Annotated in this window: 55 protein-coding genes and 1 pseudogene (1 of these 56 running past the window's edge); 24 read left to right on the top strand and 32 right to left on the bottom strand. The window is 39.6% G+C overall.

Annotated elements, in window-relative coordinates:
* The 23 genes from L656_RS0116110 to rpmH all read right to left on the bottom strand — a co-directional run.
* Positions 1 to 1337, bottom strand: the 5' portion of a protein-coding gene (locus L656_RS0116110) for a choice-of-anchor I family protein (protein WP_024599971.1). 457 nt of this gene lie to the left of the window's left edge; 1337 of the gene's 1794 nt are visible here — the first part of the coding sequence; its start codon is at positions 1335 to 1337; the stop codon falls past the left edge of the window.
* A 157-nt stretch (positions 1338 to 1494) separates the two neighbouring features.
* Positions 1495 to 2100, bottom strand: coding sequence for a DUF1240 domain-containing protein (locus L656_RS0116105; protein WP_024597174.1), 606 nt, complete (start codon positions 2098 to 2100; stop codon positions 1495 to 1497).
* A complete protein-coding gene (locus L656_RS0116100) occupies positions 2097 to 3041 on the bottom strand; it encodes a hypothetical protein (protein ID WP_024597175.1) in 945 nt (314 codons plus the stop codon). The genes L656_RS0116105 and L656_RS0116100 overlap by 4 nt, the downstream gene beginning before the upstream one ends.
* Positions 3042 to 3153: 112 nt before the next feature.
* Positions 3154 to 4512 carry a bifunctional UDP-N-acetylglucosamine diphosphorylase/glucosamine-1-phosphate N-acetyltransferase GlmU gene (glmU, locus tag L656_RS0116095; RefSeq protein WP_024599970.1) on the bottom strand — a complete coding sequence of 453 codons (1359 nt, stop codon included), beginning with the start codon at positions 4510 to 4512 and terminating at the stop codon, positions 3154 to 3156.
* Positions 4513 to 4816: 304 nt separating this feature from the next.
* Complete coding sequence (locus L656_RS0116090) at positions 4817 to 5239, bottom strand: F0F1 ATP synthase subunit epsilon (protein WP_007377666.1); 423 nt, start codon at positions 5237 to 5239, stop codon at positions 4817 to 4819.
* A 13-nt stretch (positions 5240 to 5252) separates the two neighbouring features.
* Complete coding sequence (gene atpD / locus L656_RS0116085) at positions 5253 to 6638, bottom strand: F0F1 ATP synthase subunit beta (RefSeq protein WP_024599969.1); 1386 nt, start codon at positions 6636 to 6638, stop codon at positions 5253 to 5255.
* A 33-nt stretch (positions 6639 to 6671) separates the two neighbouring features.
* Positions 6672 to 7532, bottom strand: a complete 861-nt coding sequence (atpG, locus tag L656_RS0116080; protein ID WP_008172041.1) for a F0F1 ATP synthase subunit gamma — start codon at positions 7530 to 7532, stop codon at positions 6672 to 6674.
* A 60-nt stretch (positions 7533 to 7592) separates the two neighbouring features.
* A complete protein-coding gene (gene atpA / locus L656_RS0116075; RefSeq protein WP_024599968.1) occupies positions 7593 to 9134 on the bottom strand; it encodes a F0F1 ATP synthase subunit alpha in 1542 nt (513 codons plus the stop codon).
* Positions 9135 to 9148: 14 nt separating this feature from the next.
* Entirely contained in the window at positions 9149 to 9682 is a 534-nt protein-coding gene (gene atpH / locus L656_RS0116070) for a F0F1 ATP synthase subunit delta (protein WP_024599967.1), read from the bottom strand.
* A 16-nt stretch (positions 9683 to 9698) separates the two neighbouring features.
* Complete coding sequence (gene atpF / locus L656_RS0116065; protein ID WP_024599966.1) at positions 9699 to 10169, bottom strand: F0F1 ATP synthase subunit B; 471 nt, start codon at positions 10167 to 10169, stop codon at positions 9699 to 9701.
* Between the two features lie 41 nt (positions 10170 to 10210).
* On the bottom strand, positions 10211 to 10453 hold the full coding sequence (gene atpE, locus L656_RS0116060; RefSeq protein WP_007585980.1) for a F0F1 ATP synthase subunit C: 243 nt from the start codon (positions 10451 to 10453) through the stop codon (positions 10211 to 10213).
* Positions 10454 to 10514: 61 nt separating this feature from the next.
* Entirely contained in the window at positions 10515 to 11372 is an 858-nt protein-coding gene (gene atpB, locus L656_RS0116055; RefSeq protein ID WP_004335244.1) for a F0F1 ATP synthase subunit A, read from the bottom strand.
* A gap of 15 nt (positions 11373 to 11387) precedes the next feature.
* On the bottom strand, positions 11388 to 11768 hold the full coding sequence (locus L656_RS0116050) for an ATP synthase subunit I (protein WP_024599965.1): 381 nt from the start codon (positions 11766 to 11768) through the stop codon (positions 11388 to 11390).
* 142 nt (positions 11769 to 11910) lie between these two features.
* The gene (locus tag L656_RS0116045) at positions 11911 to 12837 is read right to left on the bottom strand and encodes a ParB/RepB/Spo0J family partition protein (protein WP_024599964.1); all 927 of its coding nucleotides are present in this window, start codon (positions 12835 to 12837) and stop codon (positions 11911 to 11913) included.
* A gap of 20 nt (positions 12838 to 12857) precedes the next feature.
* Positions 12858 to 13643 carry a ParA family protein gene (locus tag L656_RS0116040; RefSeq protein WP_004335235.1) on the bottom strand — a complete coding sequence of 262 codons (786 nt, stop codon included), beginning with the start codon at positions 13641 to 13643 and terminating at the stop codon, positions 12858 to 12860.
* Positions 13644 to 13657: 14 nt separating this feature from the next.
* Positions 13658 to 14278, bottom strand: coding sequence for a 16S rRNA (guanine(527)-N(7))-methyltransferase RsmG (rsmG, locus tag L656_RS0116035; RefSeq protein WP_007377658.1), 621 nt, complete (start codon positions 14276 to 14278; stop codon positions 13658 to 13660).
* Positions 14279 to 14293: 15 nt separating this feature from the next.
* Positions 14294 to 16183 carry a tRNA uridine-5-carboxymethylaminomethyl(34) synthesis enzyme MnmG gene (mnmG, locus tag L656_RS0116030; RefSeq protein WP_024599963.1) on the bottom strand — a complete coding sequence of 630 codons (1890 nt, stop codon included), beginning with the start codon at positions 16181 to 16183 and terminating at the stop codon, positions 14294 to 14296.
* 428 nt (positions 16184 to 16611) lie between these two features.
* Positions 16612 to 17061, bottom strand: a complete 450-nt coding sequence (mioC, locus tag L656_RS0116025; RefSeq protein WP_024591277.1) for an FMN-binding protein MioC — start codon at positions 17059 to 17061, stop codon at positions 16612 to 16614.
* 1104 nt (positions 17062 to 18165) lie between these two features.
* A complete protein-coding gene (mnmE, locus tag L656_RS0116020) occupies positions 18166 to 19530 on the bottom strand; it encodes a tRNA uridine-5-carboxymethylaminomethyl(34) synthesis GTPase MnmE (protein WP_007584209.1) in 1365 nt (454 codons plus the stop codon).
* A gap of 166 nt (positions 19531 to 19696) precedes the next feature.
* Positions 19697 to 21334 carry a membrane protein insertase YidC gene (gene yidC / locus L656_RS0116015; RefSeq protein ID WP_024599962.1) on the bottom strand — a complete coding sequence of 546 codons (1638 nt, stop codon included), beginning with the start codon at positions 21332 to 21334 and terminating at the stop codon, positions 19697 to 19699.
* 8 nt (positions 21335 to 21342) lie between these two features.
* A complete protein-coding gene (gene yidD, locus L656_RS0116010) occupies positions 21343 to 21618 on the bottom strand; it encodes a membrane protein insertion efficiency factor YidD (RefSeq protein ID WP_024599961.1) in 276 nt (91 codons plus the stop codon).
* A 129-nt stretch (positions 21619 to 21747) separates the two neighbouring features.
* Positions 21748 to 22170, bottom strand: a complete 423-nt coding sequence (gene rnpA / locus L656_RS0116005; protein ID WP_007584204.1) for a ribonuclease P protein component — start codon at positions 22168 to 22170, stop codon at positions 21748 to 21750.
* A gap of 7 nt (positions 22171 to 22177) precedes the next feature.
* Positions 22178 to 22312, bottom strand: a complete 135-nt coding sequence (gene rpmH / locus L656_RS0116000) for a 50S ribosomal protein L34 (RefSeq protein ID WP_004335215.1) — start codon at positions 22310 to 22312, stop codon at positions 22178 to 22180.
* Between the two features lie 518 nt (positions 22313 to 22830).
* On the opposite strand from rpmH, the gene dnaA reads away from it, so the two are divergent.
* From dnaA to L656_RS0115960, 8 genes are all read left to right on the top strand, one after another.
* Positions 22831 to 24219, top strand: coding sequence for a chromosomal replication initiator protein DnaA (gene dnaA, locus L656_RS0115995; RefSeq protein ID WP_010555148.1), 1389 nt, complete (start codon positions 22831 to 22833; stop codon positions 24217 to 24219).
* Positions 24220 to 24232: 13 nt separating this feature from the next.
* On the top strand, positions 24233 to 25336 hold the full coding sequence (dnaN, locus tag L656_RS0115990) for a DNA polymerase III subunit beta (protein WP_024599960.1): 1104 nt from the start codon (positions 24233 to 24235) through the stop codon (positions 25334 to 25336).
* A gap of 15 nt (positions 25337 to 25351) precedes the next feature.
* Positions 25352 to 26446, top strand: coding sequence for a DNA replication/repair protein RecF (gene recF, locus L656_RS0115985; protein WP_024599959.1), 1095 nt, complete (start codon positions 25352 to 25354; stop codon positions 26444 to 26446).
* Positions 26447 to 26458: 12 nt separating this feature from the next.
* A complete protein-coding gene (gene gyrB, locus L656_RS0115980) occupies positions 26459 to 28885 on the top strand; it encodes a DNA topoisomerase (ATP-hydrolyzing) subunit B (protein ID WP_024599958.1) in 2427 nt (808 codons plus the stop codon).
* Positions 28886 to 29020: 135 nt separating this feature from the next.
* Positions 29021 to 29923: a glycine--tRNA ligase subunit alpha gene (gene glyQ / locus L656_RS0115975; protein WP_007584197.1), complete on the top strand. Its 903-nt coding sequence runs from the start codon at positions 29021 to 29023 to the stop codon at positions 29921 to 29923.
* A gap of 2 nt (positions 29924 to 29925) precedes the next feature.
* Positions 29926 to 31995 carry a glycine--tRNA ligase subunit beta gene (gene glyS / locus L656_RS0115970; RefSeq protein ID WP_024599957.1) on the top strand — a complete coding sequence of 690 codons (2070 nt, stop codon included), beginning with the start codon at positions 29926 to 29928 and terminating at the stop codon, positions 31993 to 31995.
* A 75-nt stretch (positions 31996 to 32070) separates the two neighbouring features.
* Complete coding sequence (locus tag L656_RS0115965) at positions 32071 to 32520, top strand: hypothetical protein (protein ID WP_024599956.1); 450 nt, start codon at positions 32071 to 32073, stop codon at positions 32518 to 32520.
* 57 nt (positions 32521 to 32577) lie between these two features.
* Positions 32578 to 34203 (top strand): KAP family P-loop NTPase fold protein, encoded by a 1626-nt coding sequence (locus tag L656_RS0115960; RefSeq protein ID WP_024599955.1) that lies wholly within the window; start codon positions 32578 to 32580, stop codon positions 34201 to 34203.
* A 4-nt stretch (positions 34204 to 34207) separates the two neighbouring features.
* Here the strand turns inward: L656_RS0115960 and tusA are convergent, their stop codons facing one another.
* From tusA to fadB, 3 genes are all read right to left on the bottom strand, one after another.
* A complete protein-coding gene (tusA, locus tag L656_RS0115955) occupies positions 34208 to 34447 on the bottom strand; it encodes a sulfurtransferase TusA (protein WP_007377644.1) in 240 nt (79 codons plus the stop codon).
* 318 nt (positions 34448 to 34765) lie between these two features.
* A complete protein-coding gene (gene fadA, locus L656_RS0115950) occupies positions 34766 to 35935 on the bottom strand; it encodes an acetyl-CoA C-acyltransferase FadA (protein WP_024599954.1) in 1170 nt (389 codons plus the stop codon).
* A 4-nt stretch (positions 35936 to 35939) separates the two neighbouring features.
* Positions 35940 to 38099 (bottom strand): fatty acid oxidation complex subunit alpha FadB, encoded by a 2160-nt coding sequence (gene fadB / locus L656_RS0115945; RefSeq protein WP_024599953.1) that lies wholly within the window; start codon positions 38097 to 38099, stop codon positions 35940 to 35942.
* 193 nt (positions 38100 to 38292) lie between these two features.
* On the opposite strand from fadB, the gene L656_RS0115940 reads away from it, so the two are divergent.
* From L656_RS0115940 to L656_RS0115905, 8 genes and pseudogenes are all read left to right on the top strand, one after another.
* Complete coding sequence (locus L656_RS0115940) at positions 38293 to 40182, top strand: transglycosylase SLT domain-containing protein (protein ID WP_024599952.1); 1890 nt, start codon at positions 38293 to 38295, stop codon at positions 40180 to 40182.
* 112 nt (positions 40183 to 40294) lie between these two features.
* On the top strand, positions 40295 to 41617 hold the full coding sequence (gene pepQ / locus L656_RS0115935) for a Xaa-Pro dipeptidase (protein WP_024599951.1): 1323 nt from the start codon (positions 40295 to 40297) through the stop codon (positions 41615 to 41617).
* A gap of 88 nt (positions 41618 to 41705) precedes the next feature.
* Positions 41706 to 42320 (top strand): YigZ family protein, encoded by a 615-nt coding sequence (locus L656_RS0115930; protein WP_024599950.1) that lies wholly within the window; start codon positions 41706 to 41708, stop codon positions 42318 to 42320.
* Between the two features lie 96 nt (positions 42321 to 42416).
* A pseudogene (locus L656_RS01000000122355) lies at positions 42417 to 43842 on the top strand (TrkH family potassium uptake protein).
* Between the two features lie 32 nt (positions 43843 to 43874).
* On the top strand, positions 43875 to 44534 hold the full coding sequence (locus L656_RS0115920; RefSeq protein WP_024599949.1) for a flagellar brake domain-containing protein: 660 nt from the start codon (positions 43875 to 43877) through the stop codon (positions 44532 to 44534).
* A 464-nt stretch (positions 44535 to 44998) separates the two neighbouring features.
* Entirely contained in the window at positions 44999 to 45211 is a 213-nt protein-coding gene (locus L656_RS0115915) for an EF-hand domain-containing protein (protein WP_024599948.1), read from the top strand.
* A gap of 139 nt (positions 45212 to 45350) precedes the next feature.
* Positions 45351 to 45563, top strand: coding sequence for a calmodulin (locus L656_RS0115910; protein ID WP_024599947.1), 213 nt, complete (start codon positions 45351 to 45353; stop codon positions 45561 to 45563).
* 79 nt (positions 45564 to 45642) lie between these two features.
* The gene (locus L656_RS0115905) at positions 45643 to 45858 is read left to right on the top strand and encodes an EF-hand domain-containing protein (RefSeq protein ID WP_024599946.1); all 216 of its coding nucleotides are present in this window, start codon (positions 45643 to 45645) and stop codon (positions 45856 to 45858) included.
* Between the two features lie 65 nt (positions 45859 to 45923).
* Here L656_RS0115905 and trkA read toward each other — a convergent pair whose 3' ends face one another.
* From trkA to def, 4 genes are all read right to left on the bottom strand, one after another.
* Entirely contained in the window at positions 45924 to 47300 is a 1377-nt protein-coding gene (gene trkA / locus L656_RS0115900; protein ID WP_024599945.1) for a Trk system potassium transporter TrkA, read from the bottom strand.
* A gap of 86 nt (positions 47301 to 47386) precedes the next feature.
* On the bottom strand, positions 47387 to 48682 hold the full coding sequence (gene rsmB / locus L656_RS0115895) for a 16S rRNA (cytosine(967)-C(5))-methyltransferase RsmB (RefSeq protein WP_024599944.1): 1296 nt from the start codon (positions 48680 to 48682) through the stop codon (positions 47387 to 47389).
* Complete coding sequence (gene fmt / locus L656_RS0115890) at positions 48675 to 49628, bottom strand: methionyl-tRNA formyltransferase (RefSeq protein WP_024599943.1); 954 nt, start codon at positions 49626 to 49628, stop codon at positions 48675 to 48677. The genes rsmB and fmt overlap by 8 nt, the downstream gene beginning before the upstream one ends.
* A gap of 21 nt (positions 49629 to 49649) precedes the next feature.
* On the bottom strand, positions 49650 to 50156 hold the full coding sequence (gene def / locus L656_RS0115885; protein ID WP_024599942.1) for a peptide deformylase: 507 nt from the start codon (positions 50154 to 50156) through the stop codon (positions 49650 to 49652).
* A gap of 117 nt (positions 50157 to 50273) precedes the next feature.
* Here def and L656_RS0115880 point away from each other — a divergent pair, with 117 nt between their 5' ends.
* The 6 genes from L656_RS0115880 to hemF all read left to right on the top strand — a co-directional run bounded on the left by L656_RS0115880 (position 50274) and on the right by hemF (position 55221).
* Complete coding sequence (locus L656_RS0115880) at positions 50274 to 51392, top strand: LysM peptidoglycan-binding domain-containing protein (protein WP_024599941.1); 1119 nt, start codon at positions 50274 to 50276, stop codon at positions 51390 to 51392.
* Positions 51393 to 51423: 31 nt separating this feature from the next.
* Complete coding sequence (dprA, locus tag L656_RS0115875) at positions 51424 to 52515, top strand: DNA-processing protein DprA (RefSeq protein WP_024599940.1); 1092 nt, start codon at positions 51424 to 51426, stop codon at positions 52513 to 52515.
* A gap of 1 nt (position 52516) precedes the next feature.
* Positions 52517 to 52990 carry a DUF494 family protein gene (locus tag L656_RS0115870; RefSeq protein WP_010555161.1) on the top strand — a complete coding sequence of 158 codons (474 nt, stop codon included), beginning with the start codon at positions 52517 to 52519 and terminating at the stop codon, positions 52988 to 52990.
* Between the two features lie 114 nt (positions 52991 to 53104).
* A complete protein-coding gene (locus L656_RS0115865; protein ID WP_024599939.1) occupies positions 53105 to 53680 on the top strand; it encodes a DNA topoisomerase family protein in 576 nt (191 codons plus the stop codon).
* A 25-nt stretch (positions 53681 to 53705) separates the two neighbouring features.
* Positions 53706 to 54269, top strand: a complete 564-nt coding sequence (locus L656_RS0115860) for an L-threonylcarbamoyladenylate synthase (RefSeq protein WP_024599938.1) — start codon at positions 53706 to 53708, stop codon at positions 54267 to 54269.
* A 1-nt stretch (position 54270) separates the two neighbouring features.
* Positions 54271 to 55221, top strand: coding sequence for an oxygen-dependent coproporphyrinogen oxidase (hemF, locus tag L656_RS0115855; RefSeq protein ID WP_024591292.1), 951 nt, complete (start codon positions 54271 to 54273; stop codon positions 55219 to 55221).
* Positions 55222 to 55284: 63 nt separating this feature from the next.
* Here hemF and L656_RS0115850 read toward each other — a convergent pair whose 3' ends face one another.
* Positions 55285 to 55722, bottom strand: a complete 438-nt coding sequence (locus L656_RS0115850) for a group II truncated hemoglobin (RefSeq protein WP_024599937.1) — start codon at positions 55720 to 55722, stop codon at positions 55285 to 55287.
* Between the two features lie 52 nt (positions 55723 to 55774).
* On the opposite strand from L656_RS0115850, the gene aroE reads away from it, so the two are divergent.
* Both aroE and L656_RS0115840 read left to right on the top strand, forming a co-directional pair.
* Positions 55775 to 56599 (top strand): shikimate dehydrogenase, encoded by an 825-nt coding sequence (gene aroE, locus L656_RS0115845; RefSeq protein WP_024599936.1) that lies wholly within the window; start codon positions 55775 to 55777, stop codon positions 56597 to 56599.
* Positions 56596 to 56850 carry a DUF1488 family protein gene (locus tag L656_RS0115840; RefSeq protein ID WP_024599935.1) on the top strand — a complete coding sequence of 85 codons (255 nt, stop codon included), beginning with the start codon at positions 56596 to 56598 and terminating at the stop codon, positions 56848 to 56850. Before aroE ends, L656_RS0115840 begins: the two co-directional genes overlap by 4 nt.
* On the opposite strand, the gene L656_RS0115835 is transcribed toward L656_RS0115840, so the two are convergent.
* Positions 56842 to 57387 carry a gamma carbonic anhydrase family protein gene (locus tag L656_RS0115835; RefSeq protein ID WP_024599934.1) on the bottom strand — a complete coding sequence of 182 codons (546 nt, stop codon included), beginning with the start codon at positions 57385 to 57387 and terminating at the stop codon, positions 56842 to 56844. The two genes, L656_RS0115840 and L656_RS0115835, sit on opposite strands and share 9 nt — an antisense overlap.
* Positions 57388 to 57671 lie beyond the last annotated feature (284 nt).

The raw sequence follows: 57671 nt of genomic DNA, 5'->3' as shown, positions 1-57671 counted from the left end.
AGCGATTCGTATTGTCCGTCGTTATTGGTATCGCCTTTTATTGTTGTTACTTTTAAGCGACCAATATCATCATCGTCGTTATTTAAGTAATCAAAATTAGCAGCAAGAGTTAAGTCTTCAACGCGGCTTTCATCTATATAAGCTAAGCAGCCATCGTCTTCATCGTAATCAAGTCCGCCCTTTGCTATACAGTCTGCTTCATCCGTTGTATCAAAAAAGTATTCTCTTGCGTCACCTTCGTTGGCAGTGACTATAAAGTTAGCGCCTTTCCAACTAAAGCTTGAGATAGTATCGGGCTGGTACATACCATAGAGCCCTGGGTATGATTTAAAATTAACGCCGCCATCTTTATCTGAGGCATCAAGTTGTAAGCTTGACCACTCTTTAAAGCCTAAGCCCTTTAGCTCAAGACTGTTGTCTTGTAGGTTAACTATTGCAAGTGCATTGTTTTCTTGAATAGATACATAAGCATATTTGTTATCTTTAGAAATGCTAACGTACTCGGGCTCTAAATCCATAGCTACTGTGGTATTTATTAGATTACCGTTAATAGTACGACCATTTGGATTTGCAAAAACTATCCCTTGCGCTTCTAGTTCGGTTTGTTTGTTGTTATAGGCTTTAAAATCAATATTTATTGCTGTATCAGCTATTACATTATTTGTTATATCGATAATACTAATAGAACCTTCAGGATCTACGCTGTAGTCGCCACTTGGTTCACCTTCGTTAGCAACCACTGCCTTTGCGCCATCGTGGGTGAACGTCACCATGTCTGGTAAAAATCCGACTGTAACATTTTTAATAAAGACAGGTGATTCGCCGCTTATATCGTAAAAAGCAATTTGCCCTTCATCACCCGTGCTTTCAGCAGCCATTGCAACCGCTAGTAAATTATTGTTTTCATCAATAGCAATGCTGTTTGCATCGCCTTGGGTGTGCTCGTTTAAAGGCAACGTAATGACCGAGGTTAAGTTTGTGGCGCTTATAACCCCTTCGTTATCTTTAACAAGTGCGGCAGTATCAAAGATGTCTGCGGGTAAAATATTAACAACAGCATCATCGCCTGAACTGTTAATAGCGTAAATCCATTTTTTAGATGCTTGGTAAGCAACTATTTCAGCGGCACCTTCTGGACTTTGTGCATTTAATACTCCTCTTCCTACGAGGCTAATATTTAATACTGAATTAGCATTTATACCATTTAACCCATTAGTCCCACCTGCGCCTTGTTCTCCCTGTAATCCTTGAGAGCCGTTTTGACCATCGTCACCATCAAGTGAGCAACCAGTAAGAACAGATATAAGTGACAGCGCAATAATTGATTTTTTAAACATGTGATTTTCCTTAGTATTGTATTTGCTAAATATCAACACACAGGCATGACAAGATTATGGCAGTTTTATTTTGATTAGCTTTCGGCAATAAAAAAGCGAGTGTTAAACTCGCTTGCAGCTAAGGAGTAGCTTATTACCCATGAAATCAGCTTTGTAACTAAAAGCTATTAATATGCTCATTACGCCTTTTTCGAGTTTCTTCTATAAACTCTTTTAGCTCATCAACAGAAGGTTCAATACCTTGTTGGTTTTTTTGCTCGAACCAATCGGCTATATCACTGATTATGACAGAGCCACCTTGTAAGCATAACTCATCGTTTTTTAGCCAAACATCAGGCGCTCGAAGTGAGGGTCCGGTGTACCAACTACAATAAGTGTAACCTTTGCTTTTTAAATTAGACTCTATAACAAGATTCGTCGGGATTGATAGAATTAATAAAACAATTAAACCTACAACTGCACTTTTAAATGCATTAATTAAAGTTAACTTTATATCAAACCCCAAAAAACGCTGTAAAGTTGATAAAAACGTTAAAAATAAGCAAGGTAATAATAAAAAAGATAATAGTATGGTGGCTTGCTCTTTGATAAAAAATTGAGGCTGACTAACTAAAAATATAGTTTCCACTTCGGAAAAAAAGTTTAAGGCTATCTTGTAGCACAGTCCCCCACTAACAATTAACAAGAAAAAAACAGATGCTAATTCTTTCATATTTGCAAGAGATAACTTTTTATCTGCTTTTTTCCATTCTAAAAACTTCACAAGTTATAAGACCTAGTTTTTTTAAACATAGGAACTCCAAAGGTTTCATGTAAAAATTCATTTGGATTTTCTTTATATTCGCTATTAATTTTTTGCGCTCCAGCCTTAATTTTAACTACACCACTCTGTATCTTATTTTCAATATTTCTTAACTCATCAGAAAGTACTTTTACATAATCACTGGTATCTGAAAATGCAATTGAAAAAGCCACCCCAACGATTACAACAACCAACAAGGGCACTAATACTGTACCTGCAATTATTGTTGCTAAACCTGCTGATGCTGCTGATGCGACACCTAATATTGTACTAGTAGTCACAATAGCAGCTCCAACTACAGCCATATCCACGGCTACACCTGCCACTAAGTCATGCCATGTTTTTTGATCGTTTAAAAGGTAGTCTGTAGCATGAAATGTCACTGAAATTACTAGAGTGAGCACAAACCCACCCTTCATAGCTTTTGCAGCTTCTAATTTACCGACACCGATAGTAAAAAGTTTGGGGTTACTTGCTAAATAACGAGTACCCGTTAAATGAGCTTTGATACCAGGATAAGAAGACATTATAATAGCAGGGGAACCATTATAAACTTTAATTTTAAACTTACCAAAAACATTACCTTGGCGCTGCATTGCAGCCGCTATAATGGCTAATGCCTTCATATCATCAAATAAAGGGTATAACCCACCCCCTGTCTTTAATGGATCTTTAATTCGTTTCCATTTACTTGATAGTGAATTATGCTCTTCCAGTAACTCATCAAGCCAATCAACCACTTCTGAACGAGATTTACCTTGCTTCATCTTTACAGAAATAATGTATTCTACAAACTCTGCAGAATTCATTTGTATCAGCGTGTGATTGTTACCTGATAGAAGACTTTTAATTTGATTTTGACGTTGCCTTTCGGCAATAGCACGGCGAGCATATGCAGACATAGGAGTTCCTTAAGTGTATTTTTTAATCCGTTAATCATAAGTTTAAATAATAGTCAAAATATAAGCAATAAAAAAGCGAGTATATAACTCGCTTTAAAAAGGTGTTGGCTTATTATTTTTTAACAGGTCGTTTCCAGCCAGTTAAATTACGCTGCTTAGAGCGTGCGATTGCTAGTTGATCATCTTCAACAGTACTGGTGATCACAGAGCCTGCACCAATTGTTGCAGTTGCACCTATATTTACAGGGGCAACGAGTGATGAATTAGAGCCAATAAAGGCATTATCGCCAATAATAGTTTTTGCTTTATTAACACCATCGTAGTTACAGGTAATAGTGCCTGCACCAATATTTACTTTTTCGCCAATTTCAGCATCACCTAAATAACTTAAGTGGTTGGCTTTAGAGCCTTTACCTAATCGGGTTTTTTTCATCTCTACAAAGTTACCAATGTGCGAGTCTTCTTCCATTACAGCGCCAGGGCGAAGGCGAGCATAAGGACCCAGCGTACATTTATCAGCAACTGTGGCATCTTCAATCAGTGTATTAGCTTTAATGACAACGTTATCGCCAATACTACAATTTTTAAGTACGCAGTTTGGACCTATTTGTACATTGTTACCAAGCGTGACCGTGCCTTCAAAAATAACGTTTATATCAATTAATACGTCTTCGCCTGTTTTAACATCGCCACGTACATCAATACGCGCCGGGTCGGCTAGGGTGGCACCATTTAACATTAACTCTTCTGCTTGCCATGCTTGATAAGCACGCTCTAAGCCTGCAAGTTGTACGCGGTTGTTTGCGCCTTCAACTTCCATTGCATGATCTGGCTGCGCTGAAGTAATTTCTACACCTTCACTGTGAGCCATAGCAACAATATCTGTAAGGTAGTATTCGCTTTGTGCATTGTTGTTAGATAGATTGCCTAACCATGTTTTTAAAAGCTTACCGTTAACCGCCATAATGCCGGTGTTTACTTCGCTAATAAGTAACTGCTCTGCACTTGCATCTTTTTGCTCAACAATACCAACAAGCTTGCCATTTTCACGCAGCATACGTCCGTAACCATTTGGGTTAACCAAATTAACTGTTAATACCGCTAAACCATTTTTAGGTGTTGCAGCTAATAAGCGCTCAAGCGTTGATTGCTTTGTAAGTGGTACATCGCCGTATAAAACAAGTACGGTGTCGTCGTCATTAATGTGTGGGTTAGCTTGAGCTACTGCGTGGCCAGTACCAAGTTGCTCTGCTTGGAGTACCCAATTTACATCGTTATCGGCAAGTTGTTTTTGTAATAGTTCGCCGCCGTGTCCGTAAACTAAGTTTGTGGTTGTTGCACCTAATGCCATCGCATTATCAATAACATGCTGCACCATTGGTTTACCTGCAACGTTGTGCAGAACTTTAGGTAGAGCAGAGCGCATACGAGTACCTTTACCCGCAGCAAGAATAACTGTTGTTAGAGCCATTAAAACAATTTCCTTTTTTCGTTGTTTTAGCTAAATAAGTTTTATGTTTTATCAGAAGATTACGTAAATCACTTCTTGTGCAAATACTCAGTAGGTTAGTTTATTAGTACTGAATCTTGACTGAAAAACACACTTAATTGAATGGCGTTATTGTAGCGAGGATTGGTTAAGGATATAAGTGTAAATGTGTAGATAACAATCTGATAAACCCATTATTTAGCATTTATAAAAAACGGCTATTAAATATCTAAATTATAGGCACAAAAAAGCCCACTCAAAGTGGGCTTTTAAAAACCGGATAGGCTTACTTATGACGTAATTGCTGAATTACGCGTAACTGAGCAACTGCTTCTGCCAGTCGCGTAGCCGCTTGCTGATAATCAAACTCAACAGCTGACGAATTCGCCATATGTTCTTCAGCTTCACGTTTAGCTTTTTGTACAGAATCTTCATCTAAATCTTCACCACGAACCGCAGTATCTGCAAGAATCGTGATGTGATTTGGTTGAACTTCTAATGTACCGCCAGCAACATATATCACATCTTCGTGACCAAATTGCTTAACTAAACGTACCATACCAGGTTTAAGGGCAGTTAGTAGTGGAGCATGGCCTAGGTTTACACCCAGCTCGCCTTCACTACCAGATACTTGAATCGATTCAACAAGACCAGAGAACAAACTCTGCTCAGCGCTTACTACGTCAAGATGTACAGTCATAGCTGTCATACTACCCTCCTAGTTACATGCCTTTGGCTTTTTCTTGAGCTTCTTCGATAGAGCCAACCATGTAGAACGCTTGCTCTGGAAGGTCATCAAACTCGCCGTTTAAAATGCCTTTAAAGCCAGCAATTGTATCTTTTAGTGATACGTATTTACCAGACGCGCCTGTAAACACCTCTGCCACGAAGAATGGCTGAGATAGGAAACGTTGGATTTTACGTGCACGAGATACAAGTTGCTTATCTTCGTCAGAAAGCTCGTCCATACCTAGGATTGCAATGATGTCTTTAAGTTCTTTATAACGCTGAAGAACTGTTTGAACGCCACGTGCAATACCATAGTGCTCTTCACCAATTACTTGTGGATCAAGCTGACGTGAAGATGAATCAAGTGGGTCTACCGCTGGGTAGATACCAAGCGATGCGATATCACGTGAAAGTACTACTGTTGCGTCTAAGTGAGCAAAGGTAGTTGCTGGAGATGGATCTGTTAAATCATCCGCAGGTACGTATACCGCTTGGATTGAAGTAATTGAACCCGTCTTAGTAGAAGCGATACGCTCTTGAAGCACACCCATTTCTTCAGCAAGTGTAGGCTGGTAACCTACCGCTGATGGCATACGACCAAGTAGTGCAGATACTTCTGTACCAGCAAGTGTATAACGGTAGATGTTATCTACGAAGAAAAGTACATCGCGACCTTCGTCACGGAACTTTTCAGCCATAGTAAGACCAGTTAACGCTACGCGTAAACGGTTACCTGGAGGCTCGTTCATCTGACCGTATACAAGCGATACTTTATCAAGTACGTTTGAATCGTTCATCTCATGGTAGAAATCGTTACCCTCACGTGTACGCTCACCAACACCTGCGAATACTGAGTAGCCGCTGTGCTCGATTGCGATGTTACGGATAAGTTCCATCATGTTTACGGTTTTACCAACACCGGCACCACCGAATAAACCAACTTTACCACCTTTAGCAAACGGACATACAAGGTCGATAACCTTGATACCTGTTTCTAAAAGTTCAACTGAACTTGATTGCTCTTCGTAAGAAGGCGCTGCACGGTGAATAGACATACGGTCTTCTTCGCCGATTGGACCCGCTTCATCGATTGGCTCACCAAGTACGTTCATGATACGACCAAGTGTTGCAGTACCAACTGGAACTTGAATCGATTCACCTGTATTCATAACTAAAGCACTACGACGTAAACCATCAGTAGTACCCATAGCGATAGTACGCACTACACCGCCACCTAGCTGTTGTTGGACTTCTAAAGTCAAACCAGCTAAATCGCCATCTGTAACTCTTAGTGCGTGGTATACCGCTGGCACGCTATCTTGTGGAAATTCAATATCCACAACGGCGCCGATAATTTGGACGACCTTACCTAAACTCATGTCTATTCCTCTCGTTAATCTTTACCCGAAGCATTAAACTGCTGCTGAGCCAGAACAAATCTCACTAATTTCTTGTGTGATTGCTGCTTGGCGAGCCTTGTTATAAACAAGCTGTAGCTCATCCATAAGGTCACCTGCGTTATCAGTTGCAGCTTTCATTGCAACCATACGAGCAGCTTGTTCAGAGGCAGCATTTTCTACTACACCTTGGTATGCTTGAGACTCAATAAAGCGTACTAACAAAGACTCTAAAATAGCCTCTGGGTTTGGCTCGTATAAGTAATCCCATGTGTGAGCAGATACTTCTTCTTCAGCTTTTGGCAAAGGGAGTAACTGATCTATAATTGGCTCTTGCTTCATGGTATTAACGAACTTGTTATATACCAAGAATAAACGGTCTATTTTGCCTTCAGAAAATGCATCAAGCATTATTTTTACAGGACCAATAACATCTTGTACTGAAGGTTTATCTCCTAGGCCCGCTTTTTTAGCGAGTAGTTGACCACCAAAACGTTGGAAGAAACCAGCTGCTTTACTACCTAAAGTAGCAAACTCAGCATCAACACCTTTTTCTTTCCACGCTTTAACATCAAGTGCAACTTTCTTAAACTCGTTTGAGTTTAGACCGCCACACAGACCACGGTCTGTAGAGATAACAATATAACCAACTCGTTTTACTTCACGATCTTTTAAGAACGGGTGAGTAAAATCAAGATTTGCTTGAGCAACACGACCAATTACTTCACGTAATTTGTCAGCGTATGGACGGCTTGAAGCAACGCGTTCTTGCGCCCTTTTCATTTTAGACGCAGCAACCATTTCCATTGCGCTAGTGATCTTTTGAGTATTTTTAATACTCCCGATCTTGCTTTTAATCTCTTTTCCGCTGGCCATGACTCTCTCTCCGAATCAAGGTGTGCTTTAGTTTCCTAAAGCGCACCATTAATAACTAAATTACCAAGTTTGCGTAGACTTGAACTTCGTTAGAAGTTCTTTAAGCTGCGCTTCGATCTCGGCATTTAAGTTACCAGTTTCATTGATTTGAGCCACAAGCTCTGCGTATGTGCTACTTGCATAAGAAAGTAAAGCAGCTTCAAAGTCACCGATTTTCGAGATTTCGATGTCTTGAAGGAAGCCTTTTTCAGCAGCAAATAACGACAAAGACATATCAGCAACAGACATTGGCGCGTACTGTTTCTGCTTCATTAGCTCTGTTACACGCTCACCATGCTCAAGTTGAGCACGAGTTGCATCATCAAGGTCAGACGCGAACTGCGAGAACGCAGCTAATTCACGGTACTGAGCTAGGGCTAGACGGATACCGCCACCTAGTTTCTTAACGATTTTAGTTTGTGCAGCACCACCAACACGCGATACCGAGATACCAGCATTTACTGCCGGACGGATACCTGAGTTGAATAAGTCAGTTTCTAAGAAGATCTGACCATCGGTGATAGAGATAACGTTAGTCGGTACGAACGCAGAAACGTCGCCGCCTTGAGTTTCAATGATTGGCAATGCCGTCAATGAACCAGTTTTACCTTTTACTTCACCATTGGTGAACTTTTCAACGTAATCTGCGTTTACACGCGATGCACGCTCTAAAAGACGAGAGTGAAGGTAGAATACGTCACCTGGGTATGCTTCACGGCCTGGTGGACGCTTAAGTAGTAATGAAATTTGACGGTAAGCAACTGCTTGCTTAGACAAATCATCATATACGATTAATGCGTTTTCACCACGGTCACGGAAGTATTCACCCATAGTACAGCCCGCGAACGGTGCTAAGTACTGAAGTGCCGCAGATTCAGAAGCAGATGCAACAACTACGATAGTATTTGCTAGTGCACCATGCTCTTCTAATTTACGAACTACGTTTGCAATAGTAGACGCTTTTTGACCAATCGCAACGTACACACACTTAACGCCTGTGTCTTTTTGATTGATGATTGCATCGATTGCTAGTGCAGTTTTACCTGTTTGGCGGTCACCAATGATAAGCTCACGTTGACCACGACCAACTGGAATCATCGCATCAATAGATTTATAACCAGTTTGAACTGGCTCATCTACAGATTTACGCTCGATTACACCTGGTGCGATTTTTTCTACAGGTTCAAACCCGTCGTTATCTAGAGCGCCTTTACCATCGATTGGAGCACCTAGTGTGTTTACAACACGACCAAGTAGACCAGGACCAACAGGAACTTCTAAAATACGACCAGTAGTATATACTTTTACGCCTTCAGTAAGGTCAGCGTACGGACCCATTACTACTGCACCAATTGAGTCGCGCTCAAGGTTTAGTGCGATAGCATAACGGCTGCCAGGAAGCTCAATCATTTCACCTTGCATACAGTCAGCAAGACCGTGGATGCGGATGATACCGTCAGTAACAGATACAATAGTACCTTCGTTACGAGCTTCACTTACAACTTCGAACTTCTCAATACGTTGTTTGATCAGATCTGAAATTTCAGTGGAATTAAGTTGCATGCTCTTTTTCCCAATTACGATTGTAGTGTTGTAGCTAAGCGGCTTAATTTACCGCGAATAGTACCGTCGATTACAGTGTCGCCAGACCTAATAATAAGTCCGCCAACCACTGACGCGTCTTCACTACAATTCAGCTTAACTTTGCGTGCGAAACGTTTTTCAAGTGCCGCTACCAATGACTCTTGCTGCGCAGCAACAAGAGGAGTTGCAGAAATCACATCTACTTCGATTTCTTTATCGTATTCTGCTTTAAAATCAGCAAATAACTGTGCAACTTCAGGTAGAGCTATCAAACGTCCATTTTCAGCCATCACCTTAACTAGGTTCTGACCTTGTTCGTTGAGCTGCTCAGCACAAAGTTGAATAAATAATTCAGCTTGTGCAGTAGCTGTAGGCATACTCGCTAAAACAGATGATGCTTGCTCATTGCTGGCTACGTGGCCAGCAAAGAACAACATATCGTTCCAGCTTTCAAGAGTGCCTTTCTCAACGGCAAGTTCAAAAGCCGCTTTAGCGTATGGGCGAGCGATAGTAGTCAAATTAGACATGCTCATACCCTCCTAATTACAGCTCAGCGACAAGTTTTTCAACGATGTCACTATGTGCGGCTTGATTAATTTCACGCTCTAAAATACGTTCTGCACCAATCACTGCCAGCGTTGCTACTTGCTTACGTAGCTCTTCTGTTATGCGATTACGTTCAGACTCAACTTCAGAGTGCCCTTGAGCAATGATACTTTCACGCTCTTGCTGACCACGAAGTGTTTCTTCGTCAACAATTAGCACTGCACGCTTTTTAGCTTGTTCAATGATATCAGCCGCTTGAGCTTTTGCATCTTTAAGCTGTTCAGCAGCTTTCTTTTGCGCAAGTTCTAAGTCTTTTTCGGCTCTATCAGAGGCAGCTAAACCATCTTCGATTTTTTTCTGGCGAGCTTCAATTGCACCGTTTAGTGGTGGCCATACGTATTTCATACAAAATAATACGAACACCGTAAACGCAATCAATTCACCGATAAGAGTGGCGTTTAAATTCACAACCGCTCCTCCTTAAATAGTAAGCTGTTCAAAAAATAAAATTAAAGTACGAACAACAATACCATAGCGATACCAACACCAATCATTGCTACAGCATCGATTAGACCAGCAAGAATAAACATCTTAACTTGTAGCGAAGGTGCAAGCTCAGGTTGACGCGCACATGCTTCAAGGAATTTACCGCCCATGTTACCAAAACCGATTGCTGTGCCGATTGCACCAAAACCGATTAGTAAAGCTACTGCGATGTATTTTAAGCCTGTTAATAATTCTAAAGCTTCCATTTATTTCTCCAAAGTTTCAATTGTAAAGTTAAAAGTAAAAGTAAAATTGTAAATCTAAAAATTAGTGATTATCTGAACTTGCCATGCTTAGGTATACAATCGTAAGCATCATGAATAAGAATGCTTGTAATGTAATAACTAGAATATGGAATACAGCCCAAACAAAGTGCAACGGTAGTTGCATAAAACCGATAGCGCCGATCAAGATGAAAATCAACTCACCAGCATATAAGTTACCAAACAAACGTAGTGCTAATGAAAACGGTTTAGAAACGAGTGCAATCAGTTCAAGTAATAAGTTAAATGGTATCAAAATAATTTGAACAAACATGTTATTTGAGCTGAACGGATGAAGCGTTAACTCTTTAATAAACCCGCCAATACCTTTTATTTTGATTGAAAAACCAACCATTAGTATAAATACACCCAGCGCTAGCGCTGAAGTCATATTAATGTCAGTCGTTGGTACAATTTTCATGTACACATCGTGTGAATCCATACCAAATGCAGTCTCACCAACGAAACCTGCAAATGCTGGAAGGAAATCAACTGGTATTAAATCCATTAAGTTCATTAAGAACACCCAAACGAAAATCGTTAAGGCTAATGGTGCAATAAGTTTGCTTTTACCATGGAAAGTATCGCGTACGTTGTCGCCAACAAATTCTACGATTATTTCAATAAAACACTGAAATTTTCCAGGTACACCTAGTGTTGATTTTTTAGCGGCACTACGAAAGATCCATAAAAATATAAGACCTAAACCGATAGACCATGCAAGGGTATCTATATGCCATGTCCAGAATCCACTGTCCGTACATGCTTTATTGAAGGCGAGACCTGTATCGGTCGAACACATCTTAGCATTGGTCAAATGGTGCTGGATATGGCCAGATAGAGTAACTTCTTCTGCTGCCATGTTATATCCCAAAAGTTAATGTTTAAAAAAAACGGGTGCGAACAATCCAGTAAAGAGCGCCAGTATATAAGTACTAAAAAAGGGTAATAAAATTACCGGAAAATGCTTCAGTACTAGCGCAAACAATACAATTGTTAGCATAAACTTTAATCCGTTGCCGCGTTTCAACGAGGCATACGCTTGATTTGCTCGACTTGCACCCATATATCTGAATGCATAGAGTGCAAATACAAAGTGCGGAAGTACTGCTACAGCTCCACCAGCGAGTGATGAAAACGCGGCATTGACTCCCGAACTAAAAAAAATAATTACAGCAGCAACTAATGCTACAACACCCTGAAGGCAAATTAACTTTAATACGGCAAGTCGATATGGACTCGCTAACTTATCAGTCACGTTTAGTTAACCTTTATTGCGTTCTAATTGTTAGGGTGTGAAAACTGGCGAAATTATACTTAATCCTGCCAGTTTTGCAACTTGAGTAGATGCTTTGTAACACGAAATAGCTACAAATGTCCCTTTTTAGACATGTAGAAAACTAATGGTGGGTATTGTCGTGATTGATACGATTTAAAATGCCGTCAAGTTCATCTAGGTTAGTATACGAAATAACCAGTTTACCTTTGCCTTTTTTATTGTAGTTAATCTCTACTTTAGCACCTAGGTTTTCAGCGAGTTGTTGTTCTAACTGCTTAACATCTGGATCTTTTTCGCTTATTTCTTTGGCAGGTATAGGTTCTAAAATTGAACGTACGAGCTTTTCAGTTTCTCGAACTGTTAATGCTTTAGCGACAGCTAAACGAGCAGCATCTGACTGCGCTTCACCTTCAAGAGCCAAAAGACAACGAGCATGGCCCATTTCAATATCGCCATGCTCTAACAGAATTTTTACATCGCTATTTAGATTATTTAAACGAAGTAAGTTAGTTACTGTGGTACGTGATTTGCCCACCGCATCAGCTACTTGTTGATGTGTTAATTCAAATTCTATTAGTAAACGGTTAAGTGCAACTGCTTCTTCCATAGCATTTAAATCTTCACGCTGAATATTTTCTATCAGTGCAATCGCAACGGCAGCTTCATCAGGTACATCTTTAATAATACAAGGTACTGTTTCAAGCTTAGCTATTTGCGCTGCGCGCCAGCGACGTTCACCAGCAATAATTTCAAAGCTATTATGTGCAATAGGGCGCACAACAATAGGTTGAATAATACCTTGTGAGCGAATAGAACTAGCAAGCTCTTCTAGCGCCTCTTCAGACATGTCTTTACGAGGTTGGTATTTACCAGAGTGTAAAAACTCTATTGGAAGTTTTTGTAATTCACTGTTATTTGGCCCAGCTGCATTTTTTACAGCTTCAGTCACGTTTGATGTGTCTTGTTCCTTGCTTGCGCTCGGTGCAGGCTTTGACGAACTTAAAAGTGCATCGAGTCCTCGGCCTAAACCTCGTTTTTTAGCAGACATGTTATTTTTTTACCTCAAAGTTAGGCGACAACGGATGCTGTTTTTTCTTTTCTGCGTAACATTTCACCAGCGAGTGCTAAATAAGCTTTAGCGCCACTTGATGCCCGGTCATAGTACATAGCAGGAGTACCAAAACTAGGTGCTTCAGCTAAACGAACATTGCGCGGGATCACCGTACGGTATACTTTATCGCCAAAATGTTGTTTTAATTGTTCTGATACATCATTTGCCAAACGGTTACGCGGGTCGTACATAGTACGAAGTATGCCTTCAATTTGTAAGCTAGGATTCACTAACTTAGCAAGCTGCGTAATCGTATCCATTAATGCAGTTAACCCTTCAAGTGCATAATACTCACACTGCATTGGCACTAAAATAGAATCAGCAGCAGCCATTGCATTAACAGTTAACATATTTAGAGAGGGTGGACAGTCGATAAAAATAAATTCGTACTGGTCCTGAATTTTTTCAAGTGCGTTACGTAAACGCACTTCACGGGCAAACAATTCCATCAATTTAACTTCTGCAGCGGTTACATCACCGTTTGCAGCAATCATATGGTATTCACCAGACGTTTCTTTGATTATAACGTCTTCTATAGGTTTATCTTCAATAAGTAAGTCGTAAATAGTTGGCACGTCGCCATACTTATCTACGCCACTACCCATAGTCGCATTACCTTGCGGATCGAGATCAATTAACAGCACTTTACGTTTCGTTGCAGCCATAGACGCAGCGAGGTTAACAGCGGTTGTAGTTTTACCCACTCCACCTTTTTGATTTGCTAATGCGATGACTTTTGCCACGGTGTCTCTGATCCCTAGTCTTTAGAAAGAATAATTAAATGTCGTTGTGCATCTAACTTAGGTACTTCTAATGCAATTTTTTGCTCAAACTTAACGCCTGCAGGCAGTGACTCTAGCTCTTCGCTAGGGAACACTCCTTTAAGTGCTATAAATTTACCCGAATGATCGATTAAGTGCGAACACCAGTCAACCATATCTTGTAATGAAGCAAATGCACGACTTAGTACGCCGTCTAATTTAACACTTGGTTGATATTCTTCAACTCTTGACTGAACCGGGGTTACATTATCAAGACCAAGCTCATGTTTAACATGCATTAAAAATCGTACACGTTTACCTAAGCTATCTAATAACACAAAATGTGTATTAGGTAATGCAATTGCTAATACGATACCCGGTAATCCAGGACCCGTTCCAACATCAATATAATGATGACCGGGTAAGTGAGGCGCAACAACTAAGCTATCCATAATATGCTTAATCATCATTTCTTCAGGTAAGCGTACTGAGGTTAAGTTATAAGCCTTATTCCACTTATTCAATAACTCGACGTAACGAACTAGCTGTTGCTGTTGTTTTTCTGTTAGCGCAATATCAGTTTGCGCTAACAATGTAGTTAATTGTTGCTGTAACACTATGTACCCTTACCGTTACGCGGATTTGCGTAATAAGCCTTGCTTCTTCAGATACACTAATAATAGCGAAATCGCCGCTGGGGTGATACCAGAAATACGCGATGCTTGACCAATAGTGTCAGGACGCGACTCAATAAGCTTGGCAACTACCTCATTTGACAAACCAGATACGGTTTTATAATCAAACTCTTTTGGTAAAATTGTTTGCTCATGACGAAGCTGTTTGTTGATCTCATCTTGTTGACGCGCAATGTAACCTGCGTACTTAGTATGGATCTCAACTTGTTCAAGTGCCGCTTTGTTTGTAAATTCAGATCCTAATCCTTCTATAGCCATAAGATCGTTATAACGAATCTCTGGGCGACGAAGTAATTCTTCTAAACTTGCTTCACGTGTAAGCGGTGTTTTCAGTAATGCATTTACTTGATCTACAACGGCGTGATCTTTATGAATCCACGTATCTTTAATGCGTTGCTTCTCTTTTTCGATGATTTCCATTTTTTCGTTAAATGCCTGCCAGCGTTCGTCATTTACTAAACCTAGCTCACGGCCTTTTTCAGTTAAACGAATATCAGCGTTATCTTCACGAAGTAATAAACGGTATTCGGCACGACTGGTAAACATGCGGTATGGTTCTTTTGTACCCAATGTTGCTAAGTCGTCGATTAATACACCCACGTAAGCTTCATCACGACGTGGTGTCCAAGAATCTTTGCCTTGCACTTTTAGTGCAGCATTCATGCCTGCAATTAAGCCTTGTGCACCTGCTTCTTCATAGCCAGTAGTACCATTAATTTGACCCGCAAAAAATAAACCTTCAATAAATTTAGTTTCTAAAGATTGTTTTAAATCACGTGGATCAAAGTAATCATATTCAATTGCGTAGCCAGGTCGACAAATATGTGCATTTTCAAAACCTGTAATCGATTGCACAATCTCAAGTTGTACATCAAACGGTAAACTAGTCGAAATACCATTTGGATATAATTCGTATGATGTTAAACCTTCAGGCTCAACAAATATTTGATGTTTATCTTTATCTGCAAAGCGAACAATTTTATCTTCAATTGAAGGGCAGTATCGTGGACCAATACCTTCAATAACACCTGAGTACATAGGTGAGCGATGTAAGTTTTTGCGAATAACATCATGTGTTTTTTCGTTTGTGTAAGTTATGTAACACGGTATCTGTTGTGGGTGATCAGATTGTTTACCCATAAACGAAAACACAGGTGTTGGTGTATCACCAGGCTGTGCTTCCATTTTTGTAAAATCAACAGTACGTGCATCAATACGTGGTGGTGTACCGGTTTTTAAACGATCAACTCTAAATGGATGTTCACGTAAGCGATCAGCTAAAGCGATTGAAGGGGGATCGCCTGCACGACCGCCTTTATAATTTTCTAAACCAATATGAATTAAACCGCCTAAAAAAGTACCCACGGTTAAAACAACACTTGGTGCACTAAAACGTAAACCCATTTGAGTTACTACGCCAGTAACACGATCGTTTTCAACAATAAGATCATCACATGATTGTTGAAAAATCTTAAGGTTATCTTGGTTTTGTAATGTTGTTTGAATAGCCGCTTTGTACAAAGCGCGATCTGCTTGTGCTCGAGTAGCACGAACAGCAGGTCCTTTTGAAGAATTTAGTGTACGAAATTGGATCCCGCCTTTATCAATGGCCTGTGCCATTGCACCACCAAGCGCGTCGATCTCTTTTACCAAATGACCTTTGCCAATCCCACCAATTGCTGGGTTGCAAGACATTTGACCAAGGGTATCCATATTGTGAGTCAGTAGCAGGGTATTCATCCCCATGCGGGCAGCTGCTAATGCGGCTTCAGTGCCAGCATGTCCACCACCTACTACGATAACGTCAAAATTTTCGTGAAAAATCATTAATGGGATCCTACTTAAATCAAACCGGTAAACTTCAAAAGGGAGCGTATTCTACCTAGAAATTGGCAGAAGATAAATGATTAAACAAAGGGCAAGATCTAAGTATGTGATCTCTAATAATATAAAGGATCTTTTAAAGAGATCTTTTATTACTATTACTACTACTGATCGACTTTTCTGTTGATAAGGTTTAGATCTTCATTTAAAACATGAAATTAGATCAGATCTAAAGGTGTTAATATGATCGGATCATCCAGCAAATAAGCTCTGATCAAAAAGGCACTTTATGCACAGGGTTGAATCAGTTGGATCTTATCCAATGGATAAGCATGCTTTAAAACGCAGTTTATTCAATCTTTATCCACAAAACCTATTAAATTATTAGTAAATTGTGGGTAACTTTATATATAACTTTTTACTTGATCTATCTATTTTATGCCTGTTTGAGCTATCCAAGAGTCTAACCATGTTAATGCAGTGTCCTCTGGTAGTGCTTCATCGAGAATATTAAGCTCTAAACGTTCTGCTACTTTTATAGCGCCTTTTTGAGTTAATAAGGCATCTATATTACGTCCTGCTAGGTTATAAGTGTCATAACTAGTGTCGCCTAAAGCGATTACTGAATATTTTAATTCAGATAAATCATCTGCTTGAGTTACATCTTCAACAAAACTAATAAGATTTTCAGGGTAATCACCTGCACCATAAGTTGATGTGCAGATTAACCAAATGGTATTTTGCTGATCAATATCGCTAAATTCAGGTTGATCATGTAGTTGCGTAGTAATACCAAGGTTATTAAGCGCGTCGCTTAATTGCTCTGCAACATACTCGGCCGATCCCATTTGGCTGCCGACAATAAGATTTACTGAACTCATGAATATTAGTGATCACATTGGTTTTAATTACCGCCTATGATAACTGAGTGAGGATAACAGTAAAGTTAAGAGTGCTTTTTTGTATAACTATTTTTGCGGTAATTTTACACTCAATCAAAATTGTGCCTTTAAGTTATTGATAATGCGATGTTTAACAAATTATCTTTAAATGTAATCTTCTGATCAAGTTGTTGATAACAGTGGGGAAAGCTCTGCTTAAAGTGTTTTTTTAGGTTGTTTTATATTCGCTAAGTTATTGATATTACTTGTCAGTAAAAAATTAAATTGTAAATATCCCAATTAAAAATACTTGTTGATCATAATGTGGATATAAAGCCTGTTGATAACCTTAAATTTAGATCGAAAATAATTTTTAAAAATGATCTAATAAAGCAGATCTAATGAAATTAATTAAAAATAAGTTCATAAATAGATAAATTTCAATTGATCATGAGGTTTTTGCGGCTGATTTACCTAGTTTTGGTATTTATCTGAGTTGAAAATTAGATATTGTGGATAAGTGATCTCGGTATTTTTAATTTTATGCGAATTTAGAGCTGCTATTTTTATTAATTTTGCTGGTGGAGTTAGCAGATCAAAAGTTTTGAATACTTAACAGTTGAGTTATTTTATTTAAAAATCACAGTGATTATCAAATTATAGATTGTCAAAAGTAAGCTTTTTAGAGTACTAATCAGTGTTTTTTAGCTATTTAATTGAGCGAATAACATCATTTTTTGCGTGTATAAGATGTGTTTTAGTGCATTTTTGTGAGCTAAAGTAAGTATAAGAAAGCCATTTATAACTACTTTTTGTATGACATATAACGCTATTAAAGCGTGCGCTTGTTTGAAAATGTAACGATTTTAACCTAAATAATAGGTGTGATTTGTGCTATTAACTCCTCAATAAGCACTCTCATTATTGTCTACTCTATATAATCAGAGCTCTCTGGCACGTAATAAAGATAGTTTTGGATATGATTTTATTGGCAGTAATTTGCAGGCATCAGGTGTATAAATATATATTTTAAAATGAAATATTTTACATAAAAAAAGAGCACCTAAGTGCTCTTATAATAAAAATATATCTGTAATAGTGTGTTTATTTACCAATACAAAACGAGCTAAATATTTTGCCAAGTAAGTCGTCTGAGGTAAATTCACCGGTTATTTCGTTTAAATACTGCTGTGTTAAACGCAGTTCTTCAGCGAGTATTTCACCAGCAATGTGCATTTCTAACTGTGTTTTACCCGTTTCTAAATGATACGCAGCACTTTCTAGTGCATCTAAATGACGGCGACGGGCCATAAAGCCACCTTCTGTTGCGCCTTGAAAGCCTATACAAGCTTTTAAATGCTCGCGAACGAGTTCAATGCCGTCAGCATTTTTAGCACTTAAGCTAATGACCGGGTATTGTTGCTCTTGCTCCATTCCTACTATGTCGCCAGATAAATCAGCTTTATTTCTGATGACCGTAACCCCCATACCTTCTGGTAATTTTGCCATAAATTCAGGCCAAATTTTGTGCGGGTCTGTATCTATAGTATCAGTGCCATCAAGCATAAATAAAACGCGATCGGCTTGGTTTATTTCATCCCAGGCACGCTCAATACCTATTTGCTCTACTCTGTCTGGGCTTTCACGTAGGCCTGCTGTATCTATAATATGCAGTGGCATACCATCTATATGTATATGCTCTCGTAGTACGTCCCGAGTGGTACCGGCTATTTCTGTTACGATTGCGGCTTCACGACCGGCTAGAGCATTAAGCAGGCTTGATTTACCCGCATTAGGGCGACCTGCAATAACAACACGCATGCCTTCGCGCATGATGCTGCCTTGCTTGGCTTGGTTGGTTACAGTGTTAAGCTGAGTAATAATAGCGTCTAAGTCGCCTGACACTTTACCATCTGATAAAAAATCAATTTCTTCATCAGGAAAATCTATTGCCGCTTCTACATACATACGTAAGTGAATTACTTTTTCTACGAGTGTTTCTATGTGCTTAGAAAATTCACCTTGGAGAGACTGTAGGGCGCTTTTAGCGGCTTGCTCGCTAGTGGCATTAATTAAGTCGGCGATGGCTTCTGCTTGTGTTAAATCAAGCTTGTCATTCATAAATGCACGTTCAGAAAACTCACCAGGCTTTGCTAAACGAACGCCCTCTATTTTACTAATTTCTTTAAGTAACATATCTAGCACTACAGGGCCGCCATGGCCTTGTAATTCAAGTACGTCTTCACCAGTGAATGAGTTTGGGCCTGCAAAGTAAATGGCAATACCTTGATCAAGTTGCTCGCCAGCAAGGCTTTTAAATGGCACATAATCGGCGTAGCGGACTTTAGGTATTTTACCTACTACTTTTTCGGCGACACTTTTAGCAAGGCTACCTGAAACGCGAATAATACCAACACCACCACGTCCAGGTGCTGTTGCTTGTGCTGCAATTGTATCTTGATTGATCATGCTATTAATTTACCAACGGTGAGTAACTTTATGCCCGCATTGTAACCTATCGATTTATTGGTAGCGAATAGCTGTGGTGAAAAACAGGCAATAAAAAAGGCGACCGAAGTCGCCTTTATATAAGTAATATACTCAAACCATCTTGATGTGGCTTGGGTATAGGCAATTAGCCTCTTACTTTAATTCCTTTCTTTTCCATGCCACGGTAGATGATCAACATCTGGACAATAGAAATAAGGTTAGACACTAACCAGTAAAGAACTAAACCAGATGGGAACCATAAGAAGAATACAGAGAAGATAACCGGCATAAAGGTCATCATTTTTTGCTGCATTGGATCAGTAACCGTCATAGGTTGTAGCTTTTGCGTCACAAACATACTCGCACCAAATAATATCGGTAATACGTAGTACGGGTCTTGTGCAGAAAGGTCAGTTAACCAAAAAATAAATTCAGCATGGCGAAGTTCAGTAGACTCTAAGAATACGTAGAACAAGGCTAAGAAAATTGGCATTTGTAGCAAAATAGGGAAACAGCCACCCATAGGGTTAACTTTTTCTTTTTTGTACATTTCCATAGTTGCTTGGCCGAACTTTTGACGGTCATCACCAAACTTTTCTTTAAGAGCTGCCATTTTAGGCTGTAGAGCACGCATTTTTGCCATTGAAGTGTATTGCGCTTTAGTTAGCGGGTACATTAACGATTTTACGATAATAGTGATGGCAATAATTGCTACCCCCCAGTTACCTAAAATGCTGTGTAACCATTTTAGCAATACAAATAAAGGTTGCGAAATAAACCATAACCAACCGTAATCTACAGTTAAGTCTAGGTCTGGGTGAATCGCTTCAAGAATATCTGATTCTTTCGGGCCCATATAATAAGTAGCAGTTAGTGTTTGCTCACTACCTGCTTGAATATTAACAGCAGGGTCTTTAGCACCAATAATAGCGGCATTACTTTTCGTAATTAAGCTATAAATAGTATTTGATTGATCCTGCATTGGAACCCAAGCACTTACAAAGTAATGCTGTATAAATGCAACGTAGCCACCTTGTGTGCTTTTATTTAGGTTTTTATCAGCCATATCAGAAAAACTATACTTTTCGTAAGGTTCTTCATCAGTACCGTATGCAGCACCTAAATAGTTTTGATCAACCATGCTGCCTTTTTCTTGTACAGTACGCTTAATTTGCGTGTATAGCTGAACTTGAAGAGGTGTGCTGGTGGTGTTGTTAATTTTGTATTCTAAGCCTACGTCATACTGACCTTTTTTGAATACATACGTTTTAGTAAAACTAACACCATTACTATCAGTAAACTGAAGTGGAACGCGAAGCACATCACCCGTTAAGGTATATGACTTTTGTTCGGTACTATAAGTAGGGCGACCATTCGCTGATCCGTCAGGGCCATTTAAACCAATTAAGCCACTTTGTGAAAAGTATTGTCTACCTTCAATAAGTTCACCAAGGAGCATAAAAGGCGTTTCACTGCCTTTTGTCTCTTCGTATTGAAGAAGGTCTGTTTCAACAATGTCACCGCCTTTGGTGTCAATTTTAACTTTAAAAACGTCAGTTGTAATTTCAATAACTGAACGCTTAGCTAAAGTTGCTGAAGCAGGTAACTCTGAATCTGACGATGAAGGAATATAATCATCCGACTCTGGTGAATTTGCTTGTAGTGTTTGTGTTGTGGCACTTGGATCGACTTTAGGCTTGTTGTAATCATTATCCCATTCTTGGAACAATAAAAACGACACTAGCATTAGGCCAATTAATAAAAACGTGCGTTGCGATTCCATAACAGCTCTTATTTCTCGTGTTGGTGGTTAATATGGGTTAATTTTTCAGGAACGGGGTCGTCTCCGCCTGAATGTAAAGGATGGCATTTTAGTATGCGTTTTAAAGCTAACCAACTACCTTTTATAAACCCATGCAAATTAATTGCTTGAATTGCATAACTAGAGCAGGTTGGATTAAAACGACAATGCGGACCTAACAGCGGGCTAATCCACTTTTGATAACCGCGGATAAATAACACTAAACAAAACTTCGGTAAAGCAACAAGTGGTTTAAGTAACCTCATGATGTTTATGCCCCTACTTAAGTTTAGTGAGATAGATATCATGTGTTTAAAGACTCAATTAGAAAATTTAAATGCATGATTAAAAGGTGAGCTAAAGATACATTAATTAACCCTGCAATTCTATTGCAATTAGGTTTGTTTATTAGATTTAGCTGATTTGTTTGGGCGTTTCTTAAAAGGTGGCGGTTTAGGTGCACCTGGTTTACAGCGTTCGTTAATTTTTCGCCATAATTTAGTAAGTTGTTTGGTTATTTCTTCATTAGACTGCTCATCAATACCATTTTTGACCATAAGCACAATATCAATATTATCGATGCTGTGTTGATTTAAACGAAAACTTTCGCGAGCGAGACGTTTAATACGGTTTCGTTGGCATGCCTTTTTTACACGTTTTTTAGCAACAGTAAGACCTAACCGAGGTTTTTCTTGGTCATTTGGTTTAGCTAATAGAGTAAAGAAAGGAGTTGCAGCCCGAGCGGGTTCATTAAATATGCGAGAGTAATGCGAGGGAGTTAACAGACGTAACTCCCTGCCAAAGCTAAAGTCTTCCACTTATAAATTAAGCAGAAAGAACTTTGCGGCCTTTAGCGCGGCGACGTGCTAATACTTTACGGCCATTTACAGTTGCCATGCGAGCACGGAAGCCGTGTGCACGTTTGCGTTTTAAAACGCTAGGTTGAAAAGTTCTTTTCATAACAATCTCATCCGATCGGTTAAAGTTAAAACATCCTATACAGGTCGCGATCCTGGCATAGGTGCCATTGCGAGCGCGAGATATTATAGAGTAAGTAATGTAAAGTCAATCATAATTACGTTAAGGGTATATAACCCACCTACTACTATATGAGAGATCATATAAGGCGATCTGTTAGGATCATCATAAATAAGAAGTTTTCCACAGCCCTTGTATAAAAAGTGAATAAAAGCAGGGGAAAAGTAAATTGGATCGTAAATTTGGTTCGCGATCTTGGTGTTATTTTGTTATGATCTCATCTCAGGATCTAAAATAAAAACTGTTTTAAATCAGCTTGTTAATGATTTTATACATCGATATCAACAATTTTATAAAAATCAATCTTTTACTTGTGGATAAAGTGTCTTCATAATACGCGGTCTTGGGTCGCTTATTGGACCATTTGAACGCAATAAATGTATGATTTATAATCATTAATGATGTGCGGGAATAAAAATTATATCTCTGGGAGTTTAACTGTGTATCTGTCGGTTTGGCAAAGTTGTTTATATGTATTGCAAGATGAGTTGCCTTCGCAGCAATTCAGTATGTGGGTAAGACCGCTACAAGCAGAAAGTACCGAAGATACCTTGACGATTTATGCACCTAATCGCTTTGTGCTTGATTGGGTGAGAGAAAAGTACCTAAATAGAATTAACGAATTACTAGTAGAAATTTGTGGTGTTGAAGCACCAAAACTACGTTTTGATGTAGGTAGTAAACCTTTATTAAATGCACAAGCTGCACCGGTTATAGAAACTCAATCAGCACCAAGTGCACACGCTTCAGCAAAACAACAGCCTCGCGAGCAAAAGCCAGTTGTTGAACCTGCACCTAAGTCAGGTTACAAATCTAACATTAAAGAAAACTATACTTTTGATAGCTTTGTTGAAGGTAAATCAAACCAATTAGCAAAAGCTGCGGCCACACAGGTTGCCGACAATCCTGGCTCTGCTTTTAACCCTGTATTTATATACGGTGGCACTGGTTTAGGTAAAACTCACTTATTACATGCAGTAGGTAACGGCATTATGGCAAATAAGCCAGATGCTAAAATTGTTTACATGCATTCAGAACGCTTTGTTCAAGATATGGTAAAGGCACTTCAAAATAATGCGATAGAAGAATTTAAGCGTTATTACCGTAGTGTTGATGCATTGATGATTGATGATATTCAATTTTTTGCTAACAAAGAGCGTTCACAAGAAGAGTTTTTTCATACCTTTAATGCATTGCTTGAAGGTAACCAACAAATTATTTTAACCTCTGACCGTTATCCTAAAGAGATTGAAGGCGTTGAAGACAGGCTAAAATCACGTTTTGGTTGGGGATTAACAATTGCGATTGAGCCACCAGAGCTTGAAACGCGTGTTGCTATTTTGATGAAAAAAGCCCAGCAAAGTAAGATTAACTTACCACACGAAGTTGCCTTTTTTATTGCAAAAAAATTACGCTCGAATGTACGTGAATTAGAAGGTGCACTTAACCGTGTAATCGCTAATGCGAACTTTACGGGTCGTCCAATTTCTATCGACTTTGTAAAAGAAGCGCTACGCGATTTACTTGCCTTGCAAGATAAACTGGTTACCATAGACAATATTCAGCGCACTGTTGCTGAGTACTATCGAATTCGTATATCTGATCTGTTATCTAAGCGCCGCAGCCGCTCTATAGCGAGGCCGCGCCAAGTAGCTATGGCATTATCTAAAGAATTAACTAATCACAGCTTACCTGAGATTGGTGACGCATTTGGTGGACGCGATCATACGACCGTATTACATGCATGTCGTAAGATAAAATCACTACGTGACGAAAGCCACGAAATTAAAGAAGATTACCAAAATTTAATAAGAACATTGTCATCTTAGGGCTGACTTTATTATGCAAATAACAATATCAAGACAACAATTTTTAAAGCCATTGGTGCAAGTGTCTGGCGCAATAGAGCGCAAGCACACGTTGCCAATTTTATCTAACGTATTGTTAGTGGTAGAAAACGGACAACTTTCAATGACGGGTACTGACCTTGAAATTGAACTTGTTTCTGGTGTATTTGTAGGTGATGATATTGCCGATACAAAACTAACGTTACCCGCTAAAAAGTTACTCGATATTTGTAAAAGTCTACCTGATGGTTCAGACATTACTTTAAGCTTGCAAGAGCATCAATTACTTTTAACTAGTGGTAAAAGCCGTTTTTCATTAACGACTTTGTCTGCTGATGATTTTCCCAATTTAGAAGAGTGGGACGGAGAGGTTGAGTTTCAACTAACTCGTTTAGAGCTTCGTAAGTTACTTGAAAGCACGCATTTTTCAATGGCAAATCAAGACGTACGTTATTACTTAAATGGTATGTCGTTTGAAGTAGATAATACCGATATAAAAACAGTGGCGACAGATGGTCACCGTTTGGCTATAGCGCAAAAGCAATTAACGCAATCGCTTAATACTCAACGCCAATTAATTATTCCTCGCAAAGGTGTGCAAGAAATTATGCGTCTTATGGTCGCTGACGACGAATTGGTAACAATTCAGTTTGGTGCCAACCATATTCGTATCATCGATCTTGAGTTTACATTTACAAGTAAACTAGTTGATGGGCGCTTTCCTGATTACCGTCGAGTATTACCACGCGGTGGGGATAAGGTAATTACAGCTAACCGTGAATGGTTACGAAATGCGTTTCAACGAGTGTCTATTTTATCTAATGAAAAGTTTCGTGGTGTACGCTTAAACTTATCAAACGGTTTATTAAAAATTACGGCTAACAACCCAGAGCAAGAACAAGCTGAAGAAGTTGTTGAAGTCAGTTACGAAGGCGCTGACCTAGAAATTGGGTTTAACGTGTCTTACGTATTAGACGTACTAAACACACTAAAAACAGAAGACGTACTATTTACATTAGCTGACTCAAATAGCAGTGCATTAATTGAAGGTGCAGGCGATGAAGAAGCAATGTATGTTGTTATGCCTATGCGTTTATAAGATTATAAATACATAATGAGCTTAAGTCATTTGAGCCTCAAATATTTTCGTAATATTGAGGCGCTGACGCTAGAACCAGTCAATGGCGTTAATATAATTTATGGTGAAAATGGCAGCGGAAAAACCAGCCTTTTAGAGGCTATTTATTACCTTTCTCACGGCAAATCTTTTCGTACTTCAAAACACAAAAGTATTATTGCGCATCAGCATGAGCAGTTTGTAATTCATGGGCGCAAAACAATTCACGACTTATCTATTCCTATTGGCATTAGCAAAACTCAAACGGGTGAAACTAATTTAAAAATCCAAGGAAAAGCGAGCCGTAAAATATCTGAACTAGCTCAACTCATGCCAGTGCAAATTATTACACCAGAGAGTTATTCCTTATTTTTTGGTGGGCCGAAAGAGCGTAGAAAGTTTTTAGATTTAGGTTTGTTCCACGTGGAACATGAGTTCTTTTTTTTGTGGCAATCGTTTAATAAAGTACTTAAACAGCGTAATGCATTGTTAAAAACTAAGCCAAAGAATTATTTTGACCAAATTAAGTTTTGGGACAAAGAATTTGTTAGACTGGCTGAAGAAATAAATAAATTAAGATTGGCGTATATAAGTAGGTTTAAGCAGCAGTTTTTTGATAAAATGTGTGCAGAATTAACGCTTGTACGTGATTTAGAAATGACCTTTAACGCAGGCTGGAAAGAGACCGAATCTCTTGCAGATGCGTTAGAGCAAAACTTTGAGCGAGATGCTCGCCAAGGGTTTACAAGTAAAGGCCCTCATAAGGCCGATTTTAGTTTTAGTGTCGCTGGCAACAGCGTGGAGAATACATTCTCACGCGGTCAATTGAAGCTATTATTGTATGCGTTAAAAGTTACGCAAAATAGCTTAATTGAGTCAGAGACAGATAAGCAATCTATATTGCTAATAGATGATCTACCTTCAGAGTTAGGCGAAGATACAAAAGAGAAAGTGGGACAATTACTTGCTCACTGCAGTTCTCAAATTTTTATCTCTTCAATTTTGTCTGAAAGTATTTCTGCTGTGGTGGAACCCATGCAACGAGAACTACAAATGTTCCACGTGAAACATGGCAACCTAATAACAAGATAAGTGGGATTAACCATGTCTGAGAATTATGACTCGTCGAGTATTAAAGTACTTAAAGGATTAGACGCAGTAAGAAAGCGTCCTGGAATGTATATTGGGGACACCGATGATGGCACAGGCTTACACCACATGGTGTTTGAGGTCGTTGATAACTCGATCGATGAAGCCTTAGCAGGTCATTGTGATGATATTTATGTAACGATTCACTTAGACGGTTCTGTCTCAGTACGAGATAACGGTCGTGGTATTCCAACTTCTATCCATGAAGAAGAAGGCGTATCAGCAGCCGAAGTTATTATGACGGTACTTCATGCCGGTGGTAAGTTTGATGATAACTCTTATAAAGTATCAGGTGGCTTACACGGTGTTGGTGTTTCTGTTGTAAATGCACTTTCAGAAAAGCTAAAACTTACAGTTCGCCGTGAAGGTAAACTTCATGAGCAGTTTTACACTATGGGTGTTCCAGATGCACCTCTAGCTGTTATTGGTGACTCTGAAACTACGGGCACTGAATTACGTTTTTGGCCAAGTGGTGAAACATTCACAAACTTAGATTTTCATTACGAAATTTTAGCTAAGCGTTTACGCGAGCTTTCATTCCTAAATTCAGGTGTGAGCATCATTTTAAATGATGAACGTGAAGAAAATAAATCTGATCACTTTAAATACGAAGGCGGTATCCAAGCTTTCGTTGAATACTTAAACCGTAATAAAACACCTATACATAAAGGTGTATTCCATTTTACTCACGAACGTGAAGAAGATGGTATTAGCGTTGAAGTATCAATGCAGTGGAATGATGCATACCAAGAAAACATTTACTGTTTCACAAATAATATTCCACAACGTGATGGTGGTACTCACTTAGCCGGTTTTAGATCAGCGCTAACACGTACACTTAATAACTACATGGAAAAAGAAGGCTTTAACAAAAAAGCTAAAACAACCAGTAATGCTACCGGTGATGATGCCCGTGAAGGCTTAACTGCTGTTGTTAGTGTTAAAGTTCCTGATCCTAAGTTCTCATCACAAACTAAAGACAAGCTAGTTTCAAGTGAAGTTAAGTCTGCAGTTGAACAAGCAATGGCTGAAAAATTCACGGAGTTTTTATTAGAAAACCCAACTGATGCCAAAATTGTTGTAGGTAAGATTATTGATGCCTCACGTGCTCGTGAAGCGGCGCGTAAAGCCCGTGAAATGACTCGTCGTAAAGGTGCAATGGACTTAGCTGGTTTACCAGGTAAGCTGGCTGATTGCCAAGAAAAAGATCCTGCCCAATCTGAACTATATATAGTGGAAGGGGACTCTGCTGGCGGATCAGCCAAGCAGGGACGTAACCGTAAAAACCAAGCTATTCTTCCACTTAAGGGTAAAATCTTAAACGTAGAAAAAGCACGTTTTGATAAAATGTTATCTTCACAAGAAGTAGCAACACTAATTACTGCATTAGGGTGTGGTATTGGTCGTGACGAATATAATCCTGAGAAATTACGCTATCACCGTATCATCATCATGACCGATGCGGACGTGGATGGTTCTCATATTCGTACGTTACTATTAACATTCTTCTATCGTCAAATGCCTGAAATTGTAGAACGCGGCTATATTTATATTGCTCAACCACCACTTTATAAAGTGAAAAAAGGTAAGCAAGAGCGTTATATTAAAGATGACCCTGCATTAGTTGAATACCTAACATCGCTAGCTCTTAATGGTGCTGCGTTGTATGCAAGTACAGATGCACCAGCTCTTGAAGGTGAAGCACTAGAAGAAATCGTTCACGATTATCAAAACACAGTTAAAGTAATTGAGCGTTTAAAACGTAAATACCCTAACACGGTAATGGAACGCTTAATCTATCAAACAGAGTTAAAAACGGATGACCTTTCTGACGAAGCGAAAGTAATTGCTTGGACAAAAGAGTTAGTTGATGACCTAGTTGAACGTGATGAAGATGCGACTATTTTCCATGCAGGTACAGAGCATGACACTGAGCGTAATATGTATTACCCGGTTGTGAATATTCGTCAGCACGGTGTTGATAAAGCGCACGTACTTCATTATGACTTTATTGCGTCACGTGACTACCAACGCATTGCTGTGACTGGTACTCACATCGCAAACATCCTTAGTGAAGGTGCATATATTCAACGTGGTGAGAAAACAAAACCTGTTGATAACTTTGTGGATGCTTTGGAATGGTTGATCACAGAATCTAAGCGTGGGATCTACATTCAACGCTATAAAGGACTAGGCGAAATGAACCCTAGCCAGCTGTGGGAAACAACAATGGATCCTAGTGCTCGTCGTATGTTGCAAGTAACTATTGAAGATGCTGTTGGCGCGGATCAATTATTTGCAACCCTAATGGGCGATCAAGTTGAGCCTCGTCGTGAGTTTATTGAAAATAACGCACTACGTGTAGTTAACCTAGACGTGTAAAAATATTACTTACATTGAAAAAGGAGCCTAATGGCTCCTTTTTTATTTTCTACACAAACTGCTTAAAACCTGAGTGTACACACGGTATACTAAGGGTAATTTTCACGCTACTTCTTAGATAGTAAAAAGCCAAATATGCAAAAATATGACGTAAAAACCTTTCAAGGTTTGATCCTGGCTTTACAGGATTATTGGGCGCAGCAAGGCTGTGTCATTATTCAACCACTTGATATGGAAGTGGGCGCAGGGACATTTCACCCGCAAACATTTTTAAAGTCTATTGGTCCAGAGCCAATGGCAAGTGCATACGTGCAACCGTGTCGTCGTCCTACCGATGGTCGTTACGGTGAAAATCCAAATCGCTTACAACACTACTACCAATTCCAAGTTGTTTTAAAGCCATCGCCAGATAATATCCAAGAGCTTTACTTAGGCTCTTTAGCGGCTATGGGTATCGATACACTAACTCACGAAGTTCGCTTTGTAGAAGACAACTGGGAATCACCTACATTAGGTGCCTGGGGCTTAGGTTGGGAAATTTGGTTAAACGGCATGGAAGTAACGCAGTTTACCTACTTTCAACAAGTAGGCGGTATTGAGTGTTCACCTGTAACAGGTGAGATTACTTACGGCCTAGAGCGTTTAGCAATGTACATTCAAGGCGTAGATAGTATTTACGACCTAGTATGGGCAGACGGTCCACTGGGGCGTGTAACCTACGGCGACGTATTCCATCAAAATGAAGTAGAGCAGTCTACTTACAATTTTGAACACGCAAACGTAGAAGACTTATTTGCTCAGTTTGATAAATGTGAAGCAGAGAGCCAAAAGTTAATTGAAGCAAACTTACCACTACCGGCTTACGAGCAAGTAATGAAAGCATCGCATGCCTTTAACTTACTAGACGCACGACACGCTATTTCGGTAACAGAACGTCAACGTTATATTTTACGCGTTCGTGCGTTATCAAAAGCGTGTGCACAAAGTTACTATGACAAACGCGAAGCGCTTGGTTTCCCGCTGTGTAAGGATAAGTAAGCATGTCAGCACAAAATTTATTAGTAGAAATTGGCACAGAAGAGTTGCCACCAAAAGCACTGCGTAAATTAGCAGAAGCTTTTGCTGCAAACTTAACTGCAGAACTTGAAACACTCGAATTAGCACACCAAGGCGTAAGCTGGTATGCATCGCCTCGTCGTTTAGGTTTACAAGTAAAAGCGCTTGAAGCTAAGCAACAAGACAAAGAAGTTGAAAAACGTGGTCCAGCGACTAAAGCCGCATTTGATGGTGACGGTAACCCAACAAAAGCAGCAATGGGTTGGGCGCGTGGTTGTGGTATTGAAGTAAAAGATGCACAAACACTCGAAACAGACAAAGGCGCATGGTTATTGCACATTGCTAAAGTAGCAGGGCAAGAAACCAAATCGCTAATGACAGGTGCAATTACTAAAGCGTTAGCTAAATTACCAATTCCTAAACCAATGCGTTGGGGCGCGAATAAAACACAATTTATTCGTCCTGTGCATACGGTAACTATTTTGTTTGGTGATGAGCTACTTGAAGGCGAGATCCTTGGTAAGAAAATAACTAATCAGCTTCAGGGTCATCGTTTTCATCACCCAGAAAAAATTAGCATAAACCATGCGGATGACGTTTTTGACGTACTTAAATCTGCTTACGTTATTGCCGATTACGAACAACGTAAAGCGCAAATTCGTACGCAAATAGAAGAGGCTGCAAAGGCAGTTAATGCTGTTGTTGCAATGGATGAAGATTTACTAGAAGAAGTAACATCACTTGTAGAGTGGCCAGTTACTTTAACGGCAACATTTGAAGAAGCATTTTTAGATGTACCAGCCGAAGCGTTAATCTATACCATGAAAGACGATCAAAAATATTTCCCGTTATTAGATCAAAACGGCAAACTTTTAAATAAGTTTTTGTTTGTATCTAACATAGAAAGTAAAGATCCAAGTGTAGTTATTTCTGGTAACGAAAAAGTAGTGCGCCCGCGTTTAGCAGATGCACAGTTCTTCTTTGAAACAGATAAAAAGAAAACACTAGAAAGCCGATTAGAATCGCTTGATAGCGTATTGTTCCAAAAACAACTTGGTACGCTTAAAGATAAGTCTCAGCGTATTAGTGAGCTTGCAGGTTATATTGCTGAGCAATTAGGTGCTGATAAAGTGCTAGCACAGCGTGCAGGCTTATTAAGTAAAACTGACTTAATGACTGAAATGGTAATGGAATTTACCGACGTACAAGGTGTAATGGGAATGCATTACGCTCGCCACGACGGTGAAGCCGAAGATGTAGCCATAGCACAAAACGAGCAGTACATGCCACGCTTTGCAGGCGACAACTTACCTACAAACTTAATTAGCTGCGCAGTAGCGATTGCTGATAAGTTTGACACGCTGGTGGGTATTTTTGGTATAGGCCAAGCACCTAAAGGTGACAAAGACCCATTTGCGCTTCGTCGTGCTGCTATTGGTGCACTTCGCATTATGGTAGAAAAAGAACTACCACTTGATATTTTAGACCTAGTAGCTAAATCGCAAACATTATTTGGCGACAAGTTAACTAACTTAAATGTATCAGCTGATGTATTTGAATTTATGCTAGGGCGCTTCCGTGCTTGGTATCAAGACGAAGGGATTGAAGTAGACGTAATTCAAGCTGTGCTTGCACGTCGTCCGACTAAACCAGTTGATTTTGATCGCCGTGTTAAGGCCGTAAGTCACTTCCGCACATTAGACGCAGCAGAAGCGCTTGCAGCAGCTAATAAGCGTGTAGGTAATATTCTGGCTAAAAACGACATTACCAGTCAAGGTAGTGTTGATGAGAGCTTATTAAGCGACGATGCTGAAAAAGTATTGGCATCACAAGTAGCAAAATTTGCCACTGACCTTGCACCACTTTATGCAGACGGTAACTACCAAGAAGCATTAAGCCAATTGGCCGGTATTCGACAAAGTGTTGATAACTTTTTTGACAACGTAATGGTTATGGCCGACGATGAAGCAGTTAAGCAAAATCGTCTTGCGCTATTAAGCCAGTTAAGCGGATTGTTTTTAGGTATTGCAGATATTTCTGTTTTACAAAAATAACACCGATTAGCAATTTTAAAAGCCAGCGTTTTGCTGGCTTTTTAGTTTTCACTGTATGCAAAGGAAACCCCATTGATGATTTCTATGAAACGAATTTTAACCTTAGCAATTGCTGGTTTACTTACTGCCTGTACAAGCCAAATTTCGATTAACGATGTATTGCCACAGCAAGAGCTAGATAAAACAATTTATCTAAGAGGCGACTTTACGCTTTGGGACGCTGAACCTCAGTATCAGTTTTCGCCAGTTGGTCCTGCGCTTTATCAAGCAGAAGTTAAATTTTCTAGCCCTGGTAAAGTGTACGAATTTAAAATAGCAGATGCCGATTTTAGCGAAGGTTATAACTGTGGTTATAGCGACGCACAACCAGAGGGGCAAAGCCTAACACTCGGCCAGCCAGCTATCGCAGACTGTAATACTATTTATAACTACTTTAGTTTCACACCAGCAATAAAAGGCACGTACATAGTAAGTATTGATTACAGTGACTACGACAAGCCACAAGTGACGATAACGAAGAAGTGATAGCTGTATTTTTAAAGCAGCCCGAGTGAATTAATGGATTTGTGACAAGGACGTTGTATGAAAACTAAAGAATGGAACGAAGAAATAAAAATTGATGATATTACTTATCCTGCTGATCAACTAAATAGAAAGCAAGATGCAGAACTGCTTACTAAGATCCTTGTTCGTCGCTCAAATGCGAATAGGGAGAAGCCCAATAAATCCTCTTATGTAATTAACGTAAATGCGGAATGGGGGGCAGGTAAAACTTATTTCGTAAAACGTTGGGCTGAAAACTTAAAGCATGAACATCCGGTTGTTTACATAGATGCTTGGTCGAATGATTTTATGGATTCACCTATTATTACAGTGCTTGCTGAAATACAAGAGCAACTTTTAGAAACAATCAACAAAAGTCATTTAACTCAAGCCAAAAGAAAAAGCTTTAAAAATATAGGTATATCTGTCTTACCAAAAATTTTAGCAGCATTGGTTAAGCGATATGGTGGCTTTGATATTGAAGACCTATTTGTAGACGAAAACTCTGACACAGATGGTACTTCTTCATCAACACAAAATAATAAACCATTAGATTTGTCAGCAGCTATGGAAGCAATGACAACACAAGCATTTAAAGAACATAGTGACTATAAGAAGGGGGTAAATGAGCTAAAGCGCACCATTAAGGAGTTAGTAAAATACTCGATTGAAAAGCCAAAAGGAGACTTACAAGCAATAGCTCGAAGTTATCCTGCGTTTATTTTTATAGATGAGTTAGATCGGTGCCGACCAACGTTCGCTGTAGAGATGCTAGAAGCAATAAAGCATATTTTTGATATAGAAGGTTTGGTAATTATCGTTTCAACACATACTGAAGAGCTACAGCATACTATCAAGGCTTTATATGGAAGTAACTTTAATGCAGATAATTATTTAAGACGCTTTTTCGATACAAAATATCATCTTGACGTGAATGTTTCAGCTTCTCTACTTGAGGCTAATTGTGACTTCTCAATTTTGCATAGCGATAAATTGAAAGAGCGTAGTATTTTGCTTTTTCCATTTCTTACTACAAATGATGAAGAGCTTAAAAAGCAAATCTCATTACTAGTTGTAAAAATTGCTCATTGGAAAAAGCTAGCACCAAGGTCTGCAATACAATTGGCTGATAGATTACTAACATCTATTGAGTTAATAGAGAGAGAGAAAACCGTAGACATTGTAATTTTATCAGTACTGATATGTTTATACATGTTTGATAAACCAGAGTTTGATTATTTTCATCAATTCTTTAGTGATTACCATTTTGTGTTTGATTTGAACGACGCTAATTCAAAAGTTTCAGATGAAAGTCTCAACCTCCCTGAAACATTAGAAAAGATGCTTTCAATGGCTCAACAACCCGATAGTTATAAGCAGATATTAAATTTAAAAAGTTATGAACATCAGAATCTAATACAACAACATCTTAGCTTTTCAGAGATAAATATTTTGTCATATTTTGAATACTTTAGAAAAGTATTGGGTAGAGCAAACAGTATCAAGACTGATGGTTATATGAATATGTTTGGTTATGATGGAAGGCATAAAATTACTGAGTCTCAATTACTGCAAGCACATATGACTTTCTTTGGTGTTAACAAATTAACTTTTAAAAACTATTTGGATTTAATTAGTTTAACCAATAAATTTTCTAATAGCTGATAGCTCACAACCCTTTCTTAACCACATATCTATACGGTGCTTCTTCTGCATCTTTAGCCACCAGCGTGTGATCCATAAACGTACAAAAACTCGGAATGTCGCGAGTTGTTGACGGGTCATCAGCAGTTATTAATAACGTTTCACCATCACTCATTTTACGAATAGCAGCACGTACCATCATTACTGGCTCTGGGCAGCGAAGGCCTATGGCATCTAATTGGTGATCGGGATTATCAAAGCTCATAATAAATTGACCTGTTTAATTAAAGTGATTGCTGCGTACGCGAGTGCTTAGGTATAGCAATTAATAAGTTTGGGAGTTTAACGCAATTTTAAGTGTAATTTAACTATTTTACTTATCTTAATATGCCCATTTTATTTGAAACTTTATTGCTGCAAAACACGTTATTTAATAATACGCCCGATCACATAATTCCGTAGTACTACATACTGGTGTTATAGCTGATAATTTTCACTTAATTAAAGCTAATAAAAAAGGCGAACTGAATAAAATCAGTCCGCCTTTTTAATCACCAAGATGGTTTTACATGTTCAAAACTAATTAGTCTTGAACACGTTCAAATACAGTGGCAATGCCTTGGCCTAAACCAATACACATAGTTGCTAAACCGTATCGTACATTTTTGTCTTCCATTAAGTGAATAAGCGATGTGCTAATACGCGAACCCGAACAACCCAGTGGGTGACCAAGTGCGATTGCGCCGCCATTTAAATTCACTTTTTCGTCAACAACATCCATTAACCCTAAATCTTTCATTACAGGTAATGATTGTGCTGCAAAGGCTTCGTTAAGTTCTACTACGCCTAGGTCATCAATTGTAATACCGGCTTGTGCAAGTGCTTTTTTACTTGCTGGTACTGGGCCGTAACCCATAATTGATGGATCGCAACCAGCGACTGCCATTGCTTTAATACGCGCACGAATTGGTAAACCAAGTTCTTTTGCTTTTTCTTCGCTCATTACTAACATTGCAGATGCGCCGTCAGAAAGTGCAGAAGAAGTACCGGCTGTTACCGTACCCGATGCAGGATTAAATACAGGGCGAAGCTTTGATAGACCTTCTACTGTTGTTTCTGGGCGAATTACTTCGTCGTCTTCAACTAAGATAAGCGAACCATCTGCATCGTGACCTTCCATTGCTAAAATTTCGCGACGGAAACGGCCTTCAACTGTGGCAGCTTGTGCACGTTGATGTGAACGGTAAGCAAATTTATCTTGCTGCTCACGGCTAATGCCATGAAGCGTTGCAAGGTATTCTGCTGTTAAGCCCATAGAGCCAGACGCTTGTGCAATTGATGTTGCTAAGCCTGGATGAAAGTCGTTGCCGTGAGTCATAGGTACGTGGCCCATGTGCTCAACACCACCAATTAGGTAAGTATCGCCAGCGCCTGTCATTATTGCGCGTGCTGCGTCATGCAATGCTTGCATAGACGAGCCACATAAACGGTTAACCGTTACAGCAGGTACGCTGTGTGGGATACCGGCAAGTAATGCTGCGTTACGTGCTACGTTAAAGCCTTGCTCTAATGTTTGCTGTACACAACCCCAATAAATATCGTCAATTGATGCTGGATCAACTGCTGGGTTGCGATCAAGTAAGCCTTTCATTAAATGTGCGCTTAAGTCTTCAGCACGTTTATGTTTGAATACACCACTTTTAGAGCGACCCATTGGTGTGCGGATACAATCTACAATTACTGGATTATTCATGATATTAACCTTCCACCTTATAGAAAACACGACCTTCTTCGGCCCACTTGCGAGTTTGTTCAGATACTTGGTAAATCGCACCTAGGTGAGCGTATTTGTCTGCTGCTGCAACAAAGTTAGCTAAACCAGTTTGATCTAAGTAACGGAACGCGCCGCCTCTAAATGGAGGGAAACCAACACCGTAAACTAATGCCATATCTGCTTCTTGCGGCGAGGCAACAATGCCTTCTTGCAAGCAAAGTAGCACTTCGTTGATCATTGGAATCATACAACGGTCGATGATTTCTTGTTTATCAAATTCTTTTGGTGCGTCTGTAATTGGGCTTAGTAGCTCAATTGCTGTCTCGTCATGAGACTTTTTAAGACGACCGCGACGATCTGTTTCGTATTTATAAAAACCGGCTTTGTTCTTTTGACCAAAACGTTTTTCGTTAGCAAAAATAGTTACAGGGTCTTTATCCGCACGAGCCATACGCTCAGGGAAACCGTCAGCCATTACGCCAGTACAATGGAATGCTGTATCAATACCTACAACATCAAGTAAGTAAGCCGGACCCATAGGCCAGCCAAATACGTTTTCCATTACTTTATCTACTTTTGCAAAGTTAGCGCCTTCAACCACTAACTTGCTAAAACCTGCAAAGTAAGGGAATAAAACACGGTTTACAAAAAATCCTGGGCAATCGTTAACAACAATTGGCGATTTACCTAATTTAAGCGCGTAATCAACTACTGCATTAATCGTTTTATCTGATGTTTTTGCACCACGGATAATTTCTACTAATGGCATTTTTGGCACTGGATTGAAAAAGTGCATACCACAGAAGTTTTCTGGCTTATCTAGCGCTTGGGCTAGTAAATCAATACAAATAGTTGATGTGTTTGAAGTAAGTACAGTGCCTTCTGGCATGTTCTTTTCAAGATCCGCTAGTACTGCTTGCTTAACTTTAGGGTTTTCTACAACGGCTTCAACAATAATGTTGGCACTTTGTAGATCTGACTCGTTAAGTGTTGGCTTAATTTTGCTAAGTGTTGCCAACATTTTTTCCATTGGCATGTGGCCACGCTTAACTTTTGCACCTAATAGCTTAGACGCTTCACCCATACCTAAATCAAGTGCATCTTGTTGGATGTCTTTCATTATAATAGGCGTGCCTTTATAAGCAGACTGGTATGCAATACCGCCTCCCATAATACCAGCACCTAATACAGCGGCTTGCTTAATTTCTACATCGCTGTGCTTAGCAAATTTACGTGCCTTACCTTTAATGTATTGGTCAGCTAGGAAAATACCTGTTTGTGCAGCTGCTTCTGGTGTACGTGCTAATTTAGCAAAGTTAGCGTTTTCGATTGCCATTGCTTCATCGCGAGTACAGTTTGCCGCTGCTTTAATAGTACGTACAGCCATAACCGGTGCAGGATAGTGGCCTTTGGTTTTACCCATTACCATACCTTCTGCCATAGCAAAGCTCATGCCTTGCTCAACACGGTTTAATTTAAGTGGTTGTAGTTTTACGTTGCGTTTTGCTTGCCAATCTAACTTGCCAGAAATCGCTAGCTCAAGTGTTGATACACTTGATTCTAAAAGTTTGTCAGCACTAACTACCGCGTCAAACGCACCTACTTTAAGGGCATCTGCTGCGCGATTTTCGGCGCCTGAGGTAATCCACATCATTGCGTTATCGGCGCCAATGATACGTGGTAAGCGCACTGTGCCACCAAACCCTGGCATTATGCCAAGTTTAACTTCTGGTAGGCCCATTTTAGCTGTTTCGCTTGCCACACGATAATCGGTAGCAAGTGCCCACTCACAACCACCGCCAAGTGCCATACCGTTTATAGCGCTTAGAGTTGGGAATGGTAAATCTTCGATCGCATCAAAAACGTCGGTTGCGTTTTTGATCCACACTACTAATTCTTCTTCAGGTTTAGTAAAAGTAGGTAAAAATTCGAAGATATCGGCACCAATAATAAAGTGTTCTTTATCACTGGTAAAAATCATGCCTTTAATATCAGTATTGGCGGCTAATTCTTTTAATGCTGCTGCGCAATCTGAAAGAGTTTTTTGAGATAATGTGTTTACAGAACCTGCAACACAAAACTTAAACTCGGCGATGCTTTCCTTTAGGAAGCTAACTTCAAAGGAATCGCTTTTATATAACATTATTATTCTCCCTAGTTGACGAACTAAGACTGGTACGATGAGTTTGCATTTCAATCAGTGTGCTTGCTTTAAATTAAAAATGCAACGAAAAATTTAACTCGGTTACAATCGACTGGTTAAAATATAGCTGGTTTGGTGCTAAGGTGGTTGAAAAGTTTTTATTCACTACTTTAATTTTTTATTAAAGGACATTATGAAAAAATATTTATTAAGTGTTGCGGCAGCTGCATTCATTTTCCCTCTTTATTCTGCCGAGGCAAGTATCGATAACGAGGCATTTTTAGATGCCGAAAAAAAAGTAAGATACGGAAGCTACCAAGACTTTAAAGAAGCGGTTAGTGGCTTAAATCATCCGTTGAAACCTTACGTTGAAAAAACATATTGGCAGCGCCATCCAAATATTAAGTATCAAGCAGAAATAGAAGACTATTTAAACATATATCAACATACTCCGCTTGAGTGGCCGGTACGCAAAGCGTGGTTAGAGTATTTAAAAAAGAAAAACAAAAAAGCAGCTTATATTCGTAATTATCGTGAAACGTCTAATACTGGGCTTACCTGTACTTATCTAGATTTTCAGCTGGATTTGGGCGCACCTGAAAAAGCAATATTTAATCAGGTAACTGACCTATGGGCTGTGGGTAAGTCGCAGCCAAACGAGTGCGATAGTTTGTTTTCACAGTGGCGAAAAAAAGGCTACATGAAAGAAGAAATCGTTTGGAAGCGCGTTACACTCGCTGCAGATGGCGGTACGCAAAGCTTATTACCTTATTTAAAAACGCTGTTACCTAAAAATGAAAGCTACTTAGCAGATTTATATTTAAAAGTACGTAAAGATCCAAGCGCTGCAGCTGGATTATATAGATATAAAAATAAGTCGGCTAAAGAAGGCCAAATAGCACTTTATGGTGTTAAGCGTCTAATATGGCGCGATAAAGAGCTTGCTTTGAAGGCGTGGGAAAAGTTAGAAAAAATATTTAAGTACAGTGACGAGGAAAAATCGGGTGTGTATTACACCTTTGCATTGTCACTTGCTTCAAGCGGGCATAAACAAGCGAGCTTTTGGCTAAATAAAGTGCCAAAAGAGCGACTAGACAGCAAGCTTATTCAGTGGCAATTGGGCAATATGCTTAAAATCCAAGATTGGGAAGGGATAGCTGCGTTTTTTACGGGTAAAGAAAACTTAAGCCTTGGCCAGCAATATTGGTTAGCTTATAGCTATGCTAAACGTGGTGAGCAGCAAAAAGCAGACGATATTTGGAAAAAAGTAGCGGCTAATCGTGATTATTACGGCTTTTTAGCAGCAGCTCGTTTGGGGTTGCCCGTTGATTTAAATAATCAACCTTTAGCTGTTGATCAAATGCTTGTAGATAAAGTAAGTAATGCGCCAGGCTTTAAACGTGCAAAAGCACTTTATGATATTGAGCGCTTTACGTCGGCGCGCCGGGAGTGGAATTATTTAACGGATACGTCTAGCGATGAAGAAAAGCTGGCAGCATCACAGCTATCTACCGATCTCGGTTGGCACGACAGTACTATTTTTACTTTAGCAAAAATTAAAGCATGGGATAACGTAGAGCAACGCTTTCCATTTGCGTTTCAGGATGTATTTGAGCGCTACAGTAAGCGCAGTAAAATAGATGTTGCATGGAGTATTGCTATTGCAAGGCGTGAAAGTTCTTTTGCACCAGATGCTCGCTCGCATGCTAATGCACGTGGTTTAATGCAGTTATTACCAAGTACGGCAGACTATGTGAATAAAAGCAGCGTTACGAGTAGTCGTTTATATCAACCTAAAACAAATATTAGGTTGGGTACGAGTTACCTACAGTACTTGAAAAAGAAAAACCACGGTAACGAAGTGCTGGCTACGGCTTCTTATAATGCGGGTTATCATCGTATAAAGCGTTGGTTGCCTGATGAAGCTATTCCAGCTGAGCTGTGGGTAGAGCTTATTCCGTATCGTGAAACCCGTGATTACGTAAAAAATGTATTTGCTTACAGACAGGTTTACCATACAAGAATGGGCCGAGAAGGTAATGTATTAGCGCCGCTACTAGATATGAAAATGGGCGGTCAGTAAACATAAGTTTAAAGTAGGGGGATATTTAATGCGTTTAGATATCCCCTTTTTTGAGCGCCCAGCGTATAAGTGGTAGACTCAAAGCAAGTTAAATTTAACAGATGGATTAACAATGGATAAATTAGCCGTTTTATACGCCGAACATATTGCAACACTGCAACAGCGTACTCGTACAATTTGTAATAGCGAAGGGTTAGAAGGATTAGTAATTCATTCAGGCCAAGCTAAGCGCCAGTTTTTAGATGATATGTATTATCCATTTAAAGTTAATCCACAGTTTAAAGCGTGGTTACCGGTTATTGATAATCCTCATTGCTGGATTGTGGTGAATGGTAGCGACAAGCCAAAACTAATATTTTATCGCCCGGTAGATTTTTGGCATAAAGTGCCAGATGAGCCTCGCGACTTTTGGGCTGAGTACTTTGATATAGAGCTATTACTGCAACCTGATCAAGTTGAAAAGTTATTACCATACGATAAAGCTAAGTACGCTTATATGGGTGAGTACATTGAAGTAGCACAAGCACTTGGTTTTAGTATTATGAATCCAGAGCCTGTACTTAACTATTTTCATTACCATCGCGCTTATAAAACGCAGTACGAGCTTGAGTGTTTACGCAACGCTAACCGCATTGCAGTAGATGGACATAAAGCTGCACGCGATACATTTTTTAATGGCGGCAGTGAGTTCGATATTCAGCAAGCGTACTTAATGGCTACACGTCAAAGCGAAAATGAAATGCCGTATGGCAACATTGTTGCACTTAACGAAAACTGCGCTATTTTGCACTACACGCACTTTGATCCAAAAGCGCCACAAACACATAACTCATTTTTAATAGATGCCGGTGCAAACTTTAACGGTTATGCCGCTGATATTACTCGTACGTATGATTTTAAAAAGCAGGGTGAGTTTGCCGAGCTTGTACAAGCGATGACGGTTCAACAAATCGAACTAGGTAAAGGTTTGAAGCCGGGTATGCTTTATGGTGATTTACACGTTGAATGCCATAACCGTATTGCACAAATACTTAGTGACTTTAAAATTGTTAACCTACCCGCTGAGGAAATTGTAGAGCGTAAAATTACCTCTACTTTCTTCCCGCATGGACTAGGGCATCACCTAGGTTTACAAGTGCATGATATGGGCGGTTTTATGAGTGACGAAAAGGGCACGCATCAGCCATCGCCTGAAGGGCATCCGTTCTTGCGTTGTACTCGCCTGATCGAAAAAAACCAAGTGTTTACTATTGAACCCGGTTTATACTTTATTGACTCACTGCTTAGTGATTTAGCGCAAACCGATAATAAACAATTTATTAATTGGGAAAAGGTTGAGTCATTCAAACCATTTGGCGGTATTCGTATTGAAGATAACATTATTGTTCACGAAGATAGCCTAGAGAATATGACGCGTAATTTAGAACTCGATTAATTCTAGTTAACACTAATTAATTTATACACGTTAAAATACGTACATTACTTAAAGGGGCCTTTTGGCCCCCTTTTTACAAGTTTAAAATATGTCTGAATATAAATATCCTGCTGCTGACGTTTTTCACCAAGAAGAAATTAAAAAAAGTACGTTTATAGTCCACATTGCACATACCCCCGATTTAAATTCAGCCAAAGCATTTATTAAAAGCATTGAAGAAAAGTATAGCGATGCGCGTCATAACTGCTGGGCACATGTGGCAGGCAACCCCGGTGGTAGTCATGTTTATGGTTTTTCGGACGATGGTGAACCCAATGGCACGGCAGGAAAGCCTATGTTAAATGTACTGGTGGGTTCAGGCCTTGGCGAAATCACAGCTGTTGTTACACGTTACTTTGGCGGAATAAAATTAGGCACGGGCGGATTAGTACGTGCTTATGGTGGCTCATTAAATAATGCATTAGTAAAATTGCAAACGGTACTTAAAGTTCCCAGTGTTGAAATTACAGGGAGTAGCGAGTACAGCATGCAAGGTGCGATTGAGCAGTTATTAAAAACAAAGTATCAAGTGCTTAATATTGAGAAGCAATTTACTGCTAATATTGATTGGGTGATTACAATAGATAGTCGCGAAGCTCAGCAAGCAATCAAAGATATTTTTGATTTAAGTCACGGCGCAGTTGAGTTAACTATTAAAGAGTAATAACCTAGACAAATTGCATGTAATGCATACTGACCCTATTTAATTTGGTTGATACTACTCAGCCTGAATTTACTAATAATAAAAGCGACAAGCTAAATGCAATTTCGTACCATCATAAAAATTCTTGGCCAACTTGTTGCGCTGTTTAGTATTACCATGGTGCCGCCGGCACTGGTGTCTTTAATATATAAAGACGGTGGTGGTGTTCCTTTTGTTTTAGCATTTATCTTTAGTGTTGTTATTGGCATGATGGCTTATTACCCAAACCGCCATGAAAACGGTGACTTAAAAGCGCGTGAAGGCTTTTTAATTGTTGTCCTGTTTTGGCTGGTACTTGGGGCGTTTGCGTCCTTGCCGCTTATATTTTTACAAGAACCTAATTTATCGCTCGCCGATGCGGTGTTTGAAGCATTTTCTGGCTTAACCACCACCGGCGCTACAGTACTTACCGGTATTGAGTACTTACCCAAGTCGGTGTTGTTTTATCGCCAGCAGCTCCAGTGGTTTGGCGGTATGGGTATAATTGTACTCGCTGTTGCTATACTCCCCATGCTAGGTGTTGGTGGTATGCAGTTGTACCGCGCTGAAATACCAGGGCCTGTAAAAGATTCTAAAATGACCCCGCGAATTGCCGATACAGCAAAGCATCTTTGGTATATATATGTGTCGCTTACGATTGCTTGTATGCTGGCTTATTGGGCTGCGGGAATGGAGTGGTTTGATGCGATATGTCATGCATTTTCAACGGTCGCGATAGGTGGTTTTTCTACTTATGATGCATCCATGGGGCACTTTGATAGCCCTGTAATTAACTTTATTTGTGTGTTCTTTTTAATTATTGCCGCCGNTGGCTAGTCGTAACATACAAGTTTATATTCGAGACCCTGAGTTTAAGGTGTTTTTGTGTATTCAATTAGCGCTGGTGGTTATTTGTTTTACTGTGCTTTCCTCTAATGAAATATTTGCTAATGGCGATGAAACCCTCGATCAGGCGCTATTTCAAGCTGTTTCAATGAGTACAACAGCAGGCTTTGCTACTGATAACTTTTCAACATGGCCTTTGTTTTTACCTATTTTACTTATATTTTCGAGCTTTATTGGTGGCTGTGCAGGCTCTACCGGTGGTGGTATGAAAGTAGTGCGTGTGTTCCTACTTTACTTGCAGGGAGTACGTGAGCTTAATCGTTTGGTGCATCCTCGTGCTATATATTCAATCAAGCTGGGTCGAAAGGCGTTGCCAGATAAAGTAGTAGAAGCCGTATGGGGCTTTTTCTCTGCGTATGCACTGGTATTTATTATTATTATGTTAGCGCTTATGGGCACGGGTATGGATAACATAACTGCATTCTCAGCCACTGCGGCTTGTTTAAATAACTTGGGCCCAGGTTTGGGTGATGTAGCCTCGCATTACGGCGCTATAACCGATGGCGCTAAATGGTTACTGACCATTGCAATGGTGTTTGGGCGCCTAGAAATATTTACCTTATTAGTGCTATTTACGCCTACATTTTGGCGTGGGTAAAAAGCCAATAAATTCATCATTGGGAAAGGGATATGCCAACAAATTTAGAAAAGCTAAAGCATATAGGTGTAGGCAGCTTAGTCGACCTAGAAATATTAACACCTACAAGCAGTAAGCGTGTTAAAACTGAATTAGTTGGTTTACTCGATAAACAGTTCATTATTTTAAACTATCCTAATGCCAAGCGTTTGCCGGCCGCGACTGACTATTTACGAGATGGCGTAATGGTTGTTGTAAGAGCGCTTATTGAAGGCAGTGGTGGGCAAGTTATAGCGTTTCGCCAACAAATTATGTCGGTAGCTTCTCACCCGGCTAAGCTCGTGTTTATTAACTACCCTAAGCAAGTGCAGTTATTTTCACTACGCTCGCAAACGCGAATACCTACCTTGCTACCTGCAAAACTAAAACTAAGTGACGACAGGGTACTTGAAGGCCTTATTAAAGATATTTCACTTACCGGTGTAATGTTTGATATTAGAGGCGATCAGCAAGTTGAAAGCATTAAAGATATGCAATGCACTGTCATACTTAATAGCAGCGATAAAGACTTTGAAGGTGAAGTTTGCAGTGTTAAAGAGCATGCCGAAGGTGTGCACTGTGGGATTAAGCTACTAGCAAGCGAGGATGAAATGAAAACCTTTATGAAAGAGCATTTTATAGACCCTTCTGCACTCGAACCTACCGTCGAATAAATAGCTTTCGCTTATTTGCAACAAAAATGCGTTTTATGTCAGTGCTTATAAAATATTTTTTATTATTTTCATAATTAAAAATATTATTAATATAAAACAATACATTAAGTATTATTTTTGGCAGCTTATTTTGTGTTATTAAATCTACCTCGTTAAAATTTATCTCAATTACTCTTTAAAACCACTCATTTTAAAACCATGCATTTAAAAATGTATCTTTTTATATAAACATAACTATATGTTTTTAATCGTTTTAATATATCCACTATAAAGTGCGTTGCTAAAAGGCAACAGTAATTACTTTAAAAACCCCTTCTTTTTATGCCTTTTACATTTAACTATCTGAAATTTAATAGCTTTTAAATGTTGGCATCTAAGTTGTAATAGTCTAGGTGTACTGAACGAAATCGTGATTCAAAGTGAAATACTTAATCGCACACACATAAATTTGAAGGATACATATTATGAAAAGCATTAATAAAACTTTAGCACTTATCGCATTAGCATCATCTTCAGCCGTTTTTGCTGCAACAGACTTTGACACACTTGATGTTGATGGCAGTGGCACAATCAGCCAAGCAGAAGCATCAGTAGATGCGAAGTTAATGAGCATGTTCTCAGAGCTTGATACTGACCAAAATGGTGAGTTATCAAAAGAAGAATTTTCAGAAGCATAATTTAAAAGTATTTGTCCTGAGTTGCCAAAGACAACCTAAGTAGGCAAGGGAGCTTACGAAAGAGGATAACAAGGAAGTGAAAATTACGTTTTAAGTTAAACGAAGCAATTTTTTTGATAGAACATTGAAGGATTAAGTTATGAAACATTTAAATAAAGCATTAGCACTTATCGCACTAGCGTCTTCTTCAGCTGCATTTGCAGCATCAGATTTTGACAGCCTTGATATCGATGGTAGCGGCACAATTAGCCCAAGCGAAGCTGCAGTAGATACAGACTTAATGGCTGAATTTATTGAGCTAGATACCGACGGTAGCGGTGAGCTTTCTAAAGAAGAGTTCGCTAATTACTGATTAATCTTTTCCAGGTTAAACATTTTTTCACAGTCAGGGATCTTTGAAAAGGACTTCCCATCTTACTAGGAATATTATTATGAAAACATTAAATACAACACTTGCAGTTATCGTTTTAGCATCTTCATCAGCAGCATACGCAGCAGTCGATTTTTCTTCTTTTGATGCAGATGGCGATGGCGTAATCTCAATGGAAGAAGCAAAGGTTAACCCTCAGCTTGTAAAAATCTTTGATGATTTAGATACCGATGGAAATGGTGAGATTTCTAAAGAAGAGTTTTCAAAAGTACAGTAAGCAAACGCTTCATACTCCACTAAAGCCGCCTTAGTCAGCGGCTTTTTTGCGTTTAAGAACAATGATTATAGGAATATAGCGCTTACTTGGAAGAGCTTTTCTACAACGGTAATATGTTTTTTGTCGATTAAAAACATGATGACATGATCGCCCGACATAATAATTGTATCGTCGTGGGCTATCAGCACATCGTCATTACGTACTATTGCCCCAATAGTTGTTCCTGCAGGAAGTTTTATATCGGCAATCGCACGACCAACCACTTTAGATGTGTTTTCATCACCATGAGCAACGGCTTCAATGGCTTCTGCTGCGCCTTTACGCAGTGAATACACGTTAACAATATCACCACGGCGTACGTGCGTTAATAGCGCAGATATAGTGGCTTGTTGTGGTGATATGGCAATGTCTATTTCGCCGCCTTGGACTAAATCTACGTAGGCACCACGCTGAATAAGCACCATGGTTTTTTGTGCGCCCATACGTTTAGCAAGCATGGCTGACATAATGTTAGCTTCATCGTCGTTGGTTACGGCAATAAATACATCGACTTGTTCAATATGTTCTTCTGAAAGAAGTTCTTGATCCGATGCGTCACCACAAAAAACGACCGTGTTATCGAGCATTTCTGAGAGTTGTTCAGCGCGTTCTTTACTGCGCTCAATTAATTTAACGGTGTGGTTTTTCTCAAGTGAGCGGGCAAGGCCAGCGCCAATGTTACCGCCACCAGCTATCATAATTTTTTTGTAAGAGCGTTCAAGCTTTTGCAGCTCGTTCATTACTGCGCGTATATGTTTTGTAGCGGCAATAAAGAATACTTCATCATCTGCTTCAATAACGGTTGTACCTAATGGTTTTATTGCTTTACCTTGACGATAAATAGCGGCAACACGAGTTTCTACATTAGGGATGTGTTCTTTAAGTGCAGATAACGCATAACCCACAAGTAAACCGCCATAGTAAGCTTTCACTGCTACTAATGAGAGCATGCCATCAGCAAACTGCAACACTTGCAGAGCACCAGGGTAGTCAATTAAGCGGCGGATATACTTAGTGACCAGTGCTTCGGGAGCAATGTAATGATCGATTGGTAAATCATCATTTTGAAAAAGCTTCTCGCGGTACTTTAAATATTGCTCCGAGCGAATACGGGCAATCTTAGTGGGAGTATTAAAAATACTGTACGCCACTTGGCATGCAACCATGTTCACTTCATCTGAACTGGTTACGGCTATAATCATATCGGCATCTTCAGCGCCAGCACGGCGTAATACATCAGGATGTGCGCTGTGGCCCATAACCCCTTGTAAGTCGTACTTATCTTGAAGTTCACGTAATCGGTTACCGTCAATATCAACAACAGTAATTTCGTTTTGTTCGCCAACTAAGTTTTCAGCAAGCGTAGCGCCAACTTGCCCGGCACCGAGTATAATTATTTTCATTATTTACCCGTGGTATTGACCATAATTTAATTAAAAAAATAGCCATTTAATATTTCATAAATGGCTAACTATTCAGTGTACGGCTATTAGGCTTTTTTAACTAGTTTAGCGTAATAAAATCCATCACTTTCACCGGGTAATAACTGCAAACCAGGAGTTGTTAAGGTATCGTTTTCGTGTAGCGGAATATGCTCTACGTCATCGTTATTAGCTAAAAACTTAGCGACTTGCTGCTGGTTTTCTTGTGGAAGAACCGAACACGTAGCATATACTAATGTGCCGCCTGGTTTTAATAGTGGCCAAATGCTATCAAGAATATCGCTTTGTAATTTAGATAAGTCTTCGATGTCAGATGCGCGACGTAACCATTTTATATCAGGGTGGCGGCGGATTACGCCAGTAGCCGAACAAGGCACATCAAGCAAAATACGATCAAATAATTTTTCGTCCCACCAAGTATGTGGTTGTGATGCATCGCCACATTGAAGATCTGCGCCTAAGCCAATACGCGTTAAGTTTTGCTTAACACGTTCAAGGCGAGTTGCATCGCTATCAAGTGCAAGTACTTCTGCATCAGCAAGCTCTAATATATGACACGTCTTACCGCCAGGTGCTGCACAGGCATCTAAAATGTAGTCATCTGCTTTAGGTTCTAAAAAGCGTGCTGCAAGTTGTGCTGCGGCATCTTGTACTGAACATGCACCCGTATCAAACTCAGGCAATGAAAATACATCGCGTGGCTTAGCAAGCTTAATCCCATCTACAAAATCTGGGTTTAAGGTGTGTTCAATATCATTAGCGCTAAGCATATCGCTGTATTCTTGTGTACTAAACTGCGACTGATTTACACGTAACCACATAGGTGCTTGTTGTTGGTTTTCTGCAAGTATATCTTCCCAGCTATCTGGATAGGCTTCTTTAACTTGTTTGATAAACCAATTTGGGTGGTTGTATAAGCACACAGGGATCAGCTTTGCTTTTTCTTCAAGCTCTGCTTGTTGGCGCTGAAAACTACGTAAAATGGCGTTTATTAGCCCTTTTAATCCTAAAGCGCGAAGTTGAGCCAGTGCGTTTACAGTTTCTGAAATAGCAGCATGCGGTGGTACGCGCATATGCTGTAGCTGATAAATACCTACGTACAATAAAAACTGAAATATTCTACGTTTACCTTTTAATGGCTGCTCTACTAAGTGTTGGCAGTAATTTTCAAGGCTCGGTAAATAGCGTAAAACGCCATAACAAATTTGCTGTAGTAACGCTTTATCTTTAGGCGGCAAGCCTTGGCTGGCAAATGGAAGTTCTTGATTAAGCGATGCGCCTTTATCAACGACGTTATATAAAGTTTCAGCGGCAAGCGCTCTTACGTTTGGAACATTACTCATTGTTTTCGCCTAATATTGTGCCAGGGGTAACCCAGTCACTACGACCATTTAAAAAGTCGTTAATTGCCATTGGTTTTTTACCTTGCGGCTGTAATTGCGTAATACATAAAGCGTGTTCGCCACACGCCACTACTACGCCATTTTTGTCGCTTGATAAAATTTGCCCAGGATCACCTAATTGCTGCACAACCTGCGCTTGATAAATCTTTACTGTTTGCCCACCCATTTGGGTAAAGCACACTGGCCATGGATTAAAAGAGCGAATGTTGCGCTCAATTTGCAGCGCACTCATAGACCAGTCGATATTAGCTTCCTCTTTAGAAAGCTTTTTAGCGTAGTTAGCAAGTTCATCATTTTGAGGTTCAGGGGTGATCTCGCCATTAGCTAATTTATTAATGGTTTCAATTAATGCGTCTGGTCCTAGCTCAGCAAGTTTTGTGTATAAGCTTGCGCTAGTTTCTGTCGTGCTAATAGGGCAGCGACTTATATGTAGCATATCGCCGGTATCTAGCCCTTCATCCATTTGCATTATTGTTACGCCGGTTTGTTCATCACCAGCCCAAATTGCGCGTTGAATAGGTGCAGCACCGCGCCAGCGCGGTAATATAGAACCATGCACATTTAAACAACCTAAACGCGGGGCTTCTAATATAGCTTTAGGTAAAATTAAGCCATACGCTACAACAATCATAATATCGGCATTTAAGCTTGTTAGCTCTGCTAGTGCTTCATCATTTTTTAATGACTGTGGCTGAAAAACCGGTAAGTTGTGCTCAAGCGCTAGCTCTTTAACTTCACTGGCTTTTAATTTTTTACCACGACCAGCAGGGCGGTCTGGCTGGCTATATACACCCACTATTTGGTGCTCGCTTTGTATCAGCGCTTGTAAATGACGTGCTGCAAAGTCCGGCGTACCGGCAAATATAATGCGTAATGGTTGAGTCACTGAGTTTTCCTAAGGTGCTTATTACTGATCTGCAAATTTGGCTTCTTTTTCAAGCTTTTTACGAATACGTTGGCGCTTTAATGGAGATAAGTAATCAATGAACAGCTTACCTTGAAGGTGATCTAGTTCATGCTGAATACAAATAGCCAGTAATTCATCTGCATCTAGTACAAATTCTTCACCGTTTTCGTTAAGTGCTGCGACTGTTACTGTTTCTGCGCGATCTACTTTTGCATACGAGTTAGGTACTGATAAACAGCCTTCTTCGCTAACGGTAGAGCCGTCTTTTTTAATGATTTGTGGATTAATTAACACCAGTGGCTCATCACGCTCTTCTGATACATCAATAACAACGATTCGTTGATGAATATCTACTTGCGTGGCCGCAAGTCCAATGCCATTTTCATCGTACATTGTCTCTAGCATGTCTTTTACAATTTGGCGTACTGTGTCGTCAACTTGTGCAACATCTTTTGCTATAGTACGTAAACGCTCATCTGGAAATCTTAAAACTTCTAACCTAGCCATAGTTACCTTTTCACTTGTGCTTAATTTAGGGTATTGTATGCTCTTATTTTAGCCATTCGCGTTCACCTTTAACAGGTTTTGGGCAATAATAATGAAAAAACAATACAAGGAAGCTCAATGAAATCTCCATTACTTGCAATCATGCTTACGTTAAGTGCTGCATTCCCCGCAGTTGCTGACGTGCTTAAAATAAAAAAAGATGCACCAAAACAGTATGTTGTAAAAAAAGGCGATACACTTTGGGATATTTCTGGCATCTATTTAGATGAGCCTTGGCTATGGCCTGAACTTTGGCAAATGAATCCACAAATTGACAACCCGCACCTAATTTACCCCGGTGATGCATTAGCGCTGATATACGATGCAGATGGAAACCCACGTTTAGTGATCAATAAAGGATATAGAAAGCTATCTCCTCAGGGGCGTATTACACCAAAAGGGCGTAATGCTATTACTACCTTGCCGCTTGAAATGATTAAACCTTATATCAGTTACGAGCAAGCAATGAACAGTGATGATATTAAAGGCAAACCTTATATTTTAGGTGCTAATGAAAACACTAAAACACAAACGTTAGGTCATATTTTATATGCTAAAGGCGACTTACAAGTACATAAAGCGTACGCCATTTACCACAAGGGTGACGCTTACACCGACTTAACTGGTGAAGTGTTAGCAACGCGTGCATCTTACGTGGGTATCGCACGTGCGTTTAGAGCAGGTGATGAACACAATGGCGTGCCTTCGTCATTACGTGTTGAATCTGTTAAACGAGAAATTCAGCAAGGTGACTTTTTAATGCCGGCAATGGAAGGTCAAATGCTTCCTGCGTACTTTAATATACACCGTCCTTCTGAGCCTGTAACAGGGAATATTATCGCTTCCCCGCGCCACGTTAGAGAATTCAGCACAATGGATGTTGTAGTGCTAAACTTAGGCAGTGAACAAAATATAGAAGAAGGTCATGTATTAGATCTAGAGCGTCAATCGCCAACGGTTATTGATGGTCCTCGTGGCCCTCGTTACCCAGAAGACTCTAGTAAATACGAGAAGCTTTTATCTGATGTGAGCCAATTATTTGGTGATGAGTCTGACGAAGAAAATACAACGTGGACTATGCCTAAAGAAAAAGTTGGCGAGCTAATTGTCTTTAAAGTGTATGACAAAATAAGTTATGCATTAATAACTAAAAACCAGCACCCAATTCGCATTGGAGATATTGCAGTTATTCATTAAGAAGTAGCGAGTCGGTGCTCTAGGAGAGAGCATGGATCAGTCATCTGGCAAGCTAGCCCACTGGCTTGCCTTTTATATGTGTAAAGGGTTGGGTATAAAAACCCTTTTAGCACTATCTACAAACTATTCCCTTGGGTCGTTATTCGACTTACCTCATGACAAGCTTTTACAGCTAGGATTAACCGCTAATCAAGCGAGTAATTTACTCAACACTAATTGGCAACAAATCAGCCATTATGAGCAATTAATTGCGCAGCAGGGCATTACCGTAGTCTGTATTTTTGATGCGCTTTATCCAGAAGATCTCCGGCAGATTGCCAGTGCCCCTTTATTACTATTTTGTAGGGGTGATGTCTCGTTACTATCTACCCCACAAATTGCAATTGTAGGGAGTCGTAATGCCACACCTACTGGGCTTGAAATAGCATCAGAATTTGCATACGAGTTAACTTTGGCGGGGATTACAGTTACCTCAGGTATGGCGCGGGGAATAGATGGAGCAGCACATAAGGGCTCTCTTGCTGGTACGGGTAAAAACATAGCAGTGCTTGGTACTGGGGTTGATATTTACTATCCTAAACGCCATAAACTATTAACAGACCAAGTGTTAGAAAGCGGCCTGCTGGTGAGTGAGTTTTTACCAGGAACAGCTGCTCATGCTCATAACTTTCCGCGCCGTAATCGTATTATTTCTGGTTTATCTTTGGGGGTGCTCATTGTTGAGGCTGAAATCAAAAGCGGTTCGTTAATTACAGTACGTTATGCGCTTGAACAGAATAAAGAGGTATTTGCAGTACCAGGTTCTATTAAAAACCCGCTAGCACAGGCAAGTCACTTTTTAATAAAGCAAGGCGCTAAGTTAGTAGAAAACGTGGCTGACATTCTTGATGAGGTGAGTTTTACTTACGACAATAGCGTATGTAATAAAGAACAGCCAATTCAGACAAATTCTCAATGTGAGGTTTTAAATAGTATTGGCTTTGAAGTAACCAGCGTAGACGACATTGTGCGTCGCGCTCGGTGGCCAATAGACAAAGTACTCGCTAGATTGCTCGATTTAGAATTAGACGATCAGATTGAGCGCGTCCTAGATGGTTATATTAAGTTAAGCGCAGGAAGGTAATATGTTTGATATTCTTTTATATCTTTTTGAAAATTACATTCATAGCGAAGCAGATATATTTGCAGAGCAAAATGAGTTAACCGACGAGCTACTGCGCGCGGGTTTTAATAAGCCTGAGATATTTAAAGCACTCGATTGGTTAGAGCAACTCGCCGATTTACAACACAGCGATGAGTCTCCTTATCTTATTACTAACCCTAAAGATGCAGTTCGTATATTTACCGATAGCGAATGCCAAAGGCTCAGTGCTGAGTGTCGTGGCTTTTTAATGTTTATTGAGCAAATAGGCGTAATTAACAATGTAACTCGTGAGATGGTAATGGACTGTTTAGCCTCTCTGGATAAACCAACCATAAGCCTAGAAGATTTAAAATGGATTGTACTTATGATTTTGTTTAATGTTCCTGGCTCTGAGGAGGCGTATGAGCAAATGGAAGATTTGATTTTTGATGAACCCAGCGAACTTCTCCATTAGAGATAATTATCTTAATTGTACTCAAATTACTTAAACGGATAAGCACAGCATTGCTTGTATCTTTAAGTGGTTTGGGTATATTAGGCGAAAATTCACCAACCTATTAGGATCACCATGAGTAAAATCGACCATTCGCTTTTCTCGGCGAACAAGCACGCCCTCGAAAAAGAATACGAGATATGCCCACAGTGTGGTTCAGAGTTAGTGATCCGCAATAGTAAATCAGGCCCTTTTTTAGGATGCGCAAGTTATCCTAAATGCGACTTTATTAGGCCGTTGGCACATCACGATAGTAACGAAATCAAAATATTAGAAGATTCAGTATGCCCTGAGTGTAGCAAACCGCTGGTGGTTAAAAATGGCCGCTACGGTATGTTTATTGGGTGTACGGGATATCCAGAATGTCATTATATTGCTAACGAAAATGAAGAAAAACAAAGCGAAGACACTTTGCCAAGTTGCCCCAAATGCAAAAAGGGTCATTTAGTCGCGCGCAGTAATAAATTTGGTAAAGTATTTTATTCTTGTGATTGCTACCCAAGTTGTAAATACACGCTTAATAATAAACCGGTCGAACACCCGTGTCCTGAATGTGGCTGGCCCATCGTCATAGAGAGAAATATGGCAAATGGCACATTATTGCAATGCCCACAAAAAAGTTGCATGCATAAGCTGACCCCAACTGAATAACGTTTAATTATATCTGGAGACTACTTTGTCAGACCTTTCAAATACGCCCACTGCAATAACGTGCTTAACGCAAGGCGAAGTTATTTTATACCCAACAGAAGCTGTATATGGTTTAGGTTGTGATCCAGATAATCAACAAGCCGTTGAGGCACTATTAGCTATTAAGCAACGCCCGGTTGAAAAAGGGCTTATTTTAATTGCTGATAACTACGGACAATTATTAAAATACGTAGATGATGCAAAAATACCTATGGATAAACGCGCTGATATATTTTCGAGTTGGCCTGCTGCAATTACGTGGGTTATGCCTGCATCTAAAAATACACCCAAGTGGTTAACTGGGCAGTTTGATACTATCGCAGTAAGAGTAACTAACCATCCAACAGTAAAACGTTTATGCCAAGAGTTTGGCAAACCGCTTGTATCAACGAGTGCAAACTTAACAGGGCAAGAAACGGTCATTAGTATTGAGCAAGCTAAAACGCAATTTGCAGAGCAAGTTGGCTTTTACGTTGATGAGCCATTAGGTGGCAATACTCAACCAAGCACGATAAAAGACGCCATGACTGGCAAAATATTTAGAGGTTAATATGCAAAGCGAATTATTAGATCAAGTAAAAGCATACTTTATGGCTTTGCAAGACACTATTTGCCAAGGTTTGGAGGCTGCAGATGGCAGTGCTAAATTTATAGAAGATAACTGGCAAAGAGCAGAGGGCGGTGGTGGCCGCACACGTGTAACCACTAATGGCACAGTGATAGAGCAAGGTGGGGTAAATTACTCACATGTATTTGGCGCTTCAATGCCAGGTTCGGCAACAGCGCATAGACCAGAGCTTGCAGGACGCAGCTTTCATGCATGTGGTGTGTCGTTAGTTATTCATCCAAAAAACCCTCATGTACCAACAAGTCATGCCAATGTGCGCTTTTTTATTGCTGAAAAAGAAGGCGAAGAGCCAATATGGTGGTTTGGTGGCGGGTTTGATCTCACTCCTTTTTATCCAGTATTAGAAGACGTACAGCATTGGCATCAAGTTGCTCATGATATTTGTGCACCATTTGGTAGTGAAGTTTATCCAAAATACAAAACATGGTGCGACGAGTATTTTTATTTAAAGCACAGAGACGAGACGCGCGGAGTCGGCGGTTTATTTTTTGACGACTTAAACGAACTTGGTTTTGAAAAGAGCTTTGCGTTTATGCAATCGGTTGGTAATGGCTTTTTAGATGCCTATTTACCTATTATTGAACGCCGTAAAAATGATGAATACACAGAGCAACAACGTGATTTTCAGCTTTATCGTCGCGGACGCTACGTTGAGTTTAATCTAGTGTGGGATAGAGGTACGTTGTTTGGGCTACAAAGTGGCGGGCGCACTGAGTCTATATTAATGTCTATGCCACCACTTGCACGCTGGGAATATAATTATAAACCAGAACCAAGTAGCCCAGAAGCTAACCTATATCAGTATTACTTACGCCCGCAAGAGTGGTTAACGAGTCAACCAAGTGAGTTGATAGCCAGAGAATGGCAATTATAACAATTACACAGTAATCAAAAAGGCGCTAATCAGCGCCTTTTTGCATTGTGGCTAAATACAAATTTAATGTTGATTGATCATGTGCGTTGCTAGTTGAGAGAATGATTGCTTTAAGCCTTCACGTAACAACGGGTTGTCTATTTCTATATCCAGCGTTTTATTCATGCAGTACATCCATTGATCGCGCAATGCTTTATCTACAGTAAAAGGCATATGTCTTTTACGTAGCATTGGCTGGCCATGTTTTTCAGTAAATAGGTTCGGCCCGCCTAACCAACCAGATAAAAATTCAAAAAATACTTGGCGAATTCGATCTAATGGCAGAGGATGCATATCATATAACGGTTTAGCGTATTCATCTGACTCCATTATGTCGTAGAATCGATTGGAGATAGCACGCGCCCCTTTCTTTCCACCTATTATTTCATACGGTGTTTTTTCAGGAGTAGGAGCCTGTTGCTCGGGAGCTGGCTTAGATTTAGAGAAAAGTCGTTTAATCATATAATTTATCATCGTTAATAGGCAGTTTATGCTGCAAAGAGGTTGCTTTAAAATGGACAAATATGCGGTTTTTGGAAATCCAATTAAACATTCAAAATCCCCCGCGATACATAAACAATTTGCTGTATCACTGGGTGAGCAAATCGACTATCGCGCAATATTAGCACCTATCGATAACTTTGAAAAAACAGTATTGTCTTTTTTTGGGCAAGGTGGTGTTGGCGCTAACGTTACGATGCCATTTAAAGAGCAAGCCTATGCAATGGCTGATGAGCTTACGCCATTAGCTAAAATTGTAGGGGCTGTTAATACATTAAAAAAACGAGATGATGGCACATTACTCGGTGATAACACCGATGGTGTGGGCTTTGTAAATGATTTACTCGCTAATAAAGTAGCCATAACTAATAAACGCATTTTAATCATAGGTGCGGGCGGTGCTGCTCGAGGGGTTATTTTACCTTTGTTAGAGCATAACCCTCAGGAAATAATAATAGTTAATCGCACAGCACAAAAAGCCAAAGAACTCGCAGAGCTGTTTACTCAATATGGACCAGTATCTGGCTTCGGCTTTAGTGATTTACCAGTAAGCGATTACTCACTAATTATAAACTCTACATCTAGCAGTATGAATGATGAGCTTCCAGCTCTTGATGAAAAACACATAACTAACTGTGAAGTAGCTTATGACATGTTTTATTCACTGCAAAATACCATTTTTATGAATTGGGTTGCACAGCATAATATTAACGCTAAGCTTTTAGATGGCAGTGGAATGTTAGTTGGTCAAGCTGCTCAAGCATATTATGTATGGCGTAATAAAATGCCAAAAATACTTCCCGTAGTGGATGCGCTTAAACAAGGGGTGCTTAAATGAATCAGGCAATACAATTTATAGATAGGCTAGAATTTAGAGAGCCTGATCATCAGTTAGTATTTTTTGCACAAGTTAGTGGCATGCTGGTGGAGTGTGTAATACAAGTAAATACGCTTAAATTAACAGACGAAAGCCATGCAACAGAGTATTTTGAAAAGTACCGTTTTGATTATGAGGAGCGTGCCGAGGAACTCATCGAAGAGGAGAGCTATAACTCGGCAGGCCAAATTGAAGTAAGCTTATTAACTTAAGTTAGCGATTTCAGCTAAGTATTCATCTTTAAGTGATACATAGTTATCTGCAGATATTTTTAAAAAGGCAAGTTCTTGCTCTGTAAGAAGGCGGGCTTGCTTAGCTGGGCTTCCTACATATAAGTAACCAGACTCTAAACGTTTGTTTGGTGGCACTAAAGAGCCGCCGCCAATAATTACATCATCTTCAACAACCACGTTATCCATAATAATAGCGCCCATACCTACAAGTATACGGTTCCCTAATACACATCCGTGCAGCATTACCTTATGACCAACAGTTACATCGTCACCTATAATAAGTGGGTAACCATCAGGATTACTTTTAGTTGCACGAGATAAATGCAATACACTGCCATCTTGTATATTTGTACGCTCACCAATACGTATATAGTTAACATCACCACGTGCAGCTACTAACGGCCACACACTACTATTATCACCTAAAGTAATGTTACCAACCAAAACCGATGAATCATCAACATAAACAGACGCATTAAATGAAGGAGTAACACCTTTATAAGAACGAATTGCCATAGTTAGTACCTTTTAGATCATGATTATTAGTATTTGAGTGTATCAGCAAGGTGATTTTTGTACCATACAGTGCACTGTTTGGTTACAAAACTATCAGTTTCAGGGTGTTTAGTTCAGATACTAACCGAACAGCATCTTTTTTTACTTTTTCTTTAAAAAAGTGCTTGCGTAAAAATATGATCTCCCTATAATGCGACCCCACTGAGACGGGAAACGCCAACGCATAGCGAGGCAGGAACAACTCAGAGAGTTAAATAAAACTTCGGTTTTAAATCTTCCAAAAG

Source organism: Pseudoalteromonas sp. TAE56, from assembly GCF_000497955.1.
In the GTDB taxonomy this organism is placed as follows: domain Bacteria; phylum Pseudomonadota; class Gammaproteobacteria; order Enterobacterales; family Alteromonadaceae; genus Pseudoalteromonas.
Note: the sequence above shows the minus strand (reverse complement) of the source record. Positions and strands in the feature narration are given on the sequence as shown.

What these genes read in the sequence shown, in the direction of transcription:
- dprA (WP_024599940.1), top strand. Translation starts at nt 51,424, where the DNA reads ATGGATCAGTCATCTGGCAAGCTAGCCCACTGGCTTGCCTTTTATATG.
- mioC (WP_024591277.1), bottom strand. Translation starts at nt 17,061, where the DNA reads ATGAGTTCAGTAAATCTTATTGTCGGCAGCCAAATGGGATCGGCCGAG.
- atpB (WP_004335244.1), bottom strand. Translation starts at nt 11,372, where the DNA reads ATGGCAGCAGAAGAAGTTACTCTATCTGGCCATATCCAGCACCATTTG.
- L656_RS0115880 (WP_024599941.1), top strand. Translation starts at nt 50,274, where the DNA reads ATGAAATCTCCATTACTTGCAATCATGCTTACGTTAAGTGCTGCATTC.
- L656_RS0115850 (WP_024599937.1), bottom strand. Translation starts at nt 55,722, where the DNA reads ATGATTAAACGACTTTTCTCTAAATCTAAGCCAGCTCCCGAGCAACAG.
- L656_RS0115930 (WP_024599950.1), top strand. Translation starts at nt 41,706, where the DNA reads ATGTCTGAATATAAATATCCTGCTGCTGACGTTTTTCACCAAGAAGAA.
- def (WP_024599942.1), bottom strand. Translation starts at nt 50,156, where the DNA reads ATGGCTAGGTTAGAAGTTTTAAGATTTCCAGATGAGCGTTTACGTACT.
- atpD (WP_024599969.1), bottom strand. Translation starts at nt 6,638, where the DNA reads ATGAGTTTAGGTAAGGTCGTCCAAATTATCGGCGCCGTTGTGGATATT.
- L656_RS0115905 (WP_024599946.1), top strand. Translation starts at nt 45,643, where the DNA reads ATGAAAACATTAAATACAACACTTGCAGTTATCGTTTTAGCATCTTCA.
- L656_RS0115965 (WP_024599956.1), top strand. Translation starts at nt 32,071, where the DNA reads ATGATTTCTATGAAACGAATTTTAACCTTAGCAATTGCTGGTTTACTT.
- rpmH (WP_004335215.1), bottom strand. Translation starts at nt 22,312, where the DNA reads ATGAAAAGAACTTTTCAACCTAGCGTTTTAAAACGCAAACGTGCACAC.
- glmU (WP_024599970.1), bottom strand. Translation starts at nt 4,512, where the DNA reads ATGGCTCTAACAACAGTTATTCTTGCTGCGGGTAAAGGTACTCGTATG.
- recF (WP_024599959.1), top strand. Translation starts at nt 25,352, where the DNA reads ATGAGCTTAAGTCATTTGAGCCTCAAATATTTTCGTAATATTGAGGCG.
- L656_RS0115835 (WP_024599934.1), bottom strand. Translation starts at nt 57,387, where the DNA reads ATGGCAATTCGTTCTTATAAAGGTGTTACTCCTTCATTTAATGCGTCT.
- L656_RS0115910 (WP_024599947.1), top strand. Translation starts at nt 45,351, where the DNA reads ATGAAACATTTAAATAAAGCATTAGCACTTATCGCACTAGCGTCTTCT.
- atpA (WP_024599968.1), bottom strand. Translation starts at nt 9,134, where the DNA reads ATGCAACTTAATTCCACTGAAATTTCAGATCTGATCAAACAACGTATT.
- L656_RS0116090 (WP_007377666.1), bottom strand. Translation starts at nt 5,239, where the DNA reads ATGACAGCTATGACTGTACATCTTGACGTAGTAAGCGCTGAGCAGAGT.
- L656_RS0115915 (WP_024599948.1), top strand. Translation starts at nt 44,999, where the DNA reads ATGAAAAGCATTAATAAAACTTTAGCACTTATCGCATTAGCATCATCT.
- yidC (WP_024599962.1), bottom strand. Translation starts at nt 21,334, where the DNA reads ATGGAATCGCAACGCACGTTTTTATTAATTGGCCTAATGCTAGTGTCG.
- pepQ (WP_024599951.1), top strand. Translation starts at nt 40,295, where the DNA reads ATGGATAAATTAGCCGTTTTATACGCCGAACATATTGCAACACTGCAA.
- dnaN (WP_024599960.1), top strand. Translation starts at nt 24,233, where the DNA reads ATGCAAATAACAATATCAAGACAACAATTTTTAAAGCCATTGGTGCAA.
- atpH (WP_024599967.1), bottom strand. Translation starts at nt 9,682, where the DNA reads ATGTCTAATTTGACTACTATCGCTCGCCCATACGCTAAAGCGGCTTTT.
- glyQ (WP_007584197.1), top strand. Translation starts at nt 29,021, where the DNA reads ATGCAAAAATATGACGTAAAAACCTTTCAAGGTTTGATCCTGGCTTTA.
- L656_RS0115960 (WP_024599955.1), top strand. Translation starts at nt 32,578, where the DNA reads ATGAAAACTAAAGAATGGAACGAAGAAATAAAAATTGATGATATTACT.
- glyS (WP_024599957.1), top strand. Translation starts at nt 29,926, where the DNA reads ATGTCAGCACAAAATTTATTAGTAGAAATTGGCACAGAAGAGTTGCCA.
- L656_RS0115870 (WP_010555161.1), top strand. Translation starts at nt 52,517, where the DNA reads ATGTTTGATATTCTTTTATATCTTTTTGAAAATTACATTCATAGCGAA.
- L656_RS0115840 (WP_024599935.1), top strand. Translation starts at nt 56,596, where the DNA reads ATGAATCAGGCAATACAATTTATAGATAGGCTAGAATTTAGAGAGCCT.
- fadB (WP_024599953.1), bottom strand. Translation starts at nt 38,099, where the DNA reads ATGTTATATAAAAGCGATTCCTTTGAAGTTAGCTTCCTAAAGGAAAGC.
- gyrB (WP_024599958.1), top strand. Translation starts at nt 26,459, where the DNA reads ATGTCTGAGAATTATGACTCGTCGAGTATTAAAGTACTTAAAGGATTA.
- atpG (WP_008172041.1), bottom strand. Translation starts at nt 7,532, where the DNA reads ATGGCCAGCGGAAAAGAGATTAAAAGCAAGATCGGGAGTATTAAAAAT.
- L656_RS0115940 (WP_024599952.1), top strand. Translation starts at nt 38,293, where the DNA reads ATGAAAAAATATTTATTAAGTGTTGCGGCAGCTGCATTCATTTTCCCT.
- L656_RS0116045 (WP_024599964.1), bottom strand. Translation starts at nt 12,837, where the DNA reads ATGTCTGCTAAAAAACGAGGTTTAGGCCGAGGACTCGATGCACTTTTA.
- L656_RS0115920 (WP_024599949.1), top strand. Translation starts at nt 43,875, where the DNA reads ATGCCAACAAATTTAGAAAAGCTAAAGCATATAGGTGTAGGCAGCTTA.
- fadA (WP_024599954.1), bottom strand. Translation starts at nt 35,935, where the DNA reads ATGAATAATCCAGTAATTGTAGATTGTATCCGCACACCAATGGGTCGC.
- mnmE (WP_007584209.1), bottom strand. Translation starts at nt 19,530, where the DNA reads ATGATCAATCAAGATACAATTGCAGCACAAGCAACAGCACCTGGACGT.
- trkA (WP_024599945.1), bottom strand. Translation starts at nt 47,300, where the DNA reads ATGAAAATAATTATACTCGGTGCCGGGCAAGTTGGCGCTACGCTTGCT.
- aroE (WP_024599936.1), top strand. Translation starts at nt 55,775, where the DNA reads ATGGACAAATATGCGGTTTTTGGAAATCCAATTAAACATTCAAAATCC.
- atpE (WP_007585980.1), bottom strand. Translation starts at nt 10,453, where the DNA reads ATGGAAGCTTTAGAATTATTAACAGGCTTAAAATACATCGCAGTAGCT.
- yidD (WP_024599961.1), bottom strand. Translation starts at nt 21,618, where the DNA reads ATGAGGTTACTTAAACCACTTGTTGCTTTACCGAAGTTTTGTTTAGTG.
- hemF (WP_024591292.1), top strand. Translation starts at nt 54,271, where the DNA reads ATGCAAAGCGAATTATTAGATCAAGTAAAAGCATACTTTATGGCTTTG.
- rsmB (WP_024599944.1), bottom strand. Translation starts at nt 48,682, where the DNA reads ATGAGTAATGTTCCAAACGTAAGAGCGCTTGCCGCTGAAACTTTATAT.
- mnmG (WP_024599963.1), bottom strand. Translation starts at nt 16,183, where the DNA reads ATGATTTTTCACGAAAATTTTGACGTTATCGTAGTAGGTGGTGGACAT.
- L656_RS0116100 (WP_024597175.1), bottom strand. Translation starts at nt 3,041, where the DNA reads ATGTCTGCATATGCTCGCCGTGCTATTGCCGAAAGGCAACGTCAAAAT.
- L656_RS0115865 (WP_024599939.1), top strand. Translation starts at nt 53,105, where the DNA reads ATGAGTAAAATCGACCATTCGCTTTTCTCGGCGAACAAGCACGCCCTC.
- tusA (WP_007377644.1), bottom strand. Translation starts at nt 34,447, where the DNA reads ATGAGCTTTGATAATCCCGATCACCAATTAGATGCCATAGGCCTTCGC.